Origin of the sequence: Anabaenopsis sp. FSS-46 (assembly GCF_029891665.1) — a bacterium.
Taxonomy (GTDB): domain Bacteria; phylum Cyanobacteriota; class Cyanobacteriia; order Cyanobacteriales; family Nostocaceae; genus Anabaenopsis; species Anabaenopsis arnoldii.
Map to the genome: position 1 here is coordinate 57,672 of NZ_JANQDG010000067.1, position 57,671 is coordinate 115,342.

General features: G+C 42.9%; 52 protein-coding genes and 1 pseudogene (2 of these 53 cut by a window edge). 19 read left to right on the top strand and 34 right to left on the bottom strand.

The genetic code is table 11. The features are described 5' to 3' along the window. The 5 genes from yhdJ to rimI form a co-directional block, all read right to left on the bottom strand. Positions 1-600: the 5' portion of an adenine-specific DNA-methyltransferase gene (gene yhdJ, locus NWP21_RS07570; RefSeq protein WP_280792210.1), read on the bottom strand. Its footprint begins 294 nt before the window's first position; 600 of the gene's 894 nt are visible here — the first part of the coding sequence; it begins with the start codon at positions 598-600; the stop codon falls past the left edge of the window. Between the two features lie 177 nt (positions 601-777). Then, on the bottom strand, positions 778-1,131 hold the full coding sequence (locus tag NWP21_RS07575; RefSeq protein ID WP_271731073.1) for a type II toxin-antitoxin system HicB family antitoxin: 354 nt from the start codon (positions 1,129-1,131) through the stop codon (positions 778-780). After that, positions 1,128-1,385, bottom strand: coding sequence for a type II toxin-antitoxin system HicA family toxin (locus tag NWP21_RS07580; RefSeq protein WP_200987732.1), 258 nt, complete (start codon positions 1,383-1,385; stop codon positions 1,128-1,130). Before NWP21_RS07580 ends, NWP21_RS07575 begins: the two co-directional genes overlap by 4 nt. 201 nt (positions 1,386-1,586) lie before the next feature. Continuing rightward, positions 1,587-4,079, bottom strand: a complete 2,493-nt coding sequence (locus NWP21_RS07585) for an ATP-dependent Clp protease ATP-binding subunit (RefSeq protein WP_280792264.1) — start codon at positions 4,077-4,079, stop codon at positions 1,587-1,589. 422 nt (positions 4,080-4,501) lie between these two features. Further along, positions 4,502-5,047 (bottom strand): ribosomal protein S18-alanine N-acetyltransferase, encoded by a 546-nt coding sequence (gene rimI / locus NWP21_RS07590; protein WP_280792211.1) that lies wholly within the window; start codon positions 5,045-5,047, stop codon positions 4,502-4,504. A gap of 184 nt (positions 5,048-5,231) precedes the next feature. Here rimI and lysA point away from each other — a divergent pair, with 184 nt between their 5' ends. The 8 genes from lysA to NWP21_RS07630 all read left to right on the top strand — a co-directional run bounded on the left by lysA (position 5,232) and on the right by NWP21_RS07630 (position 14,402). Continuing rightward, complete coding sequence (gene lysA, locus NWP21_RS07595) at positions 5,232-6,650, top strand: diaminopimelate decarboxylase (RefSeq protein ID WP_280792212.1); 1,419 nt, start codon at positions 5,232-5,234, stop codon at positions 6,648-6,650. Positions 6,651-6,800: 150 nt separating this feature from the next. After that, a complete protein-coding gene (gene cdaA, locus NWP21_RS07600; protein ID WP_280792213.1) occupies positions 6,801-7,724 on the top strand; it encodes a diadenylate cyclase CdaA in 924 nt (307 codons plus the stop codon). After that, entirely contained in the window at positions 7,721-8,470 is a 750-nt protein-coding gene (locus tag NWP21_RS07605) for an isoprenyl transferase (protein ID WP_280792214.1), read from the top strand. The genes cdaA and NWP21_RS07605 overlap by 4 nt, the downstream gene beginning before the upstream one ends. A gap of 332 nt (positions 8,471-8,802) precedes the next feature. Next, positions 8,803-9,867 (top strand): sulfate ABC transporter substrate-binding protein, encoded by a 1,065-nt coding sequence (locus NWP21_RS07610; protein WP_280792215.1) that lies wholly within the window; start codon positions 8,803-8,805, stop codon positions 9,865-9,867. A 243-nt stretch (positions 9,868-10,110) separates the two neighbouring features. Beyond that, positions 10,111-11,337 (top strand): RNA-guided endonuclease TnpB family protein, encoded by a 1,227-nt coding sequence (locus NWP21_RS07615; protein WP_280792216.1) that lies wholly within the window; start codon positions 10,111-10,113, stop codon positions 11,335-11,337. A gap of 64 nt (positions 11,338-11,401) precedes the next feature. Next, positions 11,402-12,250 carry a sulfate ABC transporter permease subunit CysT gene (gene cysT / locus NWP21_RS07620; RefSeq protein ID WP_280792217.1) on the top strand — a complete coding sequence of 283 codons (849 nt, stop codon included), beginning with the start codon at positions 11,402-11,404 and terminating at the stop codon, positions 12,248-12,250. Further along, the gene (gene cysW / locus NWP21_RS07625) at positions 12,240-13,112 is read left to right on the top strand and encodes a sulfate ABC transporter permease subunit CysW (protein WP_280792218.1); all 873 of its coding nucleotides are present in this window, start codon (positions 12,240-12,242) and stop codon (positions 13,110-13,112) included. Before cysT ends, cysW begins: the two co-directional genes overlap by 11 nt. Positions 13,113-13,250: 138 nt before the next feature. Further along, positions 13,251-14,402: an alanine--glyoxylate aminotransferase family protein gene (locus NWP21_RS07630; protein ID WP_280792219.1), complete on the top strand. Its 1,152-nt coding sequence runs from the start codon at positions 13,251-13,253 to the stop codon at positions 14,400-14,402. A gap of 49 nt (positions 14,403-14,451) precedes the next feature. Here the strand turns inward: NWP21_RS07630 and pyrR are convergent, their stop codons facing one another. The 3 genes from pyrR to NWP21_RS07645 form a co-directional block, all read right to left on the bottom strand. Beyond that, positions 14,452-14,994, bottom strand: coding sequence for a bifunctional pyr operon transcriptional regulator/uracil phosphoribosyltransferase PyrR (pyrR, locus tag NWP21_RS07635; RefSeq protein WP_200987724.1), 543 nt, complete (start codon positions 14,992-14,994; stop codon positions 14,452-14,454). An 86-nt stretch (positions 14,995-15,080) separates the two neighbouring features. Further along, positions 15,081-16,052 (bottom strand): adenosylcobinamide-phosphate synthase CbiB, encoded by a 972-nt coding sequence (gene cbiB / locus NWP21_RS07640; protein ID WP_280792220.1) that lies wholly within the window; start codon positions 16,050-16,052, stop codon positions 15,081-15,083. Between the two features lie 26 nt (positions 16,053-16,078). Beyond that, positions 16,079-16,522: an Rrf2 family transcriptional regulator gene (locus NWP21_RS07645; RefSeq protein ID WP_271731091.1), complete on the bottom strand. Its 444-nt coding sequence runs from the start codon at positions 16,520-16,522 to the stop codon at positions 16,079-16,081. A gap of 393 nt (positions 16,523-16,915) precedes the next feature. Here NWP21_RS07645 and NWP21_RS07650 point away from each other — a divergent pair, with 393 nt between their 5' ends. Continuing rightward, a complete protein-coding gene (locus tag NWP21_RS07650) occupies positions 16,916-17,329 on the top strand; it encodes an AbrB family transcriptional regulator (RefSeq protein WP_271731093.1) in 414 nt (137 codons plus the stop codon). A gap of 207 nt (positions 17,330-17,536) precedes the next feature. After that, positions 17,537-17,908 carry a hypothetical protein gene (locus NWP21_RS07655; protein WP_271731096.1) on the top strand — a complete coding sequence of 124 codons (372 nt, stop codon included), beginning with the start codon at positions 17,537-17,539 and terminating at the stop codon, positions 17,906-17,908. Positions 17,909-17,929: 21 nt separating this feature from the next. On the opposite strand, the pseudogene NWP21_RS07660 reads toward NWP21_RS07655, so the two are convergent. Continuing rightward, positions 17,930-19,246: pseudogene (locus NWP21_RS07660) on the bottom strand (glycosyltransferase family 39 protein); the annotation flags it as partial. 257 nt (positions 19,247-19,503) lie between these two features. Between NWP21_RS07660 and NWP21_RS07665 the strand changes: the two are divergent. After that, positions 19,504-21,081 carry a hypothetical protein gene (locus NWP21_RS07665; RefSeq protein WP_271731098.1) on the top strand — a complete coding sequence of 526 codons (1,578 nt, stop codon included), beginning with the start codon at positions 19,504-19,506 and terminating at the stop codon, positions 21,079-21,081. On the opposite strand, the gene NWP21_RS07670 is transcribed toward NWP21_RS07665, so the two are convergent. The 3 genes from NWP21_RS07670 to NWP21_RS07680 all read right to left on the bottom strand — a co-directional run bounded on the left by NWP21_RS07670 (position 21,071) and on the right by NWP21_RS07680 (position 23,276). Beyond that, positions 21,071-22,363 carry a recombinase family protein gene (locus NWP21_RS07670; RefSeq protein WP_280792221.1) on the bottom strand — a complete coding sequence of 431 codons (1,293 nt, stop codon included), beginning with the start codon at positions 22,361-22,363 and terminating at the stop codon, positions 21,071-21,073. The two genes, NWP21_RS07665 and NWP21_RS07670, sit on opposite strands and share 11 nt — an antisense overlap. Further along, positions 22,360-22,719: a VOC family protein gene (locus NWP21_RS07675; protein ID WP_271731102.1), complete on the bottom strand. Its 360-nt coding sequence runs from the start codon at positions 22,717-22,719 to the stop codon at positions 22,360-22,362. The genes NWP21_RS07670 and NWP21_RS07675 overlap by 4 nt, the downstream gene beginning before the upstream one ends. 131 nt (positions 22,720-22,850) lie before the next feature. Next, on the bottom strand, positions 22,851-23,276 hold the full coding sequence (locus NWP21_RS07680) for a hypothetical protein (protein WP_348519761.1): 426 nt from the start codon (positions 23,274-23,276) through the stop codon (positions 22,851-22,853). Between the two features lie 148 nt (positions 23,277-23,424). On the opposite strand from NWP21_RS07680, the gene NWP21_RS07685 reads away from it, so the two are divergent. Together NWP21_RS07685 and NWP21_RS07690 are read left to right on the top strand one after the other, a co-directional pair. Further along, a complete protein-coding gene (locus NWP21_RS07685) occupies positions 23,425-24,111 on the top strand; it encodes a rhomboid family intramembrane serine protease (protein WP_271731104.1) in 687 nt (228 codons plus the stop codon). Positions 24,112-24,166: 55 nt separating this feature from the next. Next, complete coding sequence (locus NWP21_RS07690; protein ID WP_280792222.1) at positions 24,167-25,594, top strand: IctB family putative bicarbonate transporter; 1,428 nt, start codon at positions 24,167-24,169, stop codon at positions 25,592-25,594. Positions 25,595-26,121: 527 nt separating this feature from the next. Here NWP21_RS07690 and NWP21_RS07695 read toward each other — a convergent pair. Together NWP21_RS07695 and smpB are read right to left on the bottom strand one after the other, a co-directional pair. Then, positions 26,122-26,397, bottom strand: coding sequence for a WGxxGxxG family protein (locus NWP21_RS07695; protein ID WP_271731110.1), 276 nt, complete (start codon positions 26,395-26,397; stop codon positions 26,122-26,124). Positions 26,398-26,530: 133 nt separating this feature from the next. Further along, a complete protein-coding gene (gene smpB / locus NWP21_RS07700) occupies positions 26,531-26,998 on the bottom strand; it encodes an SsrA-binding protein SmpB (protein ID WP_271731112.1) in 468 nt (155 codons plus the stop codon). 421 nt (positions 26,999-27,419) lie between these two features. Between smpB and NWP21_RS07705 the strand changes: the two genes are divergently transcribed. Then, a complete protein-coding gene (locus NWP21_RS07705; RefSeq protein ID WP_280792223.1) occupies positions 27,420-28,100 on the top strand; it encodes a response regulator transcription factor in 681 nt (226 codons plus the stop codon). Positions 28,101-28,102: 2 nt separating this feature from the next. Here NWP21_RS07705 and NWP21_RS07710 read toward each other — a convergent pair whose 3' ends face one another. The 4 genes from NWP21_RS07710 to murC form a co-directional block, all read right to left on the bottom strand. After that, positions 28,103-28,588, bottom strand: coding sequence for a low molecular weight protein-tyrosine-phosphatase (locus NWP21_RS07710; protein ID WP_280792224.1), 486 nt, complete (start codon positions 28,586-28,588; stop codon positions 28,103-28,105). Positions 28,589-28,691: 103 nt separating this feature from the next. Next, positions 28,692-29,042 (bottom strand): YbaB/EbfC family nucleoid-associated protein, encoded by a 351-nt coding sequence (locus NWP21_RS07715; RefSeq protein WP_271731116.1) that lies wholly within the window; start codon positions 29,040-29,042, stop codon positions 28,692-28,694. A gap of 93 nt (positions 29,043-29,135) precedes the next feature. Further along, a complete protein-coding gene (gene murB, locus NWP21_RS07720; protein ID WP_280792225.1) occupies positions 29,136-30,158 on the bottom strand; it encodes a UDP-N-acetylmuramate dehydrogenase in 1,023 nt (340 codons plus the stop codon). A 119-nt stretch (positions 30,159-30,277) separates the two neighbouring features. Continuing rightward, positions 30,278-31,741 carry a UDP-N-acetylmuramate--L-alanine ligase gene (gene murC / locus NWP21_RS07725; RefSeq protein ID WP_280792226.1) on the bottom strand — a complete coding sequence of 488 codons (1,464 nt, stop codon included), beginning with the start codon at positions 31,739-31,741 and terminating at the stop codon, positions 30,278-30,280. A gap of 411 nt (positions 31,742-32,152) precedes the next feature. Between murC and nadD the strand changes: the two genes are divergently transcribed. Both nadD and NWP21_RS07735 read left to right on the top strand, forming a co-directional pair. Beyond that, entirely contained in the window at positions 32,153-32,779 is a 627-nt protein-coding gene (gene nadD / locus NWP21_RS07730; protein ID WP_280792227.1) for a nicotinate (nicotinamide) nucleotide adenylyltransferase, read from the top strand. 116 nt (positions 32,780-32,895) lie between these two features. Further along, positions 32,896-33,909, top strand: coding sequence for a type I glyceraldehyde-3-phosphate dehydrogenase (locus tag NWP21_RS07735; RefSeq protein WP_280792228.1), 1,014 nt, complete (start codon positions 32,896-32,898; stop codon positions 33,907-33,909). 245 nt (positions 33,910-34,154) lie between these two features. On the opposite strand, the gene thiL is transcribed toward NWP21_RS07735, so the two are convergent. Both thiL and NWP21_RS07745 read right to left on the bottom strand, forming a co-directional pair. Continuing rightward, complete coding sequence (gene thiL / locus NWP21_RS07740) at positions 34,155-35,165, bottom strand: thiamine-phosphate kinase (RefSeq protein ID WP_271731123.1); 1,011 nt, start codon at positions 35,163-35,165, stop codon at positions 34,155-34,157. 78 nt (positions 35,166-35,243) lie between these two features. After that, positions 35,244-36,350, bottom strand: coding sequence for a peptidylprolyl isomerase (locus tag NWP21_RS07745; protein WP_271731124.1), 1,107 nt, complete (start codon positions 36,348-36,350; stop codon positions 35,244-35,246). Positions 36,351-36,640: 290 nt separating this feature from the next. Between NWP21_RS07745 and efp the strand changes: the two genes are divergently transcribed. Then, on the top strand, positions 36,641-37,198 hold the full coding sequence (gene efp / locus NWP21_RS07750) for an elongation factor P (RefSeq protein ID WP_271731125.1): 558 nt from the start codon (positions 36,641-36,643) through the stop codon (positions 37,196-37,198). Positions 37,199-37,308: 110 nt separating this feature from the next. Further along, positions 37,309-37,788 (top strand): acetyl-CoA carboxylase biotin carboxyl carrier protein, encoded by a 480-nt coding sequence (accB, locus tag NWP21_RS07755; protein WP_271731126.1) that lies wholly within the window; start codon positions 37,309-37,311, stop codon positions 37,786-37,788. 429 nt (positions 37,789-38,217) lie between these two features. Here accB and NWP21_RS07760 read toward each other — a convergent pair whose 3' ends face one another. From NWP21_RS07760 to der, 9 genes are all read right to left on the bottom strand, one after another. Then, complete coding sequence (locus NWP21_RS07760) at positions 38,218-38,805, bottom strand: GerMN domain-containing protein (protein ID WP_280792229.1); 588 nt, start codon at positions 38,803-38,805, stop codon at positions 38,218-38,220. A gap of 357 nt (positions 38,806-39,162) precedes the next feature. Continuing rightward, positions 39,163-40,971, bottom strand: a complete 1,809-nt coding sequence (locus NWP21_RS07765) for a proline--tRNA ligase (RefSeq protein ID WP_280792231.1) — start codon at positions 40,969-40,971, stop codon at positions 39,163-39,165. 172 nt (positions 40,972-41,143) lie between these two features. Beyond that, on the bottom strand, positions 41,144-43,819 hold the full coding sequence (locus NWP21_RS07770; protein ID WP_271731129.1) for an RNA helicase: 2,676 nt from the start codon (positions 43,817-43,819) through the stop codon (positions 41,144-41,146). A 73-nt stretch (positions 43,820-43,892) separates the two neighbouring features. Next, entirely contained in the window at positions 43,893-44,705 is an 813-nt protein-coding gene (gene proC / locus NWP21_RS07775; RefSeq protein WP_280792232.1) for a pyrroline-5-carboxylate reductase, read from the bottom strand. 112 nt (positions 44,706-44,817) lie between these two features. After that, entirely contained in the window at positions 44,818-45,420 is a 603-nt protein-coding gene (locus NWP21_RS07780; RefSeq protein ID WP_271731132.1) for a cell division protein SepF, read from the bottom strand. A gap of 359 nt (positions 45,421-45,779) precedes the next feature. Beyond that, on the bottom strand, positions 45,780-46,448 hold the full coding sequence (locus tag NWP21_RS07785) for a YggS family pyridoxal phosphate-dependent enzyme (RefSeq protein ID WP_280792233.1): 669 nt from the start codon (positions 46,446-46,448) through the stop codon (positions 45,780-45,782). Further along, on the bottom strand, positions 46,445-46,723 hold the full coding sequence (pipX, locus tag NWP21_RS07790) for a transcriptional coactivator PipX (protein ID WP_271731134.1): 279 nt from the start codon (positions 46,721-46,723) through the stop codon (positions 46,445-46,447). The genes NWP21_RS07785 and pipX overlap by 4 nt, the downstream gene beginning before the upstream one ends. Before the next feature lie 284 nt (positions 46,724-47,007). Next, positions 47,008-47,937 carry an energy-coupling factor transporter transmembrane protein EcfT gene (locus NWP21_RS07795; protein ID WP_280792234.1) on the bottom strand — a complete coding sequence of 310 codons (930 nt, stop codon included), beginning with the start codon at positions 47,935-47,937 and terminating at the stop codon, positions 47,008-47,010. A gap of 89 nt (positions 47,938-48,026) precedes the next feature. Beyond that, positions 48,027-49,391 carry a ribosome biogenesis GTPase Der gene (der, locus tag NWP21_RS07800; RefSeq protein WP_271731136.1) on the bottom strand — a complete coding sequence of 455 codons (1,365 nt, stop codon included), beginning with the start codon at positions 49,389-49,391 and terminating at the stop codon, positions 48,027-48,029. A 157-nt stretch (positions 49,392-49,548) separates the two neighbouring features. Between der and NWP21_RS07805 the strand changes: the two genes are divergently transcribed. Next, positions 49,549-50,274, top strand: a complete 726-nt coding sequence (locus NWP21_RS07805; protein WP_280792235.1) for a cytochrome b/b6 domain-containing protein — start codon at positions 49,549-49,551, stop codon at positions 50,272-50,274. A gap of 94 nt (positions 50,275-50,368) precedes the next feature. Here NWP21_RS07805 and NWP21_RS07810 read toward each other — a convergent pair whose 3' ends face one another. The 5 genes from NWP21_RS07810 to NWP21_RS07830 form a co-directional block, all read right to left on the bottom strand. Continuing rightward, a complete protein-coding gene (locus NWP21_RS07810; protein ID WP_280792236.1) occupies positions 50,369-51,004 on the bottom strand; it encodes a hypothetical protein in 636 nt (211 codons plus the stop codon). A gap of 24 nt (positions 51,005-51,028) precedes the next feature. Next, entirely contained in the window at positions 51,029-52,270 is a 1,242-nt protein-coding gene (locus NWP21_RS07815; protein ID WP_280792237.1) for a hypothetical protein, read from the bottom strand. A gap of 483 nt (positions 52,271-52,753) precedes the next feature. Then, positions 52,754-53,863: a hypothetical protein gene (locus NWP21_RS07820; protein ID WP_280792238.1), complete on the bottom strand. Its 1,110-nt coding sequence runs from the start codon at positions 53,861-53,863 to the stop codon at positions 52,754-52,756. 134 nt (positions 53,864-53,997) lie between these two features. Further along, positions 53,998-57,384, bottom strand: coding sequence for a molecular chaperone (locus NWP21_RS07825; RefSeq protein WP_280792239.1), 3,387 nt, complete (start codon positions 57,382-57,384; stop codon positions 53,998-54,000). A 131-nt stretch (positions 57,385-57,515) separates the two neighbouring features. Further along, on the bottom strand, positions 57,516-57,671 hold the end of the coding sequence (locus NWP21_RS07830) for a proteasome protein (RefSeq protein ID WP_280792265.1). The gene runs 2,406 nt beyond the window's last position; the window shows 156 of its 2,562 coding nt (coding positions 2,407-2,562); its start codon lies beyond the right edge, outside the window — the gene reads right to left on this strand; the stop codon is at positions 57,516-57,518.

Sequence of the window (57,671 nt, forward strand, 5' to 3'; positions counted from 1 at the left end):
TAATGACTCCGGTTTTTGTGAAGGATGGTTTTCATATTCCGCCATGCGATATCTCACACGGGGAAAATACCAAGCATTACCGGGGACTTTTTCCGTATTATAAGGAGTAGGTACAGGTTTTCTGTAATCTATTAATTTACGTTCTGCGCCTGTTTTGGCGGCAATTTTAATATTATCACTATTAAAAATATAATTGTTTTTATTTTTGACGCAATGGAGAATGGGTTCATACATTGAACCAAAGTATTTTGTAGCTTGTACTCCAGAGCTATCATAATGCCATATGATGCGACTGAGAATAGTTAACTTTTTTCTCAGGTAAATGTCAAAATAAGGCATTGCTTGGGTGCTGGTCATGAGATAAATTGTCCCATTTGGTTTGAGAATGCGAATACACTGATCAAGCCATTGATATGACCAATTTAAATATTCTGCTTCTGATTCCCATTTATCATGGAAATTGCTAAATTGCTTACCTATGTTATAGGGAGGATCAATAAAAATTAAATCTACGGAATCTGTAGGAATATATTTTGATAAGGTGCTGATAGTATCACCATGAAAAATGGTATGTTGTTGATTTCCGTAGCGTTCAATCATAATTATCCTTGACAAGTTTACCATATTTCCATCAACATAAAAGCAATAAAAGAATATATGGAGGTGATCACATCGGATCAATCCATACTTCAATATCACAACTAATAGTATCAAAACGTAAAATCATGGTTAGGCGATACTTAATTTTGTTTTTTGGTACTTCAAATCCGCAATTCCTCAAGCATTTTCCAAGGATTCCCCTTTCAGATAACATTCTAGTGCATCCGTCACCAACTTATTGAGATTCACCCCCCGTTGTTGAGCAAATAAAGCCGCTTGACGATGAAGTTGGCTACCTACACGCACATTAAAACTACCCTTAAACGGCTTCTCAGGCTCAATCCCTTTTTCTGCACACAGAGCCAAATAATCATCAATTGCTTCCTCAAAACTAGCCCTGAGACTAGCCACATCTTCCCCTTCAAAACTGATTAAACTGCGGATATGTTCCACTTGTCCGTAGAATATTTTATCATCATCACTATAGTGAATCGACCCGAAATAATCCTTGTATTGCATCATGTTATTCATAGCAATTCTTCCCCTTGGAGAATCTTGATAATCTGTTCAATCTGATATCGTTTGAGAATATTTTGAGGATGGGGTTCATGTAAAGTAATAATCACTCCGCCATCATTGAGAAAACGCCGCCGAGAACCTCCCGTTTTTCCCGTCGTGCTGACCTCCTCAAACCCAAACCCCGAAAGCAACGTAACTAACTCCTCCCAGGTGAAATCTTTGGGAATACTAAGAAACCGCTTAATTAATTTCTCCCTGCGGGTCATGAGAACTCCCGACTGCTTACTTCCATTATCTGTCCTCAGAAAAATTTTGCAACTAGAATTAGTTACATTATTCCATATACCTGATCCGAAATTAGGTTAGCCACAAAACCCTCCTTTCTTTCTCTTGTACCTGGTGCTTCACAAAAAAAACGGTAGAGAACGGAAATTCCCCACCGCTGATTTAACTTTTATAGTTTCTAACTAGGAATCAACACCCTGAGTTAATAACTCGCGGCGCTGTCCAGCACTAACTTGAACGTTACCACTCTCGTCAACATCAACTAAGGCTGTATCACCATCCTTAATGCGACCAGAGAGAATTTCTTCAGCTAGGCTATCTTCTAATAAGCGCATGATAGCTCGACGTAATGGCCTAGCGCCGTAGCTGGGACTGTAACCCTCTTGAATTAGTCTGTCCTTAAAGCGATCGCTCACCTCTAAAGTGATACCCTTTTCAGTCAGACGACCAAATACTTCCTTGAGCATGATTTCGGCGATTTCCGTCACCTCAGCCTTACTCAATTGACGGAAGACGATAATTTCATCCAGACGGTTGAGGAATTCAGGACGGAAGTACTGCTTGAGTTCTTCATTCACCAGAGAGCGAATGCGGTTGTATTGAGTCTCCGTCGCATCATCAGCGAATTCAAAGCCGATACCGCCGCCGCCTTTTTCAATTACCTTAGAACCTATGTTAGAAGTCAGAATTAACAAAGTGTTCTTAAAGTCCACCGTGCGACCTTTCGCATCTGTTAACCGTCCGTCTTCGAGAATTTGCAGCAGCATATTGAAGACATCGGGGTGAGCTTTTTCGATTTCGTCGAATAGCACCACAGTATAGGGTCGGCGACGCACAGCTTCAGTTAACTGACCGCCTTCGTTGTAACCAACATAACCAGGAGGCGACCCAATCAACTTACTAACGGTGTGGCGTTCCATGTATTCCGACATATCCAGGCGAATCATTGCTTCTTCAGAACCGAAGAAGTAGGAAGCCAAGGACTTAGCCAACTCAGTTTTACCTACCCCAGTTGGACCGGAGAAGACAAAACTAGCGATGGGTCGATTAGGATTCTTCAAACCGACACGAGCGCGGCGAATGGCGCGGGAAACAGCTTTCACCGCATCTTCTTGACCGATTAACCGCTGATGTAAGGTATCTTCCATGTGCAGCAGCTTTTCGGATTCTGATTCCGTAAGCTTGTTGACTGGTACGCCAGTCCAGGAAGCCACAATGTGAGCAATGTCCTCTTCGCCGACTACAGGCTCAACGGCTGGGATCCGGGCGCTATCACTTGGGCCGGTAGAGGTATTAGTTTTACCTTGGGCGATGGCGCGAATTTCGGCTTTGATTTCCATTTCGCGATCGCGCAGTTCCCCAGCTTTGTCAAAGTCTTGGGAGCGGACAGCTTCGTCTTTTTCTTTTAAGATTTGCCGTAGTTCTTTGTCTAACTCTTTAGCTGCGGGTGGTAATTGGGAGTTCATTAAACGTACCCTAGAACCAGCCTCGTCAATTAAATCGATAGCCTTATCTGGTAGATAGCGATCGCTAATGTAACGGTCAGATAATTTTGCTGCCGCCACCAAAGCCTCATCAGAGATTTTCAGCTTGTGGTGTTGCTCATAGCGTTCGCGCAACCCGTGGAGGATTTCAATGGTTTCATCTACAGAAGGTTCTCCCACCATCACCGGTTGGAAGCGTCGCTCTAGAGCTGCATCTCGCTCAATGTGCTTGCGGTACTCATCTAAAGTCGTAGCGCCAATACACTGTAACTCACCCCTAGCCAAAGCCGGCTTGAGGATATTAGCTGCATCAATAGCCCCTTCTGCAGCACCAGCACCGATGAGAGTGTGTACCTCGTCAATTACCAGGATGACATTACCCGCCGAGCGGATTTCATCCATGATTTTCTTGAGGCGTTCTTCAAACTCACCCCGGTACTTGGTACCTGCTACTAGCAAGCCGATATCTAGGGTTACCACCCGCTTATCTTCTAGGATGTCGGGAACATCCCTGTTAGCTATGCGGGATGCTAGACCTTCGGCGATCGCTGTTTTCCCTACCCCTGGTTCACCGATTAATACTGGATTATTTTTAGTCCGGCGCCCCAAAATTTGGATCACCCGCTCAATTTCTTTAGCACGTCCTACAACTGGGTCTAGCTTGTTGTCCGTCGCCATTTGGGTTAAGTTCGAGCCAAACTCATCCAAGGTGGGAGTTTTGGTGCGTCCCGATGGCCCTGTGGCTGAAACCTCTGCTGTTTCTCCGAGCATTCGGATCACTTGGGTTCGTACCTTAGATAAATCTACCCCTAGGTTTTCTAGCACCCTGGCTGCTACACCTTCCCCTTCCCGGATCAGGCCCAACAGCAGATGCTCGGTGCCAATGTAGTTATGCCCTAATTGGCGCGCTTCTTCCAAGGATAGCTCTAGTACACGCTTTGCCCGTGGCGTAAACGGAATTTCCACGGCCACAAAGCCCGAACCCCGGCCTATGATTTTTTCTACCTCAATCCGGGCATCTTTGAGATTGACACCCATTGATTTCAACACTTTAGCCGCAACTCCCGTACCTTCCCCAATCAGACCTAGGAGGATCTGTTCGGTTCCCACGAAGTTGTGACCTAAGCGGCGGGCCTCTTCTTGGGCCAGCATGATTACCTTAATGGCTTTTTCTGTGAAGCGTTCAAACATGGCATTTTTCCCATCACCTGCGTCGTGCCGGTATGCTGATTTTAGCACAGGCTCTGCTTTTGGATGCCTGTATAAAGATTATAGGCCACGAAAAAATTTCGCCCCACATCCTGGCTTAATTGTTAGTTTTTTATTACTTTTTTTATGGTTGCTATACTTAGGGGCTTGAGTTTACTAGTGTTTCCCTGCTTTACAACTATCCAGCAAGCCGCTATGCTTAGGCTTTTATTTAACTATTTCCAAATATAGACTTATAACATACTTATCAGTCTCTATTCAAGAATATGCTGGACTAATAATTTATTTTAAATCTAAAAAATTTATTGATTAAATATTTTAATAGCGCATGGCAGCAAAAACATGAATTTTTTCTGCCTAATGTGATCCTCATCCCGGTTTAGCTAGGCATAATTACCCATGAGTCAACGCATTTGCCAAAAAGATTTCCTTAAGCCATAGACCACAGTAGTATGCCAATTCTCCAAAGTTTCTGCAAATTGCGGAGATTGTAAATCTGACAGCCACAACACCTTAGCATCCTCTCCATTATCCTGGTAATAACCCCGCCGCCGTCCGGCTATCTTAAAGCCAAATTTTTCATATAAGGATATGGCCGCCAAATTAGAAGCGCGGACTTCCAGGGTGGCCCGATCCAGTCCGCGATCGCTTGCGGTTTGAAGTAGAGAATACAGTAAAGCCTGTCCCAAACCTTGACGGTGATATTGGGGATGAATTGCCAAAATTGTAATGTGTGCTTCTTCTAAGATTGCCCAAAAGCACCCCATTCCTAGCAGTTTTGACCCATAAACCGGGGAAAATAAACCCAATAATTCACTGTTGGGACTGTTTAACTCTCGTTGATAGCCATCCATAGTCCACAGACCGCCAAAACAGGCTTGATCTAGTTCCAGGATGGCAGTTAGATCATTTAAAGTCAGGGATTTCAGTTTTAAGTCTAATAAGATCACGTTAATGGCGAATGGGTAAATAAATATGAAGATTGAAACATCCTTGAGGGGAAAAAGCGCCGTCAACTGAACCTAGGCATATCTCCTGTTTCCACGCTATTTTGGTTAAACTGAAAATCGGGACGCTGAATGACCTCACGCCCAAAAAAATTTCAACTTTGAGCAAGGACAATTTATAAGAACTATGGTATCCACTCACCCCACTGGCGTTCAATATGCTGGTAGTCAATATTTACCTCAAATTCAAGGACGTGAAAACATCAATGTTTCCCCCAACCAGGAACTTTTACCAGTTACCGCCAAACTTAACAGTCAGGACATCCTAGAAATTGGTGGGTGTGATGTCAAAACCCTGGTGGAGCAGTTTGGTTCACCTTTGTATATTTTAGATGAAGAAACCCTGCGTTTAGCTTGTCAGCAATATCGAGATACATTTAAAAAATATTACCAGGGTGAATCTCAGGTACTATACGCATCCAAAGCCTGGAACTGTTTAGCAGTTTGCGCGATCGCTGCATCGGAAGGATTAGGTATAGATGTAGTTTCGGGAGGGGAATTATATACAGCTATAAGTGCCGGTGTGAACCCGGATAAACTCTACCTCCATGGCAATAATAAATCTCATGAAGAACTGCTTTTAGCTATAGAGTCTGGTAGCACCATTGTGGCAGATAACTGGCAAGAACTGCATACCTTGGTAAAGATGGCAGAACAAGCACCGGGGACATCCACCCCCATCCGGGTGATGTTGCGGTTAACCCCAGGAATTGAATGCCATACCCACGAATACATTCGCACGGGACATTTAGATAGTAAATTTGGCTTTGACCCTAATGATTTGGACGAAGTATTTACCTTTGTCAGTCAGCAACCTTCTTTAAACTGCGTTGGGTTACATGCTCACATTGGTTCCCAAATTTTTGAACGCCAACCCCATCGAGATTTGGCTGCTGTCATGGTGCAGTGGTTAAAAAAGGCGGCAAATTATGGTTTAAGCGTCACAGAATTAAATGTGGGCGGTGGTTTAGGAATTAGGTACACTGAATCTGATGATCCCCCCAGTATTACAGAATGGGTGAAGGCGATTTGTGAAGTTATCCAAGCAGCTTGTACTGCCGAAAATCTCCCTTTGCCAAAATTGTTATGTGAACCAGGGCGATCGCTGATTGCCACAGCGTGCGTCACAGCCTATACTATGGGATCATCAAAGGTTGTGCCCGACATTCGTACCTACGTGACAGTTGACGGTGGGATGTCTGATAATCCCCGACCCATTACTTACCAGTCAGTTTATCGAGCAGTAGTCGCTAACAAGATGTCTGCTCCCCTCACCCAAACAGTGACAATAGCTGGTAAGCATTGTGAATCAGGGGATATTCTGATTAAAAATGCCCAACTGCCGGAAACTCAACCAGGGGATATACTCGTAATCATGGGGACTGGTGCGTACAATTACAGTATGTCATCAAACTATAATCGCTTACCCCGCCCGGCTGCCGTTGTAGTAGCCAATGGGGAAGCAAATTTAATTTTGCGGCGCGAAAGTTATCACGACTTGATTCGACAAGATTGTCTACCAGACAGGCTCAACGTGCAGAACTAATAACCGGTTTGTATAGTCACTAGCTAGGAAAATATCAGTAATAGCTAATGACTCAACACTTGCTGTTTCCTCAAGGGTTAACCTTTGGGGCATGAAAATAACAGCAAAATGACAGAATATTGAGGGATAACAAAGAGTAATCCAGATGTCATGAGAGATTGGTGGAAGCAATGGCTGACAAACCTGGGATGGTCGCAGTCCTTGCTGCTTGGGACTCTGGATATCTTGTTGGTGTTAGCGCTGACCTACATGATACTAGTTATTATTAGTGAGCGCCGAACACTGTGGATGGTGCGGGGTTTTATTATCTTAATGCTAGCTTCAGTACTCAGTGGCAGAATGGGTTTCCCTCTGCTCAATTTTGTATTGGAAAAGTTAGTGATTGGCTGCGCTGTAGCAATGGCTGTGGCTCTCCAGTCTGAATTTCGCCGATTTTTGGAGCAGGTGGGACGCGGTGAATTTCAGCAATTATTTAAACCATCCAGTTTAACCATCCCCAACTCTGATAGTGTAATTGATGAAGTTGTTGATGCGGTCAAAGAACTTTCAAAAAACCGCATAGGGGCTTTGCTGATTTTGGAAACCACAGGTCCAATTCACGAGCGGGATTTTTCTGTGCCTGGAGTTAAGCTAAATGCTGATGTTTCTAAGGAACTTATACAGACTATTTTTCAGCCGAAAACTTTACTCCACGATGGGGCAACCTTAATCCGTGGCTCGCGTATTGTATCATCTGGTATAATCCTACCACTTTCGGGGCGCACGGCCTCCCGCCAGTTGGGAACACGCCACCGGGCAGCCATGGGGATCACTGAGCGGGTAGAAAATTGTATCTGTGTGGTTGTATCAGAAGAAACGGGTTCTATTTCCTTAGCGGAACGAGGAACTCTCAATAGACCACTGACGATTAGGACACTCAAGGAGTCCTTAGAGGCTCGATTATCAACCACTGTAGACCGGGAAGCTGTTGCTCCTAGTCTCTTAGGTTGGGGTCGTCAGATAGGTAGTAAAGCAATAGTAATAATTTCAGGTTTACTTGGATTACCATCGACCGCTTCTCGAAATAAAAAATGACAGCACAACAAACTCAACTGCAATTTTTACCTTCTGACTTAAAACGAGAACTACTGCCAAAGCACGTCGCAGTGATTATGGATGGCAATGGTCGATGGGCTAAACGTCAAGGTCTACCCAGAATTATGGGACATAAGCGCGGAGTGGATGCGCTCAAGGATTTGTTGCGCTGTTGCAAAGACTGGGGGATTCAGGCACTAACGGCTTATGCTTTTTCTACCGAAAACTGGAAAAGACCCCAGGAAGAGGTAGATTTTTTGATGACTTTGTTTCAAAGGGTTCTCCGCCAAGAACTTCGGGAAATGCTCGAGGAGAATGTTCAAATCCAGTTTGTCGGTAATTTGGATGCTCTACCTCCATCGCTGCAAGCTGAAATCTCCCGCTCAATGGCAGAAACTCGCAATAATCGCGGTATTCGGTTTACTGTAGCTACTAATTATGGGGGACGCCAGGAAATTTTACAAGCCTGCCGGGCGATCGCCCAAAAGGTACAGCAAGGTGTCCTTAAACCTGATGAAATTGATGAACAGTTGTTTGAGGATCACCTGTACACAGCTGGAATTACTGACCCTGATTTATTAATCCGTACCAGTGGCGAAATGCGACTTTCCAATTTCCTGCTTTGGCAAATGGCCTATGGGGAAATTTATATTACTGATGCTCTTTGGCCAGATTTTGACCGCACTGAGTTTCACCGCGCTTTGTTTGCCTACCAGCAACGAGATCGGAGGTTTGGAAAGGTTTAGGTCAAGGAAGTTCTAGCAAAACTCAAAAGTAAAAACACTTACTCCGAAATGGTTTGGGAATTTTGTCATGTCCCCAGATCCGTGTCCATTCCTGTAAATGCCCGATCACACGAACCCCACAGGCACAGGGAACACAGAGGAAAAACATGGCTAATCACCATATTCTTGATTGGGATTTTGGAGATTGTCTTGCTATTCCATGGTAATATGTGTATGAGTTATAACTGATATCAAAATACTGTAACTTGATAGATTAAGTAAGAGAGCGGGAGAGTGGGAGGAAATGCTACCTCACCCCCTGACTCACAGAAATTTAGGAGTGTGAGACCGGTATGTGGGTGCATAATTGGAATCGCTGGCAACGGCAGCCATTGAAAAGATATATTTCGCTATTTTTAATAGTAGTGTGTTTAAGTAGTGCGATTGCCGCTTGCTCTCCTAGTAATAGTGCTAACACCGGCAGAAAAGAACTAACTCTAGTGAGCTACGCTGTCACCCGTGCGGCTTACAAAAAGATTATTCCCCTGTTTGTTGAATACTGGCGAGAAAAAACCGGAGAGATAGTCACCTTTGGCCAGAGCTACGGCGGGTCAGGCTCCCAAACCCGTGCCGTCATTGACGGTTTAGAAGCGGATATTGTCGCCCTAGCACTATCAGCAGACACTCAGCAACTCCAGGAAGCCGGGCTAATTAAACCAGGCTGGGAGAAAAAGACACCCAACGGCGACGGCATTGCCTACCGTTCCGTAGGGGTTATAGTTACCCGGGAAGGCAACCCCAAAAATATTCAAGACTGGGAAGACTTAGCCAGGGATGATGTCAGTGTGATTACTGCTAACCCCAAAACATCTGGTGGCGCTCGTTGGAATTACATGGCTTTGTGGGGAAGAGTGACCCAAACAGGCGGCACTGAAGAACAAGCCCAAGACTTTGTGACTAAGGTGTATGCTAACGTGCCCGTTCTCCCTAGAGATGCCCGTGAAGCTACTGATGCTTTTTTCGCCCAAAAACAGGGAGATGTATTGATCAACTATGAGAACGAACTCATCTTAGCTAAACAACAGGGACAGAATTTACCCTACATAGTTCCCGACATTAATATCTCCATTGATAATCCCATTGCCGTAGTTGATAGCTATGTTGATCAGCGAGGTAACCGGGAAGTAGCAGAAGCCTTTGTACAGTTTCTCTTTACACCCGCAGCCCAGCGGGAATTTGCCAAAGTAGGCTTCCGACCGGTAGTACCAGAAGTAGTCGCGGAATTTGCCGATACTTATCCCCAAATCTCAAACCTATTCACCATCGAGGATTTTGGCGGTTGGAGCCAAGTCAGCCCGAAATTCTTTGCCGATGGTGCAATCTTTGACGATATCCAAGCCAATATTGCCCGACCTTAGGGGACTAAACTACAACTTAAATTATACCCAGATATAGACATGATTATCATTACGTCCACATAATAGAGTGCATACAGCGAGGTAACTCTATTATGGACAACAATCAAATGACTAAGTAGGTAGGCGACACTGCTAAAGAGCTAGGCGTGTCAGTAAAAACGGTTAGACTTTCGCATTATCAAAGGTGATGTAGGTCTTATGGGTATATAATATCAAAATTCAGAAAACATTGGAGGTCGAACAATGTTACTCAGTTTTCAAACAGCACTGATACCAAACAACAAACAGGTGTCAGCTTTCCGTAAAGCTTCTGGTACTGCACGACACGCTTATAACTGGGCAAATGCTGCAATCCTAGAAGTTTTAAAACTGCGGAAAACTGATAAATCTGTCAAGATTCCATCTGCAATTGATTTACACAAAAGATTAGTTGCACAGGTAAAATCCCAGCATGATTGGTATTACGAAGTTAACAAAAATGTCCCACAAAAAGCTTTGGCTGATTTACGCCAAGCATGGGATAGATGTTTCAGAAAAACATCTAAACAACCCAGATTTAAGAAAAAAGGTCAGCGCGATTCTTTTTATTTAGAGTCTGGGACTAAAGCCAAACCAGGGATGAAAAATGATGAATATCGCGTCAAGCTTCCTAATATTGGATGGGTGCGATTAGCAGAACCGTTACCAGTTACGGCAATTCATAATTGTGTTATTAGTCGTCAAGCTGAACAATGGTTTATTTCTATTAAATATGAGATAGAGAAACCTATCGTTAACGCTAAACGCCCTAGTGTTGGGGTTGATATCGGTATTAAGGAATTAGCTGTAACTAGTACAGGTAAGGTATTTTCCCACCCTAAAGCTTATCGCCGTATGAGTAAGCGCTTAAAGCGTTTACAGCGTCGCGTGAGCAAGAAAGTAAAAGGTTCTAAAAATCGCGCTAAAGCTGTTAAGAAGCTGGCTAAACTACACGCTAAAGTTGTAAATATCCGTAAAGATTCAATCCATAAATTGACTCACTATCTAGCTAAGAACCACAGCGTTATTAAGATAGAGGATTTACACGTCAAAGCATTTCTCAAAAACCATAAGTTAGCAGGCGCAATTGCTGACTGTGGTATGTATGAATTTAGACGGCAGTTAGAGTATAAAACCGAGAAATTCTCAAGTCAACTAATCATTGTTGATAGGATGTTTCCTAGTTCTCAGATTTGCTCTAACTGTGGTAATCATAGGCATAAAATGCCACTCAAAAACCGTGTTTATATCTGTCCCGATTGTGGTCACACTGAAGACAGAGATTTAAACGCAGCCAAAAATATTGACCGATGGTTTGAGAAGATTTTTATTCCTGAACGGTCAGAAACGGTAAGCTCTACCGGGATTGCTTGCGGAGCGGACAAACCTCTGAGAAGTCATTCTCAGACCGCGATGAGACAAGAAGTTAACGCTAAAACTACCAGTGTCTAGTTAGGTCTAGACTTGGGGAGTTTTAGGTAAGTTTAACCGAGCGGCTAAGTTCTATCCTGAAGCCATGACAGTTTCCAACTCACAGTCCACCTTCCCCCTCGCCCTGCAAAAGCTGAAGCGGTTTTCTTTGCCCTGGGGCATCACCATTACCTATCTATCCGTAGTCCTGCTGTTACCTGTAGCAGCCTTGATGCTGCGCGCTGCAACCCTTTCCCCAGGAGAATTCTGGCGGCTAGCTACCGCTCCCGTTGCCCTGTCAACCTACACCATCACGTTTGGTACTGCCTTCTTGGCCGCTGCTATTAACTGCGTTGCTGGTACCGCTACTGCATGGGTACTGGTGCGCTATGATTTCCCCTTTAAACGGGTTTTAGATGCCGTCATTGACCTGCCCTTTGCCCTACCCACAGCAGTTGCAGGTATTACTCTAGCTACTGTTTACAGTGAGCATGGCTGGATTGGCTCATTTCTCTCCCCCTTGGGCGTGAGAGTCTCCTTTACTCGCTTGGGGGTAGCGGTGGCAATGGTGTTTATTTCCGTGCCTTTTGTCGTTCGTAGCGTTCAGCCTGTACTGCAAGAGCTAGATTATACTATCGAAGAAGCTGCCTGGTCTCTGGGGGCTTCCCGCTGGGAAACTTGTTGGCGGGTGGTGCTACCACCACTTATACCTGCTATCCTCACGGGTACAACCCAAGCTTTTGCTAGGGCGGTGGGAGAATATGGCTCAGTGGTTTTGATTGCCGCTAATATTCCCTATCAAGACTTAATTGCCCCCATTTTAGTATTCCAACGCCTGGAACAAAACGACATAGCCGGGGCTACCGCGATTGGTACGGTGTTACTGCTGATTTCCTTGGTACTGTTGCTCATGGTCAACTTACTGCAAGCTTGGAGGCAAAGTTATGACGGTTGAACCTAAATCTAGCCAGTCTTTACCAAGATTGGTCAACTCCCAGAAGGATAGAGAGTGGGGTAAATTTGCTTTGATTGCCGCAGTAATCACTTATTTAGCGCTGGTGTTACTTCTCCCGACCCTTTATGTATTCATTGGAGCCTTTAGCCGGGGTATCGCCCCGTTTTTCGCCACTCTTATCGACCCGGATTTTACTCAGGCTTTGCGACTCACAGCCATGGCTGTGGCAGTAGCTGTACCACTAAATGTAATTTTTGGTTTGTGTGCAGCTTGGGTAATCGCCCGCCGGCGGTTTCGAGGGCGCACTTTGTTACTCAGTATTATTGACTTGCCATTTTCAATTTCCCCCATTGTCACAGGTTTAATGTTGGTTTCCCTCTACGGACGCAATGGGCTACTTGGATCTGTGCTACAGTCTCTGGACATCAAGATTATCTTTTCCTTCCCCGGTATTGCTCTGGCAACTATGATGGGGGGTATGCCTTTTGTGGCTCGTGAAGTCATCCCTATTTTGGAAGAAGTGGGAACTCAAGAAGAAGAAGCTGCCAAAACCTTGGGGGCTGGTGAATGGCAGACTTTCTGGCGGGTGACATTACCTTCTATTCGCTGGGGATTGTTCTATGGTATTATTCTTACCACGGCTCGCGCTATGGGAGAATATGGTGCTATTGCTGTCGTCTCTAGTAATTTAATTGGCCGTACCCAAACTCTGACTCTGTATGTGGAAGGGGCTTACCGCAATTACGATTCCCAAAGTGCTTTTGCAGCTTCGGTGGTTTTAGCTGGGCTTGCTGGTGCAACGCTGCTGATTAAGGAGCTGTTTGAGCGTCGCATCCGGATAAAAGATCAAGAGAACAGTTAGTAATCCTGTGAAGTTTCTGGTTTTTCAATGATTTTGGCTGAGTATCGTCGAGCCTTGGTTAAAAGGTAATTTGGCTTTTTAACTTATCTATTTATTTATTGGCAAATATTAGTAACAAAGTATCAGCGAAAATAAATTATGATACCCATGATTTCAATTAACAACAGTCAGCACTTACAACTTCAACCTCTAGAAATTCCATTGCGTCTGCTATTGGGTCCAGGTCCATCCAATGCCCATCCCGCTGTTCTTCAAGCTATGAATCACTCACTGGTGGGGCATCTTGACCCGGCTTTTCTGGAACTGATGGATGAGATTCAATCTCTACTCCGGTACGTATGGCAGACAGAAAACAACCACACCATAGCAGTTAGTGGTACTGGTTCAGCGGCAATGGAAGCAACCATCGCCAATGCTACAGCACCAGGTGATGTAGTTTTGATTGGTGTAGCTGGTTACTTCGGTAATCGCCTTGTCGATATGGCTGGGCGATATGGTGCGGATGTGCGCAGTATTACTAAGCCTTGGGGGCAAGTTTTCAGCCTTGATGAAATCCGCATGGCTGTAGAACAACATCGTCCGGCAATTCTGGCTTTGGTTCACGCTGAAACATCTACCGGAGCACGTCAACCTTTAGAAGGAGTGGCTGAGGTATGTCGTGAATTTGGGACTTTGCTGTTGGTAGATACGGTGACCAGTCTGGGCGGTGTGCCTATATTTTTGGATGCCTGGGGAGTTGACTTAGCTTATAGTTGTAGTCAAAAAGGATTGGGTTGTTCTCCGGGTGCTTCACCTTTTACTATGAGCTCTCGTGCTGTGGACAAATTGCAGCAGCGCTCTACAAAGGTGACAAACTGGTATTTAGATATGTCATTATTGGGTAAATATTGGGGGAATGAACGCACCTATCACCACACAGCACCGATTAGTCTGTATTATGGCTTGCGGGAAGCACTGCGTTTAGTGGCAGAAGAGGGATTAGCTAATTGTTGGCAGCGTCATCAAGAAAATGCCGAGTATCTCTGGGAAGGCTTAGAAGATTTAGGATTAACTATGCACGTTGAGAAGGAGTATCGGTTACCAACTTTGACTACTGTGCGTATTCCTACGGGAGTAGATGGTAAAGCGATCGCTCGGCAGTTACTCAATGAACATAACATTGAGATTGGCGGTGGTCTAGGTGAACTAGCCGGTCAAGTTTGGCGGGTGGGACTAATGGGTTTTAATAGTCGTCCAGAAAGCGTTGACCGACTTTTAGGGGCATTACGGCAAGTTTTGCCAACAACTTAGGGGGTGAACACCATTGATAACTGGGTACCAATTGCTACTGGCAGGATTTCTAGTTATTTGCTGCCATCAACTCAACTGCATCTTTGCCATCCCAATCTTGTAAGTAAACTTTTACTATTTCTTCTTTGGCGGTAGGTAGTTGCTTACCAATAAAATCTGGGTGAATTGGTACTTCTCTATGACCCCTGTCTACTAAAACAGCCAAGCGGATCACTTCGGGTCTACCATACTCAGTCACTGCATTCAAAGCGGCGCGAACTGTGCGACCTTTAAAAATCACATCATCTACTAACACAACTGTCTTCCCTGTGAGGTCAAAAGGGATGTTGCTTTTTGCCGGAGTCCTTAACCCAATTTTATCAAGATCATCTCGGTAGAATGTAATATCTAATGCTCCCACTGCCACGCTGACACCTTCGAGTGTCTCAATCTGACGTGCCAATAATTCTGCTAAGAGCGCCCCTCTGGTATAAATACCAAGGAGTACCAGTTGGGATAAATCACGGGACTTTTCCACAATCTGAGACGCTAGGCGAGTTAATGTACGACGCAGGTCTTCTGATGAAAGAATTTCAACTACTTTGGCAGACATAGTTTAGGGAATGGGTAGAGAGGCCACTAATCGCTCATGTACAAGGCTATGGGAAAAAAATCTCCCCATGCCCTATTTCATCCATATTAGTTAAGTGTATTAGCAATTAGGGGTATAGCGATCGCTACGCATAACCATAACAAAAAAGAATATCGAGTCAGCAATAAGGCATTGTGAATTACGGTTGGGGTAATGGGATGAATGACATCTCCTAAGAGGGGTTTTTGTTGAGGTACTCCCCCATACCAATTGGTACCGCCCATTTGCACACCCAAAATAGCAGCATAAGCACACTCGCTCCAGCCTGAGTTAGGACTGGGATCTTTTACCGCATCGCGGCAACATATTCGCCAAACATATAAGGGTTTACCTGATAGTAGAGCCAAAGTAATCACCGTTAAGCGACAAGGTAGCCAAGTTAAGTAATCCTCTAGCCTGGCACTAAACCACCCTATATAAGTATAGGGTGCTTGGCGATAACCTACCATGGAATCAAGGGTACTGCTAGCTTTGTATGCCAAAGCCAGAGGAATTAAACCCACACCCGGCACACAAGCGCCCACAATGGCATAAAAAAGTGGAGCCATAACTCCATCTGTAGCATTTTCTGTGACAGTTTCTAACACAGCGCGCAAAATTTCTGGTTCTGAGAGATGTTGTGAATCTCTACCGACATAATTACTTAAAATATAACGGGCTGAGTCTAAATCTCCTGCTGTTAATGGTTTTAAAACCTCCTGTGCTGCAGTCCGAAGACTTTTCAAAGCAAAACAACTAGCTAAAATAATGGTTTCTAAGACATTTCCCCATAATGGATGGAGCCATTTGGCAGTTTGAATTATTAACCAACCCAAACAGCCGCTACCAATTATTAAGGTTATGGCTAAGATAATTCCAGCTATCCGTTGAGCGAGAGAATTGTGACACACCTTGAGAAAAAATTTAGTCAGGGGAGAAATTACCCACCCCATAACTTGGACTGGATGAGGCCAACCCCAAGGATCGCCAATTAAGTAATCTAATAGTGCAGCAAGAAACAAAATAACAGATGATGTCATTATATATGAAGGCGAATCACCAATTACTAAACGACAAAACTAGCTTCTTCCCCAAGAGAAGCTTGCCAACTACGCGCATCATAATAAAGATCCGCCAGAGTAATACTGTATAAAGCCTCTTTGAGCTTTTGGTTGAGTCTTTGCCAAAGAGTGAATGTTACCCAATCTTCAGTTTGGGCTGCGCTTGGGGTCTGATGTGGTAAACGAGTCATATTTTCACCAACTGACTCTAAAATTTGACCTATAGAAATTTGTGCCGGCTTTAATGCTAGTTGGTATCCACCAATGCTACCCCGAATTGATTTCACTAATCCAGCCCGGCGCATTTCTATTAGTAACTTCTCAAGGTAAGGCGCGGGGATATCTTGGCGAAGTGCGATCGCTCTCACTGGTGCTGGTCCATAACCTGGCTGTAAACTTAAATCTAGTAATGCCTTGACACTGTAATGTCCTTTGGTAGTTAGTTTCATGGTCACGAGTTTTGTTTATTTATGAGTTATCAGTTCTTTTGTCTTCACCGCTGACCGTTGAATAATTACTAATGCTCAGGATTAAATGAGCATTTTTCTATATCATCTTTTGTTCTCATGAGCAAGGGATTTAAGTAAATAAGCCTTGAGACTGGCTTTAGGAAACTTAAACAAATATAATCTACTAGTCTTCACAAACTAGATATAGTTAAGAGCATTCCAAAGAATAGATTCCCTTGACAATGTTGGTAATTGTGCAACAATTTCATCTATGAGTGTAATATACTTATGAAAGCTGAGATAAAAACTCAAGGATTTTGTTCCTACTAGCTCGATGTCAGCTAAAATAAATCCAATTCAACTACTCCAACCATTCATTTTTCATCTAAGTTGATGCCTAAACTGAAAAAAATAGAACCCCTAATGGGTGAAGAACTGCTCAAAAAAGTTAAAGAGCTAGAAACCCTGAGCAAAGAAGAAAAAGCCAAGCAGTGCGGCTACTATACCATTACCAAAAATGGTATAGAGCGTGTGAATATGATGAAATTTTTGAATGCCCTCATTGATGCGGAAGGCATTCAGTTAGACAGTTCACCCAGTGCGAATGGACGTGGCGGGCGCAGTGCTAGCTATAGAATTAGCGTGCAATCAAATGGTAATTTACTTATAGGTTCAGCTTATACAAAACAGATGAATCTCAAACCAGGAGATGAGTTTCTCATCACACTGGGGAAAAAACATATTCGTCTGAAACAGCTAGATGCAGATGCTGCCGAAGACATGGAAGCCATAGAGATTACAGCATAATCAATTGTCAGTTGTCAGTTGTTGATTTTTTCTAGTGACTACTGACCATTAGACAGATACTAATGATTTACTCTGAGCAGAGATGAAAGGCTGTCGCGTTAGTTATAAGGTGGTTGCAATTCACCTCCGGTTAAGTATGGAACTATAACCGGAGTCCTCTTGCTCCATTAAGATAGAGCTAGTAAATGGACTAAGCGGAGGAGGTAGATGAATATACACACCTTTGATAAGGATTATATTAGTTGCCCAATTTGTCAAAGAAATCCTAAGCACAGAATAGCCCAGTCTCATGTGGGCTTGTTTAGCTGTCCTTATTGTCAGCAAAGGCTAGTAGTCTGTCGCAGTGGCCATTATGTCCGTGATCCGTTTATACTTAAACAAATAATGCTTTGTTCGTCTCTACGTCGTCAAAGTAGCCCTTTAGCTAGAATTACACGAGATTTTATTCTCAACAAGCGTCCTGTCTTAGGGTTGGCTGTTGGTCTGGCTATTTTCTTGACTATGATCACGATGACGCAGCAAAATACCAGCTATGAAGGGCAACTTCCTACCACTGAGAAAATTCCAGAACAAGATTAATCAATTTTCTGATTACCAAGCCCAGTAGTTTGATTTCATTAATAGCAGTAGAGAAATATAACTTCCCCAAAGTAAAATTTTCAGGAATTCCCCATTACCTCGTTCTGCTAAAATAGCAGCTAAAGTCATGGTCAGAGCCACAGCTGCAAAAATCAGCTGTAAATCTGTTTTCTCTACTGTGCCGGCACTGAAGTAAATACTAGCAGCAGAAGCCACTACAGCTAGTATTGACAAACTGGTTATCCAAAGACGGGGATAGGATGATGCTACAGGAAGATTTTCTATTTCTGCTAACTCAGCGCCAAAAGCTAAGGCTAGACTGGGGTAAATGGTTAATAAGTACTCAGGAGGTTTTATACTCATCAAGGATATTAGCAATAAATAGACGAGACTCCATACCAGTAAGAGTTTCGCCCAGCTGAGGTTAAGATTTGTCCAAATTAAGCGCGCAGTTTGCGGCAAAAAAATTAACCATGGCCATGTCCATTTGAGAATTTCCATGACATAGTACCAGGGGGGAGCATTATGTCTGTTAATGCCTGTGTTGATGGGGGTTAATGATTGATTGACCAGGACGACAGAAGCAAAACTGTAACCATAGTGCAACAGTTGCATACTATACCAAGCAGCCACAGGTAATATGCCAATGGTGATTCCTATCCAGAAGTAGAAACTGGTGAGCAATCTGGGTGTATCCCAAAATAGAAAGACAATGGCGATCGCACCCAGTAATATGCCTAATAGCCCCTGAGTGAAGCAAATTAATCCCAGTGCAATTCCAATACCAAGACAGTAACGCAAATCCCGCCGCGATCGCAATAGGCACCAAATCATGATGATAAAAAAGGTTACCACCGCTCCATCTAAAATAGCCAATCTGCCATAACGGACTACGGGGAGCATTGTCAGATAAATCAAGGAGCTATAAATAGCTACCCAACGTTGACGAGATATCTCCCGACTCAGAGAATAGAGCCATGGCACAGAAAATGCTGTCAAAATTGAGCCGGGTAAGCGTGTAGTCCATTCATTCACGCCTCCCAAAGAATAAGCCCAAGCAATCAACAAATGTATCAAAGGTGGTTTGTTATAATAGGGTTCACCTAGTAAGGTAGGATAGAGCCATCTCATGGAACCCGGGGGAGCACTCCAGATTTCCTTGGCAACCTGCGCCACAGTAGCCTCATCCCCATCTCGTAAGGATAATCCTCCCAGATTAATACTAAACAGTAAGACTGCGGCCAACAGTAATACCATGAGCCATGCCCAATCAATCCATTGATTAACCGTGCGATGCTGTTTTTCTAGATAGTCCGAAACAAAACTTCTTTCTTGCATATTCTCTGATCATCATTTTACTTACTGTTTTGATTACACACCAGACATGAATACATCTCTAATGTTACCCATCAGTCAGAATATCTATTTTGAATAATTCCTAAATTCTCAGGTTACCTCAATTTTCCCTGTGCATAAATAATTTTTCGAGAAATTCAGTTGAGTGTTCTTTAATTTATTTAACAATAATTAGCTGGTAGAAATGATACAAATATTAGCAAGATGAGTATGCTAACTATCTGTTGAGGAAATTGTCAATGAGTTTGGCTTTTATTTTAGATATAACAATTGGTTTAATTTTTATCTACTTAATTTTCAGTTTGCTAGCTTCCGAAATTCAGGAAATGATCTCTACGGTTTTACAATGGCGGGCAGTGCATCTAAAGAAATCCATTGAAATTCTTGTAGCAGGTGATGCAGAAGATTCAGATGATGATAGGATCATTAACTTTGTTAATGAATTATATAACCATCCCTTGATTAAAGCTATCAACCAAGAATCAAAAGGTATTTCAAATTTACCTCGGCGGTTTACTTGGTTATTATCATCTCTTCTGGGACAACTTCCCCTATCTGGAGGAAAAAAAAAGAAAAGTTTTTTTGGATATGTACAATACCAAAAAGGGAATATCAAAGATAACAATAACCAATCACATCTTATAAAGCACAGCGCCCCTTCTTATATGGCAGCGGATACTTTTGCTACGACCCTCATAGAAACATTAGGTATACCAGAACTAGTTCATAAGTTAACTGAATCAAGACTGATAAATTTTAAAGATGAACAGTTACATGAGATCCAAAATATTTTATTGAAGTTTCACACACAAGTAAATAGTATAGATGACCACATAACGCAATTTTCAGTTAATATCTACCAAGAATTTACAGAATTAGTTGAGAAAAGCTTTACCGAAATTATTGATGATTTCTGTAAACAAAAAGCTGACTTGCTGATTACCATGAATCGCATGGCACAAAGTTTAGATAAATACATATATATTTTTCAGGAAGATATGCCAGATGAGTTTTTCGCCGGAAAAGCCTTACAAAAACTGAGATTCCTCCGAGGGGATATGTTTAACGAGCTTGAAAAAACTATTTCCCTCAAAGGTTTAAGACCTCATATTAATGAAGTTGTGCAGTTAATCAATATAGGTAGTGAGGTTCACCAAGGATTACTAAATGAATTTAAAAACCAAAATATTGAAGCCGATAAAACATTTGAAAAGTTGAGGGCAAAACTGCCGCAATCTGTAATTAAGAATATGGCTAGTTTAGCAAAGCGTGCCGAAACAAAAGCTCAAAATACACAAGAAGCAATTTATATATTACAGCAAGAACTAGAACAGACATTTAATCAATCAATGGAGCGATCTGCCGGAGTATACAAACGAAATGCTAAAGGAGTAGCACTTTTAATTGGCTTTAGCATGGCAGTCATTGCAAATGCTGATGCATTTCATATTGTAAACAGACTATCAAAAGATTCTGCTGTCAGGATTGCTATTGTGAATAACGCTGGGCAAATAGTGAAGAATAATAATCTTAATGCATCTGGAAATTTAGCAGAAGTCAAAAAACAAACTGAAGATGTATTAGCAGAAATTGTCTTACCTATTGGTTGGAGTGCTATGAATTTAAAACAACAACTTGACTGGGAGCCTAGTAAACAGGGTTATTTCTCCATCAAGAAATTTTTAACTATGATTTTCGGTTGGTTTGTAAGTGGAATTGCAATTGCCATGGGTGCACCATTTTGGTTTGATTTGCTGGGTAAATTTATAAATGTGCGCAATACAGGTAAAGCAAATACATCTGCTGCTAAAAAATAAAAATTAGGCGTAACTCCCAGTCTTGATCGTGGCGAATAATTTGAATTTGTTTGATAAATTCTCGAAAGTAAAACCTCCTTTCTGCTTCTGATAAGTCTAACCAAAATTGGGGAATGGAAACAGCTTGAGCAACAGAACGCAAGTTGACTGGGGGAAGTGTTGCTAGTTTTGCTTGGAGTTGAGAAATTCCTGTGCGCAGTTTGTAAGCCCTTAACTTGGCTGTTTCGTCATCCAAAATCCCCGTTTCCACTAAAGCTGGTAACTGCTGGAGTATTTGTTGCTGATTTGCGATCGCTTGTACCAGACTATTCTTAATATTATCCAATTGGGGAAAGTCCATTCCGTCCACAGCCAGAGCTAAGTCACGGCAAATAATTTTAATAGTATGCTGTAATACGTCATGGTAGGCGATCGCCCGACATTTAGTCCGTCGCTTACAGCTAATAGGACGTAAATAAAGATACTCTTTATCTTGGTTGCGCCCGGTGACGCGGGTAACTGTTGTATGTGACTGACACTCACCACAAATAACTAAACCAGCTAAAGAACGGGGTGCGCTGGCGGTTCGAGAAGGTAAACGACTGTTGCGGCGTAAGATGCGGTCAACTTGAGCCCCTTCTTCCCTAGAAATAATGGGGATATGGGTATCAGAAATAATTTGATGATGGTGATAAGCTGTATCACCGCGATAAACGGGATTAGTTAGCCAGCGTCTCCCTGTAGTAACAGAAATTTTCTTACCATATTTCTTGGCTAAATAACCAACTGCACCCCGTAGGGAACCGTAAAGTAAAAAGTGTTCAAAAAAATCTTTAACTACAGTTGCTGTACTGCGGTCAATAGTATATTTTTCTTTACTACGACGATAGCCATAGGGAGCTTTACCCGGAGGAGGTGAGGCTTGTAGACGATTAGATGCGTGTCCTTGGCGGATACGGCGGCTATGCTGCTGATTTGCGATTTCCTGAAGCAATTTCCACAAATCCGAGTCTACACGCGAACTTTGGGAAGTATAGGGTTGTTCCGTAGCAATAATCATGATCCCCATTGCTTCGAGTTCATGCAAGCGATCGCTCACTTCCTCCAAAGTATCCCCCAATTCCCCTAAACTACGGATGAGGAGATAATCTGCTGGTTGAGTTTTACAGTCTGTGATTAATTTTTGTAACTGCGATCTCTGACCCAAATCTTCATATGTAGAATCAACCTCCCACCCCCAATCATGGGGATGAGGAGAAGATTCTAACAGGGGGTTACTGTAAGCATAAGCAATAATTTTCATTGCTGACTCAGTTCGATGATATTCCCATCCGGGTCTTGAGTGAACAAAGCAGCGCGACCCGAAGCACTAACTTGAATGGGATAGTTGTGATGGAGTAATTCTTGTTGAGCATGATCCAAATCAGCTACACAAAAGGCTATATGAGGATTGCGTCCCCATTTTTGATTAGGTTTATCGGTAGGGACAGTATTTGCAACTATGAGATGAAGTTGATAGTTCCCCACCTGATACCATACACCGGGATACTTTAAGGATCGCTCGATTTTGGACAATCCCAATATTGTTCCATAAAAATTTTCCGCTTTTTCTAAATCAGTCACGAGAATTGCTGTATGGAGAGACTGGATAATCTGCATTGTCTATCTACTCATCAAGTAATAATCAAAGTTTGTAGTGAGAACTTTACCCCCATCTATTATCTATGATGCAGGATTTGGTTTTTGACATCTCCCCCGGTTGAAACACAGGGGATTCTCAACGGATGTTGCTACGCGGGACCAAGCCTTGCGCCGCAAGGTTTACGATATGATTTACTTAATCCCTTAAATAAATCAACTCGTCTTGGGAGTGTCAAAGCTCCCCTACCCTTGGCTAGGTTAACACTTAGCTGTGTGGCTACTTTTGTTAAAGTATTTGCAGCACCGTTACAGTCAGCGTTTACCAGTATCCCAGCAGACGTTTTATACAATACGCGTTTTACCCTTTGACCTGACGGTTTCCATCTCTTGGGTTTTTCACCATGTTTGTAGAGGCGATCGCGATCCAGGTAAGACGCTTTTGATGTATACGCTTCTTCAGTAATTATTAATTTTATGCCATATTCTGGACAAAGTTGTTTAAGACGTTCAATTAGTCGCCCTGTGGGAATGGGGGCAAAGTTTTGATTCCCCAATAGCTGGCGTGGCGTAAGCATAAATGCTAGTATAAATCTTTGCTTTACAGGACAAACTATTTATTATTATGGGGGCGAGACATCATCGCCTAATTCATACTGTTGAGCAATTTGCTATGGCAAGACAGGCTATATTGCAATTAACCGATAATAATTAGGAAAAACACCTGTGTTTCCTCTCTATGATGAAAACCCCGCGCGAACCACTCCGTATTTAACTTACGGGTTGATTGGTTTGAATATTGTTGTCTTTCTTCATGAACTCAGTCTATCAGGTCAAGAGCTAGAGCAATTTTTCGGGATGTACGCCGTCATACCACAACAGTTAACCACTAATTTTTCCCAAGAGTGGACAGCTCTATTTACATCACAATTTTTACACGGTGGTTGGTGGCATCTGCTCTCAAATATGGTATTTCTCTGGGTCTTTGGTAACAATGTTGAAGACCGTATGGGACACTTCAAGTATCTAATTTTTTATTTGTCGTGCGGTGCTTTAGCAGCCTTATGTCAGTGGTTTATCAGTATGAATTCTACCATTCCTTCTTTAGGCGCTAGTGGTGCGATCGCTGGGATTCTGGGTGCATACGTGATGCGGTTTCCGCAATCGAGAATTTTAACCTTAGCTTTTCTCGGTTTTTTTGTCACTACCATCAGGATACCGGCAATTATTCTCATAGGGATTTTTGTCATCCAGAATGTGATATCCGGTCTAGCCAGTCTGCAAGCCGCTGCTAATATGAGTGTGGAAACAGGCGGAGTTGCTTACTGGGCACACATTGGCGGCTTTGCTTTTGGGATTATTCTGGCTCCGTTATTCGGGTTATTTCGACATGACGGCACCGGCGCTAGTTGACACCCCTCCCCCAATCCCTCCCTGTTGAAAATTAATATTTTGTTGTTAACCCATAATGAATTTACTCTGGCAACGATTTACTTTATCTGATTTACCAATCAAAGAATATCTGGAAACAAGCTACTTACGCCGCTATTTGGTGGGGTTATTACACTCTTGGCGGCAAAGTAGCATTTTGATGCAGTGGGGAGACAGCATCGCAGTAGTTTTCCTTAGCTTGCTATATGCTCTTGCCCCTTTTGTATCCAGTAGCTTAGTCGGACTGTTACTATTAGCTTGTGTCGGATTTTGGCTGTTGTTGACCTTATCTGATGAATCAGCACCGGCAAATACGCCGTTATTTACCCCCATTCATCTGCTGGTGTTACTTTACTGGGCAATTGCTCTAGTCTCTACAGCGTTATCACCAGTCAAGCAAGCAGCGTTTAAAGATTTGGTAGTATTAACACTTTATCTACTGCTGTTTGCCCTGTGTGCTAGGGTGTTGCGATCGCCTCGTGTGCGGTCTTGGATAATTATCCTGTATTTACATATATCTTTAGTAGTAAGTATATACGGGTTGCGGCAGTGGTTTTTCAAAGCTCGATCACTAGCAACTTGGGTAGACCCAGAATCTCCTCTAGCTCAGACAACTAGGGTTTATAGTTATTTAGGTAACCCCAATTTATTGGCTGGATATCTTGTACCGGCGGTAGCTTTAAGCCTAGTAGCAATTTTTGCTTGGGATAGCAGGATCAAGAAAGCTTTAGCATTAACTATGTTTACAGCTAATGCTGCTTGTTTAGTTCTCACTTTTAGTCGTGGTGGCTGGATTGGTCTAGTAGTGGCTGTACTGACTGCCATGGCCTTACTAGTTTACTGGTGGAGTGTGGAAATGCCTCCTTTTTGGCGTACTTGGTCACTGCCGATAATTCTGGGAGGTATGATTGGGTTACTGTTGCTAGTAGTGATATTTGTCGAGCCAGTGCGCCTGAGAGTTTTAAGTATTTTTTCGGGTCGTCAAGATAGCAGTAATAATTTTCGTAGAAATGTTTGGGATGCTGTGTTTGAGATGATTCGCGATCGCCCCATGATTGGGATTGGCCCCGGTCATAACTCTTTTAATCAAGTTTATCCACTCTACCAACGTCCTCGTTATACGGCTTTAAGTGCTTATTCTGTTTTTTTAGAGGTGGCTGTAGAAACTGGTTTGGCGGGTTTAGGCTGTTTCTTATGGCTGATGATTGTGACGTTTAATAACGCATTTGTACAAGTGCGACGATTGCGGCAATCTAGGAGTGTAGAGGGATTTTGGTTGATGGGAGCATTGGCTACTGTAACGGGGATGCTAGCTCATGGGACTGTAGATACTATTTGGTTTCGTCCTGAAGTCAATACGCTTTGGTGGTTAATGGTGGCTATAATTGCTAGTTACTGGACACCCATACCTGAAGACCACAGTCAAAATGTGACTTCAACTCACGGAAAACCCAGACCAAGCTAAAGTCCAATCAACAGCAGAATTCAGGATCCACAAATGAACTCACCGTGGCGAAGTAATTGTGAAGTTTTATAACCAAAATGCCGAAAACCCTTGAGGAACAGGCGGATGCAGCCATATTCTGTACTTTAGGCAATGGATGTTCGCGCAGCGTCTCCCCTTGGGAGAAGGCTGTTTAATGCGTTTACGCCTGAGTAATTTTGTGATATATTGATATCAACACCGAACGGTAAACAACCTGTATAAAAATCTAACTGCCTAACGGCAATCTGCAACTTGACAAGTGTAGATATGGGTTTCTATCCCATAGTTCTACTCCCTTCCGCTGCGGATAGGTAAAATATACATGGGAGCTAGACAAACAGTATTAAGTCCAACAAAATTAGGAATCATCCAGCTAGGGGAGGGCTTCCCCAAAGTAACGTGATTAAGAGAGAACCTCCTCTGGGTTAGATGCCGCAAGGAGTCTAATCTAAGTGGACTCGTTGAACCAACAATATCCGCAGCTTCAGCCCGGAAAGTATCAAGGCTTAGTCCCTATATGTTGTAGTACTAGGAGCAGTGGGTTCACGATAAGCAGTAGGTTCCCCGCCACTTTTTCTACCAGCTAAACCAGCCAAACCAAATAGACCAATTAATCCTAACCAACCCCAATCAAAATCCTGGCGTTCGTAAACTGTTGTTCTGGGTGTAGTCTCAACTCTCGGTTCAGTAACTTGGGCATTTACAGGTAGAGTTAAAGGCAATATTGCCATACTCAAAGTGAGAAAGCCAGCACCAACTGCTTTGGTCAAAATAGGTGTCATGGTGAAAATCTCTCATCCCTTCCAACTTTACCCACTAGTTTATCGATTCCCATAACTCACCCAATCAATCCGTAGCCATAAACTCGGCTTTCTCTAAACTCACACTGAGGATATATACAGAGGTCAATGAAGCTTAATAATTTTTCATCGCTCGTTGCATATCACGTTGATCTTGCCGTTTTTTGAGGGATTCACGTTTGTCATGGATTTTTTTACCTTTACCAAGGGCTATACTCACTTTTACCCAGCCTCGTTTGAGGTACATTTTTAATGGCACTAGTGTTAAACCTTGCTGTTCCACCTTCCCAATTAACTTACGAATTTCTTGCCGATGTAGTAACAGCTTGCGGGTACGACGCGGCTCATGATTAAAATATTGACCACTAGCGTTGTAAGGAGAAATATGGACGTTGATTAGCCATGCTTCGCCATCACGAATCAACGCATAACCATCTTGGAGATTAACTCTACCGGCTCGAATTGATTTAACTTCTGTTCCTGTCAACTCAACTCCTGCTTCAAAGGTTTCTAGGATTTCATACAAATAACGGGCTTGACGGTTGTCACTAATAACTTTGTAGCTTTCGCTCTTTTCGCTCATTGAAAAACTTTTTTGTACTTAAATGTGCTGGAAAAATGTTTGGATTGGCTGTAAGTGTGATATCCATATCAGCGTTAGTCCATATCCTTTTAATTTAACTTTTTTCAATTGTCAATTAAAAGTTAGAGGGGAGAAAATATTAATTCACACTATAGCGAGTATTATCTGTAGATGGTTGGTTTATTGTTAAGAGTTAAAAAGCTACCTATAGCCTTTCAGCATTCCAAATCGAACTTGGTTGTAATTTGGCAATACTGACTCAGTATTTAAGGTTTTCCTCATAAATCAAAAATAAGAGACTCAAGAGCTGGTAATCGTGTCATACTATGAAACATAAGAATACTATTTCTGCTTGCGTTCACTGATGTACCTCGGATAAATCCGTTAATCTGAGTTAAAAAATGCTAGGGGTGTATTGTCCATGCCCTTGACTATTCTTGTTGTGGATGACGACCCGGGCACTCGTCTATCCATTAGTGATTATCTTGAACTGTCTGGCTACTCCGTAGTGACGGCGAATGACGGTCAAGAAGCTTTGAGAATGGTAGAGAATTACCATCCTGATTTGATTGTTACTGATATTATTATGCCACGAATAAACGGCTATGAACTGGTGCGTCGGGTACGGCAGCAACCGACATTCCGGTTATTACCTGTAATTTTATTAACAGCACGCACTAAAACCCAGGAAAGAATTCTTGGCTACCAGTCTGGCTGCGATTTGTACTTACCTAAGCCATTTGAACTCGAGGAGTTAGCAGCAGCAATTCGTAATCTTTTAGAGCGATCGCAAATTATTCGATCTGAATACCGCTTGTCTTATAAAGAGAATTTAGGCAATTTCATACCTTCCAAAGAGGTGACAATGCCTTCTCTATGGGCGGGTATTAGGGAATCCCATCAGTTCCTATCCTTGACCCCCAGAGAACAAGAAGTTTTGGAACTGTTGACTCATGGTTTATCTAATGCTGATATAGGAGGTGAATTACACTTGAGTCCGAGAACTGTAGAAAAGTATGTTAGCAGTTTATTAAGAAAAACTGACACCAGCAACCGAGCGGAGCTAGTTCGCTTTGCTATTACCCATGGCTTGGTTGAATAGATTTAGCTTTCTACTTGCTGACTGGTAATGTATGTGAGTAGACCTTCACAAGCATCAACAAGTAAATCAATCACTTGATGGAAGCCTTCCACTCCACCATAGTAAGGGTCTGGAACTTCCTTGAGGGTATAGCGAGAGCAGAACTTACACATCAAGTAAACTTTATGGTCATACTGCCCAGTGGGGTCAAGAGCCAGGATATTCTCATAGTTCTCTTGATCCATTGCCAATATCATATCAAATTCCTGAAAGTCTAATTTTTGAAATTGCCGCGCGTGACCACGCAGTTTAATTCCTAACTTTGCACTAGCAGCCGCACTCATGCGTCTATCTGGCGGACTACCAATGTGATAACTGGATGTACCAGCAGAGTCGCAGAGGATGCGATCGCTCAATCCAGACTGCTCAATAAGATCATTCATAATATTTTCTGCCGATGGGGAGCGACAGATATTCCCCAGGCAAACAAACAGCAGCTTATAAGGCATAAAAATTCTACTTAGCAACCCTCCAGGGTCAAAAATCTACAGACACTAGTTTAATGGTTTTTGAGTGTAGAGACGCAACCCATGGCGTCTCTACAGCTAACGATTAGAAATTAGGGAGTTCCAGACCGCTGGTCAAGACTTCCATTTGTTCGCGCATTGTTGCGGTGGACTTGCTATAGGCATCTTTCATGGCGACTGTTACGAGGTCAGAAAGTAATTCTGCACCTTGTGCTAGGGCCTCTGGGGCAATTTCCACCCGTCTGGGTTCTTGGTTACCACTGACAATCACCTTCACGAGTCCACCGCCGGACTCTCCCTCAATCTCCATTTGCTCCAATTGTTCTTGAAGCTGTCTGGCGCCTTCTTGAACTTGCTGCGCCTTTTTGAAAGCGTCGGCGAGTTCTTTCATTTTTCCTAGACCACCAAAACCGAATCCCTGTCCTTTTCCTGTCATAACTGATTTTCCCAGCGTGCGTTTAATATCAAACCAAATTTCATTATAGATGGGGTCGGTAGCTGGCCTGTTTTATTACTAATCTTTATTCCCCTAAGCAGCCACCTGGAACTCACCGATCATTTTTACTTCTGGCTCTAAGCAAATTGACCAATGTTCTTGTACTTGCTGTTGAATATGACGAATCAGACAGAAAATATCGCTGGCCTTAGCCCCACCACGATTGACGATGAAATTAGCGTGTAATAGTGCTACTTGCGCTCCGCCAATTTGGTGTCCTTTTAAACCTGTTTGTTCAATTAACCAACCAGCAGCATAAGGTGTAGGATTACGGAATACACTGCCACAGCTAGGGAAATTGTAGGGTTGGGTATTTAGTCGATGTTTTTTGTGTTCCTTTGTTACTTGCAAAACTCGTGCTGGATCTATACCTGGTTGGAGTTGAAAGGTGGCTTGGGTAACAATGCGTTGGCAAGGGTTCCCTGTAGAAGATTCACGATTTTGTAGTGATGAAGTTCGATAGCTGTAACCTATCTGGTCGGCCGTCAGAGTTTCTAAGGTACCATCCGGTAAAAGTACCTGAGCACTCACTAACATATCTGCAATGCAGCTATGATGGGCCCCAGCATTCATGACCACAGCACCCCCAACTGTGCCGGGGATACCAACAGCCCACTCTAATCCTTGCCAACCTAATTTTGCTGCTTCCCATGCCAGGTTGGGAATTGATTCTCCCGCCGCCACAGTTAATTGACCTGTTTGGGGATCAAAGTGACTATGGCGCAGATGACGAGTAGAAATTACTAAACCCGGTAAACCGCGATCGCTAACCAATAGGTTGGAACCTGCACCCAGTACTATTACGCCCAATTTTTGTGTTTTAGCATACTCAACACTAGCCTGTAGTGCTTCTAAATTACGAGGAGCAACGTACCATTCTGCCGCTCCCCCTACTCTATAAGAAGTAAATGCAGATAAAGAAACTTGTGACTTAATAGCGCAATCCGTATCTTTTAAGTAAATTATTTTACTATCACCTAAATCTTGTCTTTCCTGCTTCTCTGTAATTGAGTCAAAAACTGTGCAGACATTTCCAAGTGCCTGGGAGATTTTCATCTTGAGATAAATTTGTGAAATTTTTACATTTAAGTGCCGTAAAAATACGGCAATAGAATCATTGCCAGAGGAAAAAACCTTGGGGTAACTCAGTGTCCACCGTAATTGTTCTTCCTCATCTAGGATGTGGCTGTAACAGGTTCACAAAGTGTAGTAATTACTTCAGGGATGACCTGATTTAAATTCCCAGCACCTAGAAATAGTGCTAAATCTCCGGGACGCAGGGTTTGTACCAAGAATTCACTCATTAAGGGTAAATGAGGTTCATAAAGCACCTGTGGATGCTGTTTGGCTATTGCTACTGCAAGTTGTTCACCGCTAATTTGCCCTAAATTAGGTTCGCCAGCACTGTAAATATCTGTAAGTATAACTAAATCAGCATGGGCGAAAGACTCAGCAAATTCTTCTAAGAAGGTGAGTGTGCGACTGTAGCGATGGGGTTGAAAAATAGCAACTACTCTTTGCCCTGGTCTGGACTGGAGACGTGCTGCAGCAAGAGTAGCGCGAATTTCACTGGGGTGGTGGGCATAGTCATCGATAAAGGTAATACCGCCAACTTCTCCGCGCAACTCGAAGCGTCTTCTAGCACCTACAAAAGTGGCAATGCTCTTGGCAATTGTGCCAAACTCTAAACCCAAGGCTCGACCAACAGCTACTGCCGACAGGGCATTGCTGAGATTATGCCGACTGAGCAAACGCAAATTCAATACTCCCAAGGGTTTGCCTTTCTCCCAAACCAGGGCTGTGGTCCCATCAGCGCGATAATCAATATTAGTAGCAGTATAATCAGCATCTGTTTCTGGATTGAGGCTGTAGCTAATTGTCGGTTGGAAACGATGGCGTACCGTATCACAATCAATACAACCTATAAGGATTTTACAACTAGAGGCAAATTTTTGGAAGATGCTAACTACTTCTTCTAAGGTCTCATAGTGGTCAGGATGATCAAGTTCAATATTAGTAATAATGCCAATTTCGGGACTGTGTTTCACCAGGGAACCATCAGATTCATCTGCCTCAGCTACCAAATACTTGCTTTCCCCTAATCGTGCATTTCCTTCCCAAGCGTCAACCTCACCACCCACCAGAATTGTGGGGTCTAAACCAGCTTGTAAGAGCATATAGCCAATCATGCTACTGGTAGTAGTTTTACCGTGGGTTCCTGCAACTGCGATGCTATAGTAGTCTGAAATCAAGGCTGCTAGTACATCTGAACGATGCAAAATTGGACATCCTAATTCCAGTGCTGCTTTGTATTCCAAATTGTTGGCATTAATTGCCGTTGAACAAACAACTTGAGGCAGTGTTGAGTTACTACCTGCGGCTAATATTTCTGGTGAGTTTAATATTACTTTATGAGCTGATTCACGAGATCGAAAGAACTCGAGATTGCTAGCCTCCTGTCTGCCAAAAATATGTGTTCCGATCAACTCCAACTTGCACGTAATATGACTCGGACGAAGGTCAGAACCTGATACTGGCATTTGACGCTTGGCCAGAATGTATGCTAGGGCCGACATACCGATGCCACCAATTCCAATGAAATGAAATGGTCGGCCGCTAAAATCTACATAATTATTCATTGATGAGTCCTCTGACACCACACCATAATCACAAATGACACGCGTATCATACCAGGAATTTGATTTTTAGACTAACTGCACTTGCATTTTGTTTATACCTGATATTCAGATTATTTTCCTCTGTTTTTTTGCTGATTGAGAATGATTTTACCTTTCTTGAACGTTTTGGCTATTTCGGAACTGTTATTAAGATTATTCTGAGAGTTGATGCCGCATCGGGACAGAAAATATTGTATTTCGCAATACCTTTTACTCAGTTATTGAGTGATGTTGGCTACAGTAATACATTATTAATAGTGGAAATACTTTTAAATTGAGAAATTTTCCATGAAACTTCTCCAGTCAGCTTGAGCCAGATAGTATATTTGTATTATCATCTGGCGATATGGAATCAAGTTTAGGTATGACTGAATGCAGCACATCGGAATCTTTGGTGGCACATTTGACCCAGTTCATTGGGGACATTTACTCGTAGCCCAAACAACTTTATATCAAGTACCTCTGTCAAAGGTGATTTGGGTACCATCACTAAACCCACCCCATAAAAAAGTGGCTTTGTTTAAAAATCGCTGGGAAATGTTGAAATTAGCCACAAGAGGAAACTCAGCATTTACCCTCTCCTCCATCGAGGCAAAACGCTCTGGGACCTCCTATGCCATCAATACCTTCATGGACTTATCTAGTTGTTATGCAGATACTCACTGGTACTGGATTACGGGTTTGGATACATTTCAAACTTTACCCCGTTGGTATCGTGGACGGGAACTAGTACAAATGTGTGATTGGTTAATCGCTCCCCGACAGCTAGGTGGTAAGACGACAGATCAAAGCGAGCTGATATGCAAGCAAGTGGAGCAACAACTCACACAGCAGTCGCTAACTATTCGCTGGCAAATATTGGACATACCTTTAATAGGAATTTCCTCAAGTCTGATTCGGAGACTTTGCCGGGAAAGCCGGTCAATTGCTTATTTAGTCCCGGAATCCGTCAGATCCTACATTAATACTCACAACCTCTACTCAGATAAATCTGAATAAAATATGTGTTTTTTTGATCGATCTGAAAATTTATGGTTATTAATACTCCCCCCTTTGCGATATGATTGGGTTCAAAGATATCAATTTATAGGCATAAATACAGAGGGTAAGACACTGTGATTAGAGTCGCAATCAATGGTTTTGGGCGCATCGGACGTAACTTTGCACGCTGCTGGGTAGGCAGAGAAAATAGCAACATTGAGCTTGTTGCTGTCAATGACACATCAGACCCTAGAACTAATGCTCATCTCCTCAAGTATGACTCAATGCTTGGGAAGTTAAAGAATGCTGATATTACAGCCGATGATAACTCCATCATCGTTAATGGTAAGACTATTAAATGCGTATCAGATCGCAACCCAGAAAACTTACCTTGGAAAGAGTGGGGAATTGATCTAATTATCGAAGCAACAGGCGTATTTACCAGCCGAGAGGGAGCGCAAAAGCACATCAATGCTGGAGCGAAAAAAGTTCTGATCACCGCACCTGGTAAAAACGAGGATGGTACTTTTGTCATGGGAGTGAATCATCACGAATATGACCACAACCAGCACAACATCATTAGTAACGCCAGCTGTACTACCAACTGCTTGGCTCCGATAGCCAAGGTATTAAACGACAAATTCGGGATCATCAAAGGTACGATGACCACCACCCACAGCTACACCGGCGACCAGCGTTTGCTAGACGCTTCTCACCGGGATTTACGACGCGCACGGGCTGCAGCTATTAACATTGTTCCCACCTCCACTGGTGCAGCAAAGGCAGTAGCACTAGTAATCCCAGACCTCAAAGGTAAACTTAATGGTGTGGCTTTGCGGGTACCAACTCCTAACGTTTCAATGGTAGATTTCGTAGTTCAAGTTGAAAAGCGTACTATTACTGAAGAAGTGAATCAAGCTCTCAAGGAGGCTTCTGAAGGTCCACTCAAGGGCATTTTGGACTACAGCGAACTACAATTGGTCTCTTCAGATTATCAAGGTACTGATGCATCTTCGATTGTCGATGCCAACTTGACTTTAGTCATGGGTAATGATATGGTGAAGGTGATGGCTTGGTACGACAATGAGTGGGGTTACAGCCAAAGAGTTCTAGATTTAGCAGAACTGGTAGCCCAAAAGTGGGTTTAGTCATTAGTAATTAGTGATGACTTTGAAATCATCTGTAACTGAAGCAAGAGCAACAGATCTTGCAATAGGAAAGAAACGATAAATAACTAGTTTTTTGTTGTCTGCTGTTGGACAGCCAGTGGACGTTAAATAGATGCTTGTGGAGGTGAGTCTGGTGGGGTTTTCAAAACAAAGATAACTGGAAGCCAGACAAACCTCTCAAGCAAGAATCTCCTGTTACAGCCAAAGGCACAACGGTGAGAGTCTCAATCGGTAAAATGTTGAAATCCGCGGAAAATTTGTAATTTTTCGCGTTTTTTTTGCTCTTTATCTTGTACGACTACTTGGGAACCTGTGGTAATAGTTCCCACTATGGCAGCGCTTTCACCGAGTGTTGTCACCAAGTGATTGGCAATAACTTCTGGTAGGCACAGCACTAATTCAAAGTCTTCACCGCCGTAAAGGGCATATTCTAGAGCTTTTTCTGGTGTCAGCCAATGCTGAAAACTACCTGGTAAGGTGATTAGGCTGCTTTGTAGGATAGCGCCAACACCACTGGCGCGGCAAATTTGCAAAATGGCATCCGCCAAGCCGTCGCTGCTGTCCATACCGGCTATAGGGGGGTGGTGGGATGGAAAATAGGATTCGAGAATTTGCCAGAGTATGGGTAAAACATCTAATCTGGGTTGTGGGCGCTGGTGTACTGTGATTAGTGTCCTTTGTTCTGCATCGGTGAGGTTTTGCCTCAATTCGGGATGTAAGAGCAATTCTAAGCCGGCTTGGGATGCTCCATGAACACCAGTGACCATGATCGCATCACCCACTTGCGCCGCAGAACGTCGGATAATCCTTTGGGGATGAACTTGACCAAAGGCAGTAATGGCTATGGTGGTGACCGGCGATCGCACGATGTCACCGCCAACAATGACGGTATTGTATTTCTGGAGGCATTCTGTCATTCCTTGATATAAGCGCTCAACCCAACTCACCATCACCTCCCCTGGTAGCGCCAAACCGATGGTAATGCCCATGGGAGTGGCCCCCATTGCTGCCAAATCGGATAAATTAGCAGCCACAGCCCGCCAACCAGCATCTTCTGGGGATGTGGTGACATCACTAAAATGCACACCATCCACCAGCACATCTGTTGTGACTACTAAAGATTTTTCTGGTGAGGTTAAAAGGACAGCGGCATCATCCCCAATCATTCCTGGGGGGCAGAAACGCTGCAATTTCTCTAAAATACCTTGTTCGCCAATATCTTTAACTTGAGTCATCAGTGATTAGTCAAATAAAAGAGGAGTATAATTAAAAACTCCCCCAACTTTCGTATTTATCTAGAAATCTCTACCTTTCTAGGCGGCTGACGGCTGAACCAAGTTTTCTATTCCTTGAATCACAGCTGCCGATTCAATTTTGTCACCTTCTTTGAGTTTATCCAAAATTTCTTTACCATCAATGAGATAGCCAAAAACGGCATAGCGACCGTCTAAGAGGTTTCGTCCGGCAGGAGTGAGTTCTGGCTCAAACAAAAAGAAGAAAAATTGAGAAGAACCTCCATTTACTTCACCTTCTGGGCGAGCCATTGCCAATGCCCCAAAGGAAGAAAAAGGCAGAACTGGCATATCGAGATAACGCCCAGCTTCTTCAAGAGTAATGCCATAAGTGGGTTCTTTCTCGCCTTCCACTAATATTTCTAAAGGAATAGCGCGGTATTTGCCAGTTTTCGGATCAATGAAACCTAATTCTTTTCCTGGCGGATCTCCGGTTTGCAGCACGTAAGACTCTTCTGAACGGGTAAATTCTAAACCGTCATAAAAACCTCGTTGCACTAAATCCACAAAGTTACCAGCTGTGACGGGGGCGCTATAACCGTCTACCACCACAGTCAAGTCACCTTTGTTAGTTTTAACAGCCACTGTAGCCCGACCTTTGAGTTGAGGCAGGTTACTATACTCAGCAGGTACTTCAAAGGGGAATGCAGTCACCATTGATTCTTCTAACTGGGTGACTACATCGAGGAGTTTATTTCTACCTTCTAGAATTTGTTGTTTATCTTTAAGTTGTACCGCTGCTTGGAGTGAATCGACCCCAGATTTTAACTGGTTAATCCAAGCTTCGGCTTGAGGTTGGCGTTCTTCGGGAACGCTTGCTAGGATTTGGTTAGGTCTATCGAGAATCCGTGACGCTGTTTTCAGGTCGCTAGAGATAGCACCCCATCGCCGATTTGCCCGCAGTTGGGTAGAGATATCCTCTAAACTGGCTTGCAGTCGCCGGACTGGTTTATTCTCTATCGGGAGTGCATACCTTAATAAAGCCTTGCCTTCAGTAATAGCATTTCCAGATGGCAGGGCTGCGTGACTAGGAGGAGTCCAGGTCGCTGTATTTATGCCTAAAAATATTGTTATTAACAATATTCCCATTAGGCTGTTTTTCAGCCAGGATTTTAATATGTTAAACATGATGGAATAACTCAAATGCAACATCACATTGTTGGCTGGGCTTAACCCATCAATCATCTTCCCACAGTACGAGTGCTGAGTAATGAGGGAATTTAGGATCGGGGCTAAAATTATCTATCACGGTCTAGTCTTTCCCGTAGGGTTTGTGATTTGCTTGTTTCTGCCAACCAAAAAGACCGCGCTGACTCACCATACCTGAATGAATTGACTAATTACTTGATGATTAACTACTAATTACGACTCTTGAAGGGTACAATAAATGCCGATTGTCTTCCAAAACTTAAAGCTTCATGATCTCTAGTAACGACTTTCGACCCGGTGTATCAATTGTCTTGGATGGGTCTGTATGGCGAGTAGTAGAATTTCTCCACGTTAAACCAGGCAAAGGTTCTGCCTTTGTACGTACAACTCTCAAGAGTGTCCAAACTGGCAAGGTGCTAGAAAGAACATTCCGCGCCGGGGAAACTGTACCACAAGCCAATTTGGAAAAAAGCACGATGCAGCATACCTATAAGGAGGGCGATGAGTTCGTCTTTATGGATATGGAAACCTACGAAGAAAGCAGATTGAGCGCAGCGCAAATAGGCGATCGCGTCAAGTACCTGAAAGAAGGTATGGAAGTTAACGTTGTTCGTTGGGGGGAGCAAGTTCTAGAGGTGGAATTACCCAACTCTGTGGTGTTGGAAATTGTCCAAACCGATCCAGGTATCAAGGGTGATACGGCTACAGGTGGAACTAAGCCAGCTACTCTGGAAACAGGAGCAATCATCATGGTGCCATTGTTTGTTGCTCAGGGTGAGCGTATCAAAATTGATACCCGTGAAGATAAATACTTAGGCAGGGAATAAGTTGACTTTGTGACCACCAAGCAATTTTGATTTCAGTCCCTATATTTAGGGATTAAATCCCTGCCACATTGATAATTTTGACTTACGGTTAGGTCGAGGTAATAAAAACTGTGCCATTGGAATTTAATGAAATCCGCCAACTACTGGCAACTATCGCCCAAACAGACATTGCAGAAGTAACACTTAAAAGCGATGACTTTGAACTAACAGTACGCAAATCAGAGCGAGAGAAACTTACCGAATCGCCAAATCAGATCGTCGAGGTGGGAACAAGTCGTGTTTTGGATAATACTGCCACTGCTTCTACTGTGCAGTTACCAGCAAATCCCCCATCACTGATTGATAAAAGACTAGTAGAAGTTCCTTCCCCCATGGTAGGAACCTTTTATAGCGCTCCCGCACCAGGTGAAGCACCTTTTGTGAAAGTGGGCGATCGCGTCCGTAGCGGTCAAACAGTCTGTATCATTGAAGCGATGAAACTGATGAATGAAATTGAGGCAGAAGTATCCGGACAAATCATGGAGATTCTGCTGCAAAATGGCGAACCGGTGGAATATGGCCAAGTTTTGATGCGAATTAACCCCGATTAGGTATTAATTTATCAAGATATCAATCACGCAAGAGTGAGATCCCCTACCTTTTCTGCCGCGTACACACCAGCCCAAAAAGCGAGAACTCAAAGGTTGTACCCCTCTGCTTGGCAAGGAGAGGGGCTGGGGGTGAGGTCAAACCCCACTAATAAAGTCTTTTACAGCGCCTTTCATCTGAGTTAGGTACAAAAGGGCGGGCACCGATGCCCACCCCACAAGATTTATGATATTCAGCTGTGTACTTTATTTACTTGAAAAGTGCCGTATGTATTGATTTAAACTGAGTAGCTTTTTTGGAGGGTGTGTTGTCGCGTAGCGCAACGTACCATCCTGAATTTTCGGTGCGTTAGGACTAAAGTCCATAACACACCGTACCCAAATCAAAAGTTTTAGACTTCTGTGTACACATTAGACCTTTGCAGGAGGGGATTAAAGCGGATAGTTTTGCTCAAAGCTTTGACGAGTCAATGGCTGCAACACTTCCACACCCTCCCCACCTAAAAACTCCAACTGTTCTCCCTCGACCTCAATGTATACTTTCGCATTTGGATCTAGTGTTGTGGCTGTATAAATAACTTGTCCAATGCGACCGACCATCGATGTTGAACCGCCACCTTTAGTAAAATCTTCAGATAAATTAACATGAACCTCACCATTCTCCATTTTCAGCCCCAGCAACTTGGTTTCTGGGGGTATAGTTGTAGAATCTGTCCCTTCTGTTGGTCCGGCCAATAAAGCTTGGAAGGCTCTTTCTAAAACTTGGTTGGGTTGCGTAGCAGCTATTTCCACCGGTTGGGGAACCAAATCCAACCCTGTATCCCTTGGTTTAAGCCAGTAAACATGAGGTGTTTGCCCTTGCACAGGATCTCTTGGCGTAATAGTTTGAGATGGTCCGATTGGTGTAGGAGGCTGATTAGAAGCAAGCCAAGCTACACCACCACCCACCAATACAACTGCTGCTGAGACTGCTGCAATTACACCAGAAGAAATACGTTTAGATCCTTGTTGGTTGTTCATATTTAAAAGGTTCCTGACAGGAGACTGAGATAGTGTCGTTCACAAGAGCAGCCTGATAAAAGACGATATCGATGAGTGGGAGTTTCTTGAAATCTCAAGAAGGCTTGATTTGTCTAAATTCTATTGACTTGATATTTTGCTAATTTGAAGACAATTTCGGAACGGAAATTAAAAATACCCAGGGTGAGGGTATTTCAGCAAGTCATCCTGCACAACAGCTTAACTTGATTTTAGCTTTAATTTTAGCTAACCTGTCCACGGCTAACCTCCATTCTAAGGCTGGGGGCGGGCTTAACGTTTGATTATTGGTCATAGATACAATCGCAGGCAAGATACCTGCCCCAGCAAGGATATATATTATACTCCTAATGCCTCATTAACCCACTGTTCCAGAGTATTAACTACTTCCTCGATGGCTATTTCTTGACTTTCATGGGTGGCGCGTTTGACTACTTCTACTTTGCCATTGTTAATAGCCCGACCTGTAACTATTCTGTAGGGTATACCAATTAAATCGGCATCTTTAAATTTTACTCCAGCGCGTTCATCGCGATCATCAAGTAATGTTTCTACACCTGCTTTGTTAAGTTCAGTGTACAGTTTTTGGGCTATTTCAACCTGTTGAGCGTCTTTAATGTTAGGAATTGTGACAATTGCATGATAAGGTGCGATCGCCACTGGCCAAATAATGCCATCTTTATCATAGGATTGTTCTACAGCCGATTGTGCTAGTCGTGATACACCCACACCATAACAGCCCATAAATAGGGGGTTTTCTTCCCCTTGTTCGTTCGTATACATTGCTCCCATAGCTTTGGAGTATTTGGTACCCAATTGGAAAATATGCCCTACTTCAATCCCTCTAGCGGTTTGGAGAATTTGATTAGGGTCATGAACAGCGCGATCGCCCGGTCTAGCCTTACGTATATCTACCACTAAACTAGGTAACTCGAATTGTTCTCCCCAATTAGCACCAACAACGTGATAACCTGATTCATTAGCACCTGTAACAAAGTTTTTTAAATCGACGGCCGTTTTATCAACTAACCGGACAAACTGAGGATGTAAATCCTTACGAGCCGCAATATAATCATCTCCCAGATTAGGGGCAATATAACCTAAAGGTAAAGATTTAGCCGCCCATGTTTGCTGCATTTCGGCATTGGGTACATCCAAGCTAATAATAGCCTTAGCACCATAGTTAGAAGCAAGTTTAGTCAATTCATTCTGCAACTTCACCTCATTCACTTCTTGGTCACCGCGGATACTCACCAAAAACAATACAGTCACACCATTGTCATAAACAGTTTGGTAAAGGACATTTTTCACAACTTGAGTAGGAGAACAATTGAGCAGTTGACATACTTGCTCAATAGTCTGTGTTCCTGGTGTTTCCCGTTTCTCATAGGTTGTAAACGGAGAGATTACCGCATCCACAGCTAAAGAAACCGCCTTTTCCACATTAGCGGCATATTTACCATCTGGAGTGTAAAGAACTTCATCCTCTCCAGCATCCGCCAACACCATAAATTCTGTAGAACCAGAACCGCCAATAGCCCCAGAGTCAGCTTCTACAGCCCGGAATGCTAAACCAGAACGGCGGAGCATATTGCTATAGGCCTGATACATATCTTGGTAGGTTTCCTTAAGACTGACCTCATCCACATGGAAAGAATAACCATCCTTCATAATAAATTCCCGCCCCCGCATCAACCCAAACCGGGGGCGAATCTCATCGCGGAATTTAGTTTGAATTTGGTATAAATGTAAAGGTAATTGACGATAGGAGCGAATCATATCACGAGCAATAGTCGTGATGACTTCCTCATGAGTGGGCCCTAATCCCAACTGTTGTTCACGGCGGTCAACCAGGGAAAACATAATCCCCTCAGCCTTAGTGTAAGTATCCCAGCGTCCCGACTCCTGCCACAACTCAGCCGGTTGTAACTGGGGTAAGAGACATTCTTGTGCTCCAGTGGCGTTCATTTCCTCCCGGACAATTTGGGAAACCTTTTGTAATACCCGCCACATTAACGGCAAATACGTATAAATACCGCTACCGATACGACGAATATAACCCGCCCGCAGTAATAGTTTATGGCTAGGAATCTCAGCATCAGCCGGATCATCCCTGAGTGTAACAAATAACATTTTTGATAGTCGCATCGTTATTTTCCTTTTGAAAAATTGCTAGTGTTTAAAATTAATTACATCTGAAGTTTGCCATAAACATATAGGATTTTGGCAGGAGATTAGGTAGTATATGAATCTTAAAACTCTTGTGGGGTGAGCATGGTGCCCGCCCTGGTATACCTGACATCGATGAAATGCGCTGTAATTAATCAGCCGCCTCATTAACTGGGAACCTATCAATTAATTGCATCGCCCGATAAGCATTACGCTGGAAATCTTTAGACAAATGGGGAACATGGGGGATCTGGGATAATAAATCTAAAGTCCGGCGTAAAATTCTCACGACATCGCCTTCATCCAAAGTAGTATTCTCACAGAGTTCTGTCCACTGTTTCCCCAGGGACCACTGTTCTACTATGGCAATTAATTCAAATTCCAACCAGATGGGCAAAGCGACATTGTACCGCCTTTGCAGTTGAAATATTTTGCGGCGAATTCCCCGCAGTGTTGCCAAAGCTTCTACGACTTCGTTACTAAGTTCAAAGTGAACTCTACTATCTGGGCGGGGGGGTTCGATGACTAAAGCTGCAACTGCGGCGGCTAGATGGTGGGGATCTAAATTGTCCAATTGACCACTAGCGAACACCAAACCCAGCCATAATTCATTTTCTCCGCGAATGGCGGCAGCAATTTGTCCTAACTGTGTGGGGACTAAGTTATCTAAACACTCAAAGTATTCCAAAATAGAAATTAAATTAACAAATTCTTCCCAATGGTGTTGTGAGTGTTGCGCGACTTGTAATTCTAATTCTTCGAGTTCGGCTTCTAATTCCACATAACGAGCGCGGCGTTTAAAAATCTTGCTGACATTGCCAGATTTATGGATGGGATTAGCTTCTAATTCCTCTTGGACTGCGGTAACGCGACCCAGTTGTGCGGCTACTTCTGGGGACATATACAATGAGGCTTGTACTGGAGGAATACGTTGAGCGATCGCAAATGTTTCGTGATTACCGCGAAGTGATTTCCCCGGTTTTAACTGTAAATCTGGGGGTGGTACGATCTGCTCTGGTACATCCACCCGTGGCAACTCAGCATACAAATCGATTACATCGGCAGTTGTGACTACATACCAGCGATTATCTTGTCCTAAACACACCAAGTAAGGAGCTTCTGAAGCAGCACTAGGTGTTTTTCCCACTAAGACCGCTGTTATAGGTATAGACACATCTACGTCTTTCCCCTTGAGACTCAACAGAGTTCCTGTCACTGCAAAGCTCAACATCATCACAAATTCTTCTTGGCGACTTTCTAGAGCTTGTTCTTGCAGTGTTGTCAATAACTGGCGTTCGACTTTCAAACGTTGCCGCAATTTCTGATAAACTGCTAGTTCATGTTCATTAACCGTGGCGATTTGTGCTTTGAGTTCGGCTAATTGGGTTTGTAGCGAGGCAATTTCTTCATACTCTGGTCTTAAATGCAGTGTTGCCATGTACTGCCCAAAGCTGCGTTCTATCAGTTCCCTGGCTTGTTCAAGTGTGTGGATTTGCAGCAAGTTTAGTACCATACCATAGCTAGGTGTAAACTGACTCACCAGGGGGTCTGGTTTAGATGTAGCTAAATACGCCGCTTCTTTTGAGCCTTCAAAGGGGGTTTGTACTGTAACTACATGACCTTGTAGATCCATGCCTCGGCGACCTGCCCGTCCTGCCATCTGGAGGAATTCAGAAGCGTTTAGTAGGCGATGTCCAGAATCAGTACGTTTGGAAAGGGTAGAAATTACTGTTGTCCGGGCTGGCATATTGATCCCTGCTGCCAAGGTTTCCGTAGCAAATACTACTTTAATTAGCCCCTGCTGAAATAGTTCCTCTACTAGTCCTTTCCACGCAGGTAAAATTCCGGCATGGTGAGCAGCAATACCTCTGTATAGAGGGGCAATTTGTCCAGAACGCCCAGCATCAGGATTTCGGGTTAAAAAATCATCAATTTGCCGCCGTAATATTTGCGACTCATCATTATTGACTAGCCATAAATCACCAACTTCTGCCACCGCCTGATCACATCCGCGACGACTGAATATAAAGTAAATCGCCGGGAGCATATCCCTTTGCTGTAGCTGACTGAGGGTGTAAGCTATCCCCGGTGCTTCTGGTCTGCCGGTTCTGCCCCTGTCTTGTTGTTTTCTTTTGCCTCTATTGGCCAGACGGGGGTTAATTTTAGTTTTACTTTCATTGAGCAGAGGAAACAGCCCCTTGGGATTGCAGTAGTAAAATTCTAGGGGAACGGGACGAAAATCCGAATAAATCAGGTCTGTCGGACCGTGAACGCGATTTAACCAGTCAGTGAGTTGATCGCTGTTGGCAACAGTTGCGGAGAGGGCTACTAGCTGAATTTCACGAGGACAGTAGATGATGGATTCTTCCCAAACTGTCCCCCGCTGGCGGTCATTCATGTAGTGACACTCATCTAGCACTACGGCCTCAACGTCTACTAGGGAAATGCCCACCTGCCCTATGGGTGTGCCATAGAGCATATTGCGGAAGATTTCTGTGGTCATCACCAGAATTGGTGCATCCCTGTTAATGGAATTATCTCCAGTTAACAATCCCACCAACTCATAGCCAAATTCCTCACGAAAATCACGTAATTTTTGATTGGACAGAGCTTTCAGGGGCGTGGTGTAAAATACACGCTTACCCCGGGATAAGGCTCTATAGATGGCATATTCCCCAACTAACGTTTTGCCCGAACCTGTAGGGGCACATACGACTACGGAGCGTCCAGAATTTAGGGACGCGATCGCATCTTTTTGGAACTGATCCAGTGCAAAGGGAAATATTAACCCTAAGTCTAGTTCTGGAGATGGTGCGGGATAATTCACTCAATCAAATTTGCAACCGGACTTTTTTACTATATTAACGGGTATTTGCCCTTGGTCATGAGGCGATTTTTCCTCACTTCCCCAACTCTTGCGATCGCAGTGCCGACGCTTTAACTGCTTCAATTAAAGCCGAGCGAAATCCTGCCCTTTCCAGTTGGGCAATACCAGCAATAGTGGTTCCACCGGGACTGGTTACCCTGTCTTTGAGTTCTCCGGGGTGGATTTTGTGTTCTTGCAGGAGTTTTGCTGTGCCCAATACAGTTTGCACAGCCAGCTGATTAGCCAGACCCCTGGGTAAACCTGCGGCTACTCCTCCATCAGCCAATGATTCCACCATTAAAGCTACGTAAGCCGGACCACTACCAGACAGTCCTGTCACTGCATCCATGAGCATTTCTGATACATCTACCACTTGCCCCACTGCCGAAAAAACTTGCTGTGCTAGTTTGTGATGCTTACCATTAGTATATGCTCCTAAACACAAAGCTGTAATTCCCTCCCCCACTGTGGCGGGGGTGTTGGGCATAGCTCTAATTACTGGTAGTTCAGGGAATGCTGATTCTAGTTGGCTTAAAGACACTCCTGCCAAAATCGAAATTACCAGGGGCGATATTTTTGTAGTCAGGACATCTGCTAATTCTTGAGCGATCGCACTGAACACCTGGGGCTTTACCGCTAATAATACTACTTCTCTCGCTTCCGTGAATACAACACAATTATCTGTAGTTACATTTACATTATATGTTTGCCTTAAATAATTTTGGCGTGTCGGTTGGGGTTCACTGACCATCACTTCCGATGGTTGATAGATTCCCCGGTCAATCAAGCGGGATAATAGCGCTTCTCCCATTACTCCGCCACCAATTAAGCCCAATTTAATAGTCATTAAGTTATGTAGTCAATCAGAGCAGATTTAAACCCTTCATTGATGGCATAATACCATTTTGGTTAAACCTGCTCCTACAATCATCAAAAATTTGAGTTGAACTAATGGAACTTCATTGCACCATTCTGTTAAGGTCTGTACCCCATTGACTGGAAGTATTTGAGGGACGTGAAGGACGAGGGGGCGCTTGTGGTACTTCATGCAGAACTGTCCCCGGGGTACTAACTTGCACACAACTGGGGGTAAACAAAAAGATACTTTCTCCAATGCGCTCTTGATGTCCGTCCAGGGCATAGGTTCCCCCAGCTACGAAATCTACAGCTCGTTGTGCTTGATCAGGATCCATGATCGTCAAGTTTAAAACAACTGACTTACGCTCTCTGAGTGCTTTAATAGCTTCGGGCATTTCTTCAAATGTTCGAGGCTCAAGTACTAACACTTCTGAAATTCCGTTAATTGCTCCTGGCATGTTAATCACATTCCCCATGGTAGGCTTCGATCCTGAGGCTATATCATTACCCATTGTAGTCATGGGTTCCTGCCAGCGTCGATTTTGAACACTAGCCGGTGCTGGTGGTGGTGCTTGGGGATTTTCCTCTTGATACAGGTTCTGGTAGCGACCAGGATCTGTTTCCGGTTCCTCTTCGTAATATTCGTATTCCACCTGTTCATTGAGACCTACAAAGTCTCGAAGTTTAGTAAAAATGTTATTCATTTTTATGCTCCTGATAAAAGTTACCCTTATTGATTTGGCCAGTAATTAATGTAGCCATAGTAGCTCAGTACACAGCTAAGATTGAATAATTTTCTTGCCGTTTATAGCTTTTATTGCAAATAGGGTTAGTCAATTGAAATTTGAGGGAACGCCTGTAGATTAACTTACACAAAATAACGCGTCAAGATTACAGCGTAATTATTGTTCCGGGTAAAAATTTTCTTTCCCGGATTTTTTTGCTACTCATCTTGACTGAATTTTATTTTTTGTATGCTCATACATAACCAGGGATGAACATATCTGTGTATTTTATCCCTAGTAATATTAATACCAGAAGCAAAAAATTAATGGTTCATATCCTAACTTCTCTCACCAAATAAGATAGTACCTAATCTTACCATAGTTGCCCCAGCCTGTACTGCCAGTTGGTAGTCCCCCGACATACCCATGGAAACTTCCCGCATTTTTAGGTGCGACCAGTTTTGCTGCTCGATTTCTTTAGCTAATTTATATGTACTGTTAAATACATCCATTGTTTCCGCTTCATTCAATCCTAAAGGGGGAATTGTCATTAAACCCTGAATTTGTAAATCCTCACATTTGTTCAGAGCCGGTAAGTCGGCTAGTAGTTGGGGAACGCTCCAACCTGACTTATTAGGGTCAGGGAGGATTTTCACTTGTAGGCAAACCTGAGGACTGACTCCTAACTGTGCTGCCAATTGATTTAAACGTTCTGCCAGTTTTAAACTATCCACTGAGTGAATCCAGTCAAATAATTCCATGGCTTTTTTAGCTTTATTGCTTTGCAAACTGCCAATAAAGTGCCATGTAATATCCGATAAGTCTTGTAACTGGGCTTGTTTACTGGCTGCTTCTTGGATGCGGTTCTCGGCAAAATTACGAATTCCGGCATGATAAGCAGCGCGAATTGCTTCAGGGGGAAATGTCTTACTCACAGCCACCAATCGCACTGAAGCAGGTAGTGAACCACAAATGTTAGTAATACGTTCGCTCATGGAACTGGTCATTGGAATGTGCGCTGGAAAACACTCTGAAGTTGATCGTACTCCTGGGATGGACCACTGCGACGCAGAGTACGCAAGCGATTTTCCAACAACATTCGGGCTTCAGTACGTCCTATGGACTGAAATTTGAGACCTTTAATATCGTTGGACACCACAAAAAATAAACGTTGGGCATAAAGTGTAGTGAATAGATCCTGGTTGTCATCGACCATACAGATCCGATAAAGCAAACCCCAAGTTGGATGATTGATGTAGGTTTCTAAGTTTTCTGGATTCATTTAACAGTCAAGTTGGGAGTATATATCTCTTCGTAGTTCAGTACAAATGTTCACAAGATAATACACCCCTTTTGCCAGCATCTTTCGTGAGCTTATAAGAAAATTAGTGATTCTGGCCTTTGAATGGCAGTTATCAAAACCTGCGTCCTGTGTGTAATTGGCAGATGAGGTTGGTAACAGGAAAGTAGAAATGCACAACAAACCACTAAGGTAATTACTTTAGTCTCTTTCCATATTGCCATAATTATTCGCCTGTGGCACAAAATAGCTCAGAGGATCAGCGACTAAGCCATATTTCCTATAACTAGCCTAGCAACCCAAAATAGGGTAAGCATAGCGATCGCCAGCCAATCTCTAGCCCTCAGACGTAATTCATGCCATTTGACTTGATGCTCACTAGGACTAGTGAACCCCCGCACCATCATAGCGTTAGCCATTTGTTCGGCTCGTAGCAGGAGATTTTTTAACAGTCTCTGTGCTACAATCATCCAAACCTGAGCTGCTCTTTTCCAGCCCAGTTTTTTCCAATTAATCGCCCTGGTCATCACAGAGCGAATTAAATTTTGCACCTCTTCCAGAACTAGGGGGATAAATCGCAACGACAAAGTTAAGGTGAGGGTAATTTCAGTTACCGGCACTTTCAACCTTGCCAAGGGCTGCATTAAACTTTCTATAGCAGTGGTGATTTCTTCGGGTGCGGTTGTCAGCAGATACAGGTTACTGCTATAAATCACAGTAAATATAATTGTACTGACTCTAATAGCCAAATCAATTGAGCGACGAGTTACCTTAACCGGCCCTTGATGAAATAGAATGTAGCTGTAGTTTTTGTTTTCCCGTGTTGGTACTGAAACAATCTCGGCGTTATTACTGGTACTTCCTGGAGGAATTAATATCTGTTCGCTAGCGGGTAAACGCTGCTGATACCTTACACCCAGACCATCGGGACTAATACTAATAATCCCAAAGACAAACACAGACAATGTTAACAGCCATACCATTTGCTGTTTCCACACTCGCTGGGGTATTCTGGCCATTACAGTCAAAATAATTAACAGTCCAACTAGTAGTATTCGCCACTCGTTATTAGCAAAGGTGTAGCTAGTGAGAAAACTCATCAACCAAGCAATTTTCACCCGTGCATCGAGTTTGTGTAGCCAAGTTTGCGGCTGTTCTAGGTACAGTCCAAGGGGTAGCGATCGCAATAAGTCCATTTATCAGTGCTAAGTAGTAGAGAGTCAGGCTTGATATTGACTATTTTGGCCTGACATAGGCGAAATATAACCCTGAGAAGATGTTAAACTTATTTGACACGAGTTGCTCTGTTGACGCTACCTAGTTCCATCTCTCGGACTTTTTTACTGCGCCAAATTAACCGGATAGGTGTACCTTTAAATCCTAATTGTTGGCGGAATTGCCGTTCAATGTAGCGGCGGTAATTGTCATTAAAGCGTTTAGCTTCGTTGACGAATAGGGCGATAGTTGGTGGTTGCACCGCCACTTGAGTCCCATAATAGATTTTACCTTGACGACCGCCACGCGTAGCCGGGGGTGAATGCCAACTTACAGCATCTGTGAGCACTTCGTTAATTACAGAGGTAGTTACACGGCGTTTGTGTGACTCAGCAGCTTCATTCACCAAGTCTAAAATCTTATTTACCCGTTGTCCTGTGGAAGCACTAACAAAAATGGTTTCTGCCCATTCTGTAAAATGTAACCGGGCTTCCAGACTCTTTTCGTAGTCGTAAATGGTGTATGAATCTTTTTCGATGGCATCCCATTTGTTCACGACAATTATACAAGCTCGACCCTCGTCTATAATCCGCCCGGCTAATTTTTGGTCTTGGTCTGTGACTCCATCTAAAGCATCAACCACTAATAAAACCACATCGGCGCGGCGAATGGCCTTAAAAGCACGGTTAATACTAAAGAACTCTGTACCGTATTCTATTTGTTTTTTTCTGCGAATGCCGGCGGTGTCAATCAAGCGATAAATTTGCCCATTGCGTTCAACCACGGTATCAATAGCATCGCGGGTTGTGCCGGAAATAGGGCTAACAATTGATCTTTCTTCTCCCACAAAAGCATTTAATAAACTGGATTTACCCACATTGGGTCGGCCGATAATCGCCACCTTAATCTCGTTAGTTTCTTCTACTTCCGTGACCATGGGGATGTGAGTAATTAACTCATCGAGTAGTTCCCCAGTACCACTACCATGAATTGCCGAGATAGGAAAAGGTTCCCCCAAGCCTAAAGACCAAAATTCAGATGCTTGAATTGCGCCTTGTTCTGGGGATTCACATTTGTTCACAGCCAGTAACGCCGGTACTGGTTGCTGACGTAACCATGTAGCAATTTCTTGATCTGAACCTGTCAGCCCAGTTTGACCGTCTACAACAAAAATTGCCGCACTGGCTTGTGAGAGCGCGGTGAGTGCCTGTTGGCGAATTAGCGGCAGAAATTCCGTATCATCGTTAAATACTAAGCCCCCTGTATCTACAACGATAAAATCCCGATCGCGCCAGTAAGATGGCATATAAGTGCGATCGCGTGTTACACCCGGTTCATCGTGGACAATCGCCGTTTGCTCCCCGGCGAGACGATTAACCAGGGTAGACTTGCCCACATTCGGGCGACCGATAATAGCAACAATTGGCAGTCCCATAAAACCAGGGTGAGTGAGAGTAATAGGCTATTATATCATTTATTTATTGTAACCATTTTAAGTTCTAATGTAGTTTATCGAGGCTGATGTAGTGTTTTGAGTCAGAACTACCGAGTAATAAGCTTATAATTCTACCATAAACAGCTTGGCATTATCTATGAGTCGTTCAGCCCCTTATCAACCTTTGTTGTTGCGAGTTCTCCATGGTATTAACGGAATTTTAGTCATTACTTCCATCATTACTGGCTTCCTAGTTTACAATACATTCGATGGCAGATTTGGCAAAGTCCTCATTCCTAGAATTGATCCAATTCAAGATATTCATGGAACTGTAGCTTTATTCTTTTTACTGTTATTACCAGCTTTTGTACTTTATAGCTTTCATGCGGGACAAAGGCGGCTATTACAACCCGACTCCATACAAAATTTAACACAGGTTGGTAAACCCATTTGGTGGGTAAGTTCACAACGGATTATCAATACTCTGATGTTGCTGTCCTCGGTTTTGGCGGTAATATCTGGCAGAATGATGAAAGAGGAATGGCTACCTACAAGAGAACTTGATCACTTATGGTATTACTGCCATCTGATAACTTGGGTAATTATGGTTTGTTCTTTAGCGATTCATATTTTGATGTCTGCTAAAGTAGGTGGTGCGCCATTGTTACTATCAATGTGGTCATGGAAATTCCGCCCAGGAGATAGTCCGAAAAACTGGTATAGTCGTTTGCGTAGTTGGTTGCGTAATTTTGCCATTAATAATTTTAGTAACCAAATTAACCAGTTAATACAGAGGAATTTTTCCCTGATAATTATTGAGGGTGTTGTGTTGCTTGGAATTATAGCGGCATTTGTGCTGCCACTGTTTTTCTCTGGTGGATAATAAATATTATCGAAAAAATATTTACTATTGAGCAGATTCGCCAAAGAATCCTCTGACTCAAGCCAGAGGAAGGTAAATAACTATGTCTAAAATTTTACTTTTGATTGAGAGCAACTCTTAACTGACTCAGCAGATGATTAACGGCGGTAAAACTTGGGTTTTTCGCCAATGCTTGCAGAACTACGGGGCTACTTTCCTGCACAATTTGATTATATGCAGTCAGAGCATCGTTAAACTTATTAATATCCACATTTTGGTCTGGTCCTGTCAGTTCACTTAAAGCATTTACCAGTGATGTTACTGGTGATGGTGACACTTCTAAACTCACTATAGAAGATTTGACCTGATCTACATTATCTCCACCCTGCAAGATATATTCAATGGAATCAGAGGGCGTATTTTTAGCCAGACTTGCACTGAGTAGATGATCGAGAACTGCATTTAAATCATTCTGAACTTCCGGGGAGACCCTCAAAACTCCCGCCGAAAAATTACCATCATTAACAACTTGAACATTAACCCCGGTTGCCGGTACAATATCACCCATTGAGGAAGTAGAATCTATACCAGTTCCCGGTACAATCTCCTTATCTCCAATTAAAGAGGCAGAATCTGGAGAACTACCCGGTACAATCTCCTTACCAGCATAGGCTCTATGAGGCGCAGCCGCCAGATAAGTAAAACAAGCCAATGCTACCGCCAAATTTAGCAAGAATGTTTGTTTCTTCATGATTTTTATGATTGATGAAATTGCTTAAAACTTGAAACTGTACCCTGCACTCAGCGCAAAACCTAAGCCAGTATCAAAATTACGACTAATGTCTGTCAGAATAGCATTGATAACTATAGGTCTATTTCTGAAAGGAGCAATAGACGTACCTACATTCACACGATTTCCCGTCCAGCTACTGACTAGGGATGCTTCAGGTATGACTCTTAAACCTAGACTCCCGAAAATATTAGCATTATTTCCCCCTGCGGCTCTTGCGCCTAGAGAACGAAAACCGCCGTTACCAAAACCCACAGAAATAGTCAAAGGTAATTGATGATGTGGGTTATCTGGTTGCAGTAGAAACGCCCTAGTAACGACTCCATAAATAGTGTCTTTATTATCGGAAGATTCTCCCCATTTGAGAGCATTTGACCAACCCACGGCTACAGATGTACGGTCACGTAAGTATTTGTGGAGTTTTAACCCCATATAGCCGCTAGTCCCCACATCAAACTCTCCACCTTTAAAGTAAGTACCCCCGGAACTAGCAAAGTTAACATTAACTTCCAACCCTACAGATTTCAACGGATCTCCTAACCCAAAACCAGCGGAGTAAGAGCCATCTCGAAAGCCATCGGAATCTTTCTCTAAAGGGAAAAGTAAACCAACACCAACATAGACTTGACCACCACTTGCACCATAACCAGAAGGAGTACCAGCTGTTGAACCAGGGAAACCCCTTCGCGGTTCAGTTTTGATGATGCTTTGTTGGGTGTTGATGATGGGATCAATTAATAGTTCTTGGCGTAATGTATCACTATTGCTAGGGATATCCTCCTCAGGTGATGAAAGTTCTACATCTGTGCTCAATTCCGGTTGTTTTTGCGACAGTAAATTAACTAAATTAGTTGGCTGTGGGATTTCTTCTGGTGATTCTCCATCAATATTATCGTGGTGGGATGTCAATAAATTTTGACTTGTGTTTATTTTGCTGTTTAGTACATTCTTAGATGAAAAACCCAGATGAGCACCAGAATAATTCCTGATTTTTTCAAGTTCAATGTTAACAGCTAAATCCTCACTGTTACTTGTGTGTAATTTAACAGGATTATTACTTTTTATTGGTGTTAATAATCTTTCACTGAGGGTGATATATGACTTCTTGTTAGCTGGGTATATTGATGATTTATGGCTATTTTCACCAGAATAAACCTGATTTATTTGATTTGGTAAAATCATATTCTTCTGTGCATTATCCGCAGCAGATACAGACTTTATGGTCATAGCGGTCAAAATCAGAAGACAACTTAGTAAGACTGTCCCTAAGTTAGAAAAAACATAGTCAAGTCTAATAAATTTACAAATGTCATTACTATTGCTGGTTTTTTGTATCTTATACATCACAATATTGGTGAGATATTTACAGCATATTGCTTTGTTTGTGATCACAAAGACATGATGAACCAGCCCTGAGCGTTAGCGTCGCGTTTAGTAGATAAGCTACAGGTTCATAGATTTAGACAGACTAACACAGATAAATTTGTAATTTATTTAGATGAAAAATGTTAGATTAATCTTTATTTTTTGTTCAAAGTAAATTTATATAACCCTTGTCATCTGTATGGGGTTTTGACACTCCCTACGCCTAAAAGCGGGTCTAGTATTAGTGAGGTTTTTTGCTTTTGAGAACGAAAAAAGTAATACCCTATTCAACGCCTTAGTAGGAAAAGCTTTCTGGGGGGAACTGTAAGGGTAAAAAATAGAAGACTAACGCAAAGAGCGAAATATAACCCTTCCTGGGGTTTCTTCTTGATTAATGCTCGCATATACCCGCAGACAAGTTAACACTTCCCCTGGAACACCGCCACAGTTGAGTTGGAGGTCATCTTTAGAGAAAGAACAGACATCGGCATAAAGTCCAGATAACTGCCGAATCCGCACATCATAACCCATATTCACCGCCGTTTGAGCCATTTTTTTTAAAATACGTCGTGATTCTTGCTGTAAATTACCCCACCAGGAATAACGCTCGACGGGTGGGACAAATACTAAGGAGTGTATGGCCTCATCTATATCTATCCAGGCACGCAGACTTAACAACTCATCAGAATTTGACTCGGCTTGTTGCAAACGCTGCCAGCGATCGCTTAAAGTATTTATATATTGAGTGCGTTGTTCTGGCTGGGAGTGCAAGGGCATAATATCAAAGGTAAACACAGTCTTTAAAGCATGATGTAAGTCTGGGTCTATTTCAGTAAATCTCAGGAACAGCTGCACAAAGCCAGCGATACAGTATAAATTACCATATTGGTCAGTTGGATTAACTCCCGTATTTAATAAGGCTTTCTCAGATAAAGATAACCCCGGCGCTGTTACACTCCCCTTCAGTCCGGGATAAATTATTTGATCACGGCTAAAAGGAAGTTCAGCAACGTGTAAATTATCTGGTAGTGCGCCTACTTGTTCAGCTAAATCTAAGACGCGCGATCGCCAAGCTGTGGCGATATTTTCTGGAACTCGCAGCAGTTGGCGGTGAATTTCGTTCCATAGGTCAGCATCGGTTTGGCTTTGTAGTTCAGCAGTACCTAAATATAACTTTAGTTCGGCATCAGCATTAAAAACCGACCGCAGATGAGTCAATTTTAACTCAGTTGGGAGCAATATCATGGCGATCGCATCTTCTGGGGGAGAATCTGTCCGTGGTTGCAATAACCCGGAGATTTCCCGTAATAACTCCTCACATATTTGAGTACCGGGGTCGAGGGGAAATTCTGAGATAGCTTGAGTTAAAGTCGCCTCTAGTCCACGTAAACTACATTTAAGTAATTTAGCCAACTCTGACCCTTGTATTGCTAATAACTGGCGTAATTGCTGCATGAGTATAATACTAAAACTGATGATAGCGTTTCAAACCCCACCCCAACCCTCTGGTTATCAAGCAGAGGGAGCAAGAGGTGAAATATTATCAAACTCAGATGCTCCCGTCAAAGTACCTACTCAACCGAGGAAGTTTAATGTACACCACAAAAAGGGTCGCGTTCCTTATCCACTTCGTTAGGTTGTAGTTCTAATTCGGCCTGATAAACACATCCTGGCTGTTTAAGACATTCTTGACTAGTGGAGGTCCAATAGGGAACCTCCCCTGCGTGTATTCTCAGAAAACCTTTGTTATCTAGAGTCACGTAATATTTACAAGGGTAATTGGTGGCGACATCTGGTTTACTTAATGCACCGATGCGGATCCATTTTTTGGTGTTAGTGGTGGTATCTGTTTGATAAATATAAAATGTGTGCTGACGGCTTTGGGGAAAGGGAGGTAAAGGGTGACTGACTAAACCGGTTTGTGACTGCTGTTCCCCATGATGGACATAGTGAAATTCTCGCAAAAATTGACTATTATCTTTTCCTGCTTCAAAAACTAAATGATAGGCGTTGGGCTGGTCAACAGTTGCTGACTCAATCACATTGACTGCAATATCACCATCATTTAAGTTGTGCTTGGGACTTTCTAAGGCAATATTCCACTTTAACTTACCATCAGCAAATAGGGCTGCTGTTTCGGAAGCTGCTAATAGTGCAGCACCCACATCAATACCAGGAAGGTCAATTAAATAATGGGGGTTCCCTTGACAAAGTAAAACCCTAAATTCTAGAGTCTGGTCAATTTCAAATTGAACTTTGATTTTTTTAAGAAACTCAGTTTCTGACATTCCTAGTTTTTGCATCAGGTTTTTACCGTCAAAGCTCCCCCACAGTCGTAAGTCTCCCTCCTCGTAGTCTTGGCGGTAAATAATATTAATTAATTGTGTCCCTTGCCATTCTGTGCGTACTTTGGCGGCTGTTTCTGTGGGACTGATTTGATAAAGTTCCTGTCCAGCTTTGAATATGGTTAAAAGTTCGTTGCTTTGGGTTTTGCGTTTGAAGTTACAAGGTAGATAATAAAAGAGATTTTTCACGTCTATTTCTAACTGATTTGCTCCTTTGCGCAACAATTCCTTAGACTCTTCGGGGTCAAATCTCAGTCGGCGGAGTTTCTCAGCGTAGCAAGCACCGGCGGAGGTAGCGAGTTTTGTAAATTCCAAGACAAAGGTAATTCTTTCTGGGTTCCAGACGAAGTAAGGGGATTTACTAAATTCTTCGTAGATGTAGCGCTGTACTAATTCCAGGTTGCAAGTTTTACCAGATAAAATCAACCAGTCAACTTTATGAGTATTCCAAGCATCTATATTTTGCCCATGGAAACCCAGGCGACTTTCCATGAGTCCTTTAGCGATACCAATTCCCTCCTTAATAGTGGAAGCGGCGGCGCGTTCAAATTGTTCGCTGTCGATGATAACGCCAATATTATCAGGGGTTCTGACTTGAAATTTAATTCCACTTTGAGTGAGAAGTTCACAAATGTGAGTTTCGGAAATAGTGAAAGTTAAAAGATGATGCTCTGATTTTTGCCCCAGTTTGAGTTTAGCTGATTCAGCATGCTCCCAGAGAGTATAAAAGGTTTGTAGGCGCTGGGGTACTTGTTGCCATCTGGTGGGTAATACTTTCTCGGCAGTATCTAGGGCATCTTTATAAGCAGCATCACCATCAGGGTTTTCTTTATCTATACATTTTAATAAACTGCCACTTTTAAATTTTCCTTCTTCAATAAAACGTTCATTTAATTCTGTGTTAATTAAATCTTCTAGCTTTTCGCTTTCGATGTCCCCTGTAGTTATTGCCGTTAACAAAAAGTCTGCGATCGCTACTTTTAATAACCTAAATATTCGCAGGGTAATTAATTCACCGCCCAACTGTAAATGCCCTGATGAGCCTAACAGTTTGGGAGTAAGTTTATAGTAACGTCCTCCTAATCCTCTATCTTCATAGTCTGCAAAGGTTGGGGTATTATCATCTAAAGTCAATTCAATCAAAGCTAAGTCTGTGGTTCCCCCCCCGATATCCAAGACGAGGACATTTTGCGACCATTTGTTTTCGACTTGACGACAACGGGTTTTAAATGATTCAATGCCAATATTGAGATTACCACCAAATTCTCGCCATAAAAAGAAGATTGCCACTGAAACAGCCTCATCATAGGCGGTTTGGACATCATCAATACCCAACTGTTCCACTAATTCTTTAACTTCCTTACGGACTAATGGGGGGGCGACAGTAGGGTAAGTTACAACAGCTGTAACGAAATCTCCATCAGAAAACTTGCGCCTAGCGCGTTGGCGGTAATCTTCGGTTAAATCGATTAAATGAGCCCAAGCTGCTTGGATAAGTTGGTTAACATGAATTATTTCTTGCTGAGTATTTAAAATCACTGGGAAAGTGCGATCTTGTCCAAAGTAGCGCTTGGGTGAGTGGTGAAATCTGCTGATAATTTCTTTTAAAGAGACGCTGCTACCTTGGGCGATGGCTTTTTTTCTATTATCCCTGGCTTCTCTACCCATGCGTAGTTGTAAATCTGTCAAGGTAAAGATTTCCAATTCGCTGGGTATTTCTGTATCACGGCGATTAATATCTAAGACGACGGGGATTAAGTTTTGCGATTCTAAAGTAGGTACACGAAAAACTTCATGGTATATTTGGTAAAGTTTTTTGCTAGCGGCCCGCCGGAATTTCTCGCTGTTACCTAGACATAACTCTATTTGGCGAATTGCTTCTAAGAATCGCTCTTTTTGGTCAGTTTCAAAAACTGATGCTAGATTATAGGGTTCCATTTCTAGGTTTTTGCTCACATCAGCAATAAATTTCTCCCAGTCATGGGGGTTGACATCGGGTAAAGCTACCGATGGGGGGGAACTCAACCACTCGGCCATGCGATGGCGTAACCTGATTTCTTGTTCCCTGGGTAAAATTTCGGCGATGGGAACCTCAATGGGATCAAAGAGTGTGACTGTAGAGTTGGATGTACCAAAATCCAATGCTAACCATCCGGGAAATCTTTTTTGTGGTTGGTTTTCAATATAGGGACTGGTTTCTATGGGGATGGTCACGGCTTCGGCCTCAATGATTTCTTCATCATCCATTAATGGTGACCAGAGATAACATGAAGCTTCAGTTTCCCGGGGTTCAGAAAGTACGGGATCTCCTAAAGCGTCAGAATCGAAATACTCAACACTTACGGACAAAGTACAATTAATTGGTTCTCGAAAAGGGCGAGTTAACTTACAAGGATATTGCTCTAATTGCCCGATTTGGGAAATTTTAGGAGTTACAGAATCAAATGGTTTATATGCTTTTTTAATTTGTAATGCTAATTCCTCCGGCGTACCGGTGACAATGCAATTAATTCTAGCAATGTGAGGGACATTATCCCCTGCTGCTAGCAGTTGGATGGTGGGTAGTTCCAAATATTCTTTTTCTTTAATATGCACTTGAAAATTAGGTGCGAGCCGAATCTCTACAGGCATTTATTTCTCCTGAAATTAATAATAAATTGCCAATTAAAATCTAGTATCTGTGGTTAAAGTGACCGAAAATGTACCGAACTAACTAGAAATATCGAAAATAGTAAACAATTAAGGCTTTGAAACCTAAACAATCAAGAATTTTTTGTACCTAGAAAATTATTCTCTTGATAAGAAATTGTGGCAACTTCTGCGAGAATCTGCAACCAATGGGGAATATTAACTTTAGCAGGGGAGCTTTCTGCCGCAATATATCTGAGTAAAGCCTCTTTTTTAGAAATATTTTGCAT

What these genes read in the sequence shown, in the direction of transcription:
- pipX (WP_271731134.1), bottom strand. Translation starts at nt 46,723, where the DNA reads ATGAATCCAGAAAACTTAGAAACCTACATCAATCATCCAACTTGGGGT.
- cysW (WP_280792218.1), top strand. Translation starts at nt 12,240, where the DNA reads ATGACGGTTGAACCTAAATCTAGCCAGTCTTTACCAAGATTGGTCAAC.
- NWP21_RS07575 (WP_271731073.1), bottom strand. Translation starts at nt 1,131, where the DNA reads ATGAATAACATGATGCAATACAAGGATTATTTCGGGTCGATTCACTAT.
- NWP21_RS07785 (WP_280792233.1), bottom strand. Translation starts at nt 46,448, where the DNA reads ATGACCAGTTCCATGAGCGAACGTATTACTAACATTTGTGGTTCACTA.
- proC (WP_280792232.1), bottom strand. Translation starts at nt 44,705, where the DNA reads ATGACTATTAAATTGGGCTTAATTGGTGGCGGAGTAATGGGAGAAGCG.
- NWP21_RS07760 (WP_280792229.1), bottom strand. Translation starts at nt 38,805, where the DNA reads ATGAACAACCAACAAGGATCTAAACGTATTTCTTCTGGTGTAATTGCA.
- NWP21_RS07630 (WP_280792219.1), top strand. Translation starts at nt 13,251, where the DNA reads ATGATACCCATGATTTCAATTAACAACAGTCAGCACTTACAACTTCAA.
- cbiB (WP_280792220.1), bottom strand. Translation starts at nt 16,052, where the DNA reads ATGACATCATCTGTTATTTTGTTTCTTGCTGCACTATTAGATTACTTA.
- NWP21_RS07805 (WP_280792235.1), top strand. Translation starts at nt 49,549, where the DNA reads ATGAGTCGTTCAGCCCCTTATCAACCTTTGTTGTTGCGAGTTCTCCAT.
- nadD (WP_280792227.1), top strand. Translation starts at nt 32,153, where the DNA reads ATGCAGCACATCGGAATCTTTGGTGGCACATTTGACCCAGTTCATTGG.
- NWP21_RS07745 (WP_271731124.1), bottom strand. Translation starts at nt 36,350, where the DNA reads ATGTTTAACATATTAAAATCCTGGCTGAAAAACAGCCTAATGGGAATA.
- NWP21_RS07605 (WP_280792214.1), top strand. Translation starts at nt 7,721, where the DNA reads ATGACAGCACAACAAACTCAACTGCAATTTTTACCTTCTGACTTAAAA.
- NWP21_RS07810 (WP_280792236.1), bottom strand. Translation starts at nt 51,004, where the DNA reads ATGAAGAAACAAACATTCTTGCTAAATTTGGCGGTAGCATTGGCTTGT.
- lysA (WP_280792212.1), top strand. Translation starts at nt 5,232, where the DNA reads ATGGTATCCACTCACCCCACTGGCGTTCAATATGCTGGTAGTCAATAT.
- murB (WP_280792225.1), bottom strand. Translation starts at nt 30,158, where the DNA reads ATGAAAATCTCCCAGGCACTTGGAAATGTCTGCACAGTTTTTGACTCA.
- NWP21_RS07765 (WP_280792231.1), bottom strand. Translation starts at nt 40,971, where the DNA reads ATGCGACTATCAAAAATGTTATTTGTTACACTCAGGGATGATCCGGCT.
- NWP21_RS07675 (WP_271731102.1), bottom strand. Translation starts at nt 22,719, where the DNA reads ATGCAGATTATCCAGTCTCTCCATACAGCAATTCTCGTGACTGATTTA.
- NWP21_RS07695 (WP_271731110.1), bottom strand. Translation starts at nt 26,397, where the DNA reads ATGACACCTATTTTGACCAAAGCAGTTGGTGCTGGCTTTCTCACTTTG.
- NWP21_RS07585 (WP_280792264.1), bottom strand. Translation starts at nt 4,079, where the DNA reads ATGTTTGAACGCTTCACAGAAAAAGCCATTAAGGTAATCATGCTGGCC.
- pyrR (WP_200987724.1), bottom strand. Translation starts at nt 14,994, where the DNA reads ATGTCTGCCAAAGTAGTTGAAATTCTTTCATCAGAAGACCTGCGTCGT.
- smpB (WP_271731112.1), bottom strand. Translation starts at nt 26,998, where the DNA reads ATGAGCGAAAAGAGCGAAAGCTACAAAGTTATTAGTGACAACCGTCAA.
- NWP21_RS07795 (WP_280792234.1), bottom strand. Translation starts at nt 47,937, where the DNA reads ATGGACTTATTGCGATCGCTACCCCTTGGACTGTACCTAGAACAGCCG.
- efp (WP_271731125.1), top strand. Translation starts at nt 36,641, where the DNA reads ATGATCTCTAGTAACGACTTTCGACCCGGTGTATCAATTGTCTTGGAT.
- NWP21_RS07820 (WP_280792238.1), bottom strand. Translation starts at nt 53,863, where the DNA reads ATGCAGCAATTACGCCAGTTATTAGCAATACAAGGGTCAGAGTTGGCT.
- thiL (WP_271731123.1), bottom strand. Translation starts at nt 35,165, where the DNA reads ATGACTCAAGTTAAAGATATTGGCGAACAAGGTATTTTAGAGAAATTG.
- NWP21_RS07580 (WP_200987732.1), bottom strand. Translation starts at nt 1,385, where the DNA reads ATGACCCGCAGGGAGAAATTAATTAAGCGGTTTCTTAGTATTCCCAAA.
- NWP21_RS07815 (WP_280792237.1), bottom strand. Translation starts at nt 52,270, where the DNA reads ATGACCATAAAGTCTGTATCTGCTGCGGATAATGCACAGAAGAATATG.
- NWP21_RS07615 (WP_280792216.1), top strand. Translation starts at nt 10,111, where the DNA reads ATGTTACTCAGTTTTCAAACAGCACTGATACCAAACAACAAACAGGTG.
- NWP21_RS07705 (WP_280792223.1), top strand. Translation starts at nt 27,420, where the DNA reads ATGCCCTTGACTATTCTTGTTGTGGATGACGACCCGGGCACTCGTCTA.
- NWP21_RS07645 (WP_271731091.1), bottom strand. Translation starts at nt 16,522, where the DNA reads ATGAAACTAACTACCAAAGGACATTACAGTGTCAAGGCATTACTAGAT.
- murC (WP_280792226.1), bottom strand. Translation starts at nt 31,741, where the DNA reads ATGAATAATTATGTAGATTTTAGCGGCCGACCATTTCATTTCATTGGA.
- NWP21_RS07690 (WP_280792222.1), top strand. Translation starts at nt 24,167, where the DNA reads ATGAATTTACTCTGGCAACGATTTACTTTATCTGATTTACCAATCAAA.
- NWP21_RS07680 (WP_348519761.1), bottom strand. Translation starts at nt 23,276, where the DNA reads ATGCTTACGCCACGCCAGCTATTGGGGAATCAAAACTTTGCCCCCATT.
- NWP21_RS07715 (WP_271731116.1), bottom strand. Translation starts at nt 29,042, where the DNA reads ATGACAGGAAAAGGACAGGGATTCGGTTTTGGTGGTCTAGGAAAAATG.
- NWP21_RS07780 (WP_271731132.1), bottom strand. Translation starts at nt 45,420, where the DNA reads ATGAATAACATTTTTACTAAACTTCGAGACTTTGTAGGTCTCAATGAA.
- cdaA (WP_280792213.1), top strand. Translation starts at nt 6,801, where the DNA reads ATGAGAGATTGGTGGAAGCAATGGCTGACAAACCTGGGATGGTCGCAG.
- cysT (WP_280792217.1), top strand. Translation starts at nt 11,402, where the DNA reads ATGACAGTTTCCAACTCACAGTCCACCTTCCCCCTCGCCCTGCAAAAG.
- der (WP_271731136.1), bottom strand. Translation starts at nt 49,391, where the DNA reads ATGGGACTGCCAATTGTTGCTATTATCGGTCGCCCGAATGTGGGCAAG.
- NWP21_RS07670 (WP_280792221.1), bottom strand. Translation starts at nt 22,363, where the DNA reads ATGAAAATTATTGCTTATGCTTACAGTAACCCCCTGTTAGAATCTTCT.
- NWP21_RS07710 (WP_280792224.1), bottom strand. Translation starts at nt 28,588, where the DNA reads ATGCCTTATAAGCTGCTGTTTGTTTGCCTGGGGAATATCTGTCGCTCC.
- NWP21_RS07610 (WP_280792215.1), top strand. Translation starts at nt 8,803, where the DNA reads ATGTGGGTGCATAATTGGAATCGCTGGCAACGGCAGCCATTGAAAAGA.
- NWP21_RS07665 (WP_271731098.1), top strand. Translation starts at nt 19,504, where the DNA reads ATGAGTTTGGCTTTTATTTTAGATATAACAATTGGTTTAATTTTTATC.
- NWP21_RS07650 (WP_271731093.1), top strand. Translation starts at nt 16,916, where the DNA reads ATGCCTAAACTGAAAAAAATAGAACCCCTAATGGGTGAAGAACTGCTC.
- NWP21_RS07825 (WP_280792239.1), bottom strand. Translation starts at nt 57,384, where the DNA reads ATGCCTGTAGAGATTCGGCTCGCACCTAATTTTCAAGTGCATATTAAA.
- NWP21_RS07655 (WP_271731096.1), top strand. Translation starts at nt 17,537, where the DNA reads ATGAATATACACACCTTTGATAAGGATTATATTAGTTGCCCAATTTGT.